The organism is Sphingomonas sp. 320_CC, assembly GCF_059691795.1.
In genome coordinates this window covers 112,860-169,734 of sequence record NZ_JCAWAE010000001.1, presented here as the reverse complement: position 1 = coordinate 169,734, position 56,875 = coordinate 112,860, and the positions used below count along the sequence as shown (strand labels likewise).

Annotated in this window: 56 protein-coding genes (2 of these 56 only partly in view); 24 read left to right on the top strand and 32 right to left on the bottom strand. The window is 66.4% G+C overall.

Annotated elements, in window-relative coordinates; all coding sequences use genetic code 11:
* The 6 genes from AC59GX_RS00800 to AC59GX_RS00775 form a co-directional block, all read right to left on the bottom strand.
* Positions 1-779: the 5' portion of an OmpA family protein gene (locus tag AC59GX_RS00800; RefSeq protein ID WP_426282753.1), read on the bottom strand. It extends 37 nt beyond the left edge of the window; the window shows 779 of its 816 coding nt (coding positions 1-779); it begins with the start codon at positions 777-779; its stop codon lies beyond the left edge, outside the window.
* Between the two features lie 84 nt (positions 780-863).
* Positions 864-2,084, bottom strand: a complete 1,221-nt coding sequence (locus AC59GX_RS00795) for a DNA replication/repair protein RecF (RefSeq protein ID WP_426282754.1) — start codon at positions 2,082-2,084, stop codon at positions 864-866.
* Positions 2,085-2,265: 181 nt separating this feature from the next.
* Positions 2,266-3,075: a Coq4 family protein gene (locus AC59GX_RS00790; RefSeq protein ID WP_426282756.1), complete on the bottom strand. Its 810-nt coding sequence runs from the start codon at positions 3,073-3,075 to the stop codon at positions 2,266-2,268.
* A gap of 180 nt (positions 3,076-3,255) precedes the next feature.
* Positions 3,256-3,903 carry a YbjQ family protein gene (locus AC59GX_RS00785; protein ID WP_426282757.1) on the bottom strand — a complete coding sequence of 216 codons (648 nt, stop codon included), beginning with the start codon at positions 3,901-3,903 and terminating at the stop codon, positions 3,256-3,258.
* Positions 3,900-5,018: a DNA polymerase III subunit beta gene (gene dnaN / locus AC59GX_RS00780; RefSeq protein WP_056017955.1), complete on the bottom strand. Its 1,119-nt coding sequence runs from the start codon at positions 5,016-5,018 to the stop codon at positions 3,900-3,902. The genes AC59GX_RS00785 and dnaN overlap by 4 nt, the downstream gene beginning before the upstream one ends.
* 130 nt (positions 5,019-5,148) lie before the next feature.
* Positions 5,149-5,802 carry an outer membrane protein gene (locus AC59GX_RS00775; RefSeq protein WP_107951824.1) on the bottom strand — a complete coding sequence of 218 codons (654 nt, stop codon included), beginning with the start codon at positions 5,800-5,802 and terminating at the stop codon, positions 5,149-5,151.
* A 166-nt stretch (positions 5,803-5,968) separates the two neighbouring features.
* On the opposite strand from AC59GX_RS00775, the gene AC59GX_RS00770 reads away from it, so the two are divergent.
* The 4 genes from AC59GX_RS00770 to AC59GX_RS00755 all read left to right on the top strand — a co-directional run bounded on the left by AC59GX_RS00770 (position 5,969) and on the right by AC59GX_RS00755 (position 9,463).
* On the top strand, positions 5,969-6,625 hold the full coding sequence (locus AC59GX_RS00770) for a histidine phosphatase family protein (protein ID WP_497300598.1): 657 nt from the start codon (positions 5,969-5,971) through the stop codon (positions 6,623-6,625).
* A 179-nt stretch (positions 6,626-6,804) separates the two neighbouring features.
* Positions 6,805-7,263, top strand: a complete 459-nt coding sequence (locus tag AC59GX_RS00765) for an invasion associated locus B family protein (RefSeq protein ID WP_426282759.1) — start codon at positions 6,805-6,807, stop codon at positions 7,261-7,263.
* A gap of 243 nt (positions 7,264-7,506) precedes the next feature.
* Positions 7,507-8,712, top strand: a complete 1,206-nt coding sequence (gene rlmN / locus AC59GX_RS00760; RefSeq protein ID WP_056061442.1) for a dual-specificity RNA methyltransferase RlmN — start codon at positions 7,507-7,509, stop codon at positions 8,710-8,712.
* Positions 8,705-9,463 carry a sulfite exporter TauE/SafE family protein gene (locus AC59GX_RS00755; protein ID WP_082441379.1) on the top strand — a complete coding sequence of 253 codons (759 nt, stop codon included), beginning with the start codon at positions 8,705-8,707 and terminating at the stop codon, positions 9,461-9,463. Before rlmN ends, AC59GX_RS00755 begins: the two co-directional genes overlap by 8 nt.
* Here the strand turns inward: AC59GX_RS00755 and AC59GX_RS00750 are convergent.
* The gene (locus AC59GX_RS00750) at positions 9,454-10,998 is read right to left on the bottom strand and encodes an ABC transporter permease/substrate-binding protein (RefSeq protein WP_426282760.1); all 1,545 of its coding nucleotides are present in this window, start codon (positions 10,996-10,998) and stop codon (positions 9,454-9,456) included. The genes AC59GX_RS00755 and AC59GX_RS00750 overlap by 10 nt on opposite strands.
* Positions 10,995-11,768: an ATP-binding cassette domain-containing protein gene (locus tag AC59GX_RS00745; RefSeq protein ID WP_426282762.1), complete on the bottom strand. Its 774-nt coding sequence runs from the start codon at positions 11,766-11,768 to the stop codon at positions 10,995-10,997. Before AC59GX_RS00745 ends, AC59GX_RS00750 begins: the two co-directional genes overlap by 4 nt.
* A gap of 48 nt (positions 11,769-11,816) precedes the next feature.
* On the opposite strand from AC59GX_RS00745, the gene AC59GX_RS00740 reads away from it, so the two are divergent.
* On the top strand, positions 11,817-12,605 hold the full coding sequence (locus AC59GX_RS00740) for an SDR family oxidoreductase (protein ID WP_426282763.1): 789 nt from the start codon (positions 11,817-11,819) through the stop codon (positions 12,603-12,605).
* A gap of 66 nt (positions 12,606-12,671) precedes the next feature.
* Here the strand turns inward: AC59GX_RS00740 and AC59GX_RS00735 are convergent, their stop codons facing one another.
* The gene (locus tag AC59GX_RS00735; RefSeq protein WP_055881974.1) at positions 12,672-12,968 is read right to left on the bottom strand and encodes a 4a-hydroxytetrahydrobiopterin dehydratase; all 297 of its coding nucleotides are present in this window, start codon (positions 12,966-12,968) and stop codon (positions 12,672-12,674) included.
* Between the two features lie 48 nt (positions 12,969-13,016).
* On the opposite strand from AC59GX_RS00735, the gene AC59GX_RS00730 reads away from it, so the two are divergent.
* The 7 genes from AC59GX_RS00730 to AC59GX_RS00700 all read left to right on the top strand — a co-directional run bounded on the left by AC59GX_RS00730 (position 13,017) and on the right by AC59GX_RS00700 (position 17,716).
* Complete coding sequence (locus AC59GX_RS00730; RefSeq protein WP_426282764.1) at positions 13,017-13,439, top strand: metallopeptidase family protein; 423 nt, start codon at positions 13,017-13,019, stop codon at positions 13,437-13,439.
* A 41-nt stretch (positions 13,440-13,480) separates the two neighbouring features.
* A complete protein-coding gene (gene ccmA / locus AC59GX_RS00725) occupies positions 13,481-14,008 on the top strand; it encodes a heme ABC exporter ATP-binding protein CcmA (protein ID WP_426282924.1) in 528 nt (175 codons plus the stop codon).
* The gene (locus tag AC59GX_RS00720) at positions 14,005-14,646 is read left to right on the top strand and encodes a heme exporter protein CcmB (RefSeq protein WP_426282765.1); all 642 of its coding nucleotides are present in this window, start codon (positions 14,005-14,007) and stop codon (positions 14,644-14,646) included. The genes ccmA and AC59GX_RS00720 overlap by 4 nt, the downstream gene beginning before the upstream one ends.
* Before the next feature lie 10 nt (positions 14,647-14,656).
* A complete protein-coding gene (locus tag AC59GX_RS00715; protein WP_426282766.1) occupies positions 14,657-15,757 on the top strand; it encodes an oxidoreductase in 1,101 nt (366 codons plus the stop codon).
* A gap of 96 nt (positions 15,758-15,853) precedes the next feature.
* Complete coding sequence (locus AC59GX_RS00710; protein WP_426282767.1) at positions 15,854-16,279, top strand: hypothetical protein; 426 nt, start codon at positions 15,854-15,856, stop codon at positions 16,277-16,279.
* Positions 16,269-16,565 carry a hypothetical protein gene (locus tag AC59GX_RS00705; RefSeq protein ID WP_056061473.1) on the top strand — a complete coding sequence of 99 codons (297 nt, stop codon included), beginning with the start codon at positions 16,269-16,271 and terminating at the stop codon, positions 16,563-16,565. Before AC59GX_RS00710 ends, AC59GX_RS00705 begins: the two co-directional genes overlap by 11 nt.
* An 11-nt stretch (positions 16,566-16,576) precedes the next feature.
* A complete protein-coding gene (locus tag AC59GX_RS00700) occupies positions 16,577-17,716 on the top strand; it encodes an acyltransferase family protein (protein WP_426282768.1) in 1,140 nt (379 codons plus the stop codon).
* 2 nt (positions 17,717-17,718) lie between these two features.
* Here AC59GX_RS00700 and AC59GX_RS00695 read toward each other — a convergent pair whose 3' ends face one another.
* Positions 17,719-18,822, bottom strand: a complete 1,104-nt coding sequence (locus tag AC59GX_RS00695; protein ID WP_426282769.1) for a cell wall hydrolase — start codon at positions 18,820-18,822, stop codon at positions 17,719-17,721.
* Positions 18,823-18,888: 66 nt separating this feature from the next.
* Between AC59GX_RS00695 and AC59GX_RS00690 the strand changes: the two genes are divergently transcribed.
* On the top strand, positions 18,889-19,338 hold the full coding sequence (locus AC59GX_RS00690) for a Rap1a/Tai family immunity protein (protein ID WP_497300592.1): 450 nt from the start codon (positions 18,889-18,891) through the stop codon (positions 19,336-19,338).
* Positions 19,339-19,381: 43 nt separating this feature from the next.
* Here AC59GX_RS00690 and AC59GX_RS00685 read toward each other — a convergent pair whose 3' ends face one another.
* The 5 genes from AC59GX_RS00685 to AC59GX_RS00665 all read right to left on the bottom strand — a co-directional run bounded on the left by AC59GX_RS00685 (position 19,382) and on the right by AC59GX_RS00665 (position 26,703).
* Complete coding sequence (locus AC59GX_RS00685; protein WP_497300590.1) at positions 19,382-21,613, bottom strand: GumC family protein; 2,232 nt, start codon at positions 21,611-21,613, stop codon at positions 19,382-19,384.
* A 23-nt stretch (positions 21,614-21,636) separates the two neighbouring features.
* Entirely contained in the window at positions 21,637-22,338 is a 702-nt protein-coding gene (locus tag AC59GX_RS00680; protein ID WP_107951814.1) for a polysaccharide biosynthesis/export family protein, read from the bottom strand.
* A 93-nt stretch (positions 22,339-22,431) separates the two neighbouring features.
* Positions 22,432-24,987, bottom strand: a complete 2,556-nt coding sequence (locus AC59GX_RS00675; RefSeq protein ID WP_426282772.1) for an O-antigen ligase family protein — start codon at positions 24,985-24,987, stop codon at positions 22,432-22,434.
* 539 nt (positions 24,988-25,526) lie between these two features.
* Positions 25,527-25,799: a hypothetical protein gene (locus AC59GX_RS00670; RefSeq protein ID WP_136189106.1), complete on the bottom strand. Its 273-nt coding sequence runs from the start codon at positions 25,797-25,799 to the stop codon at positions 25,527-25,529.
* Between the two features lie 178 nt (positions 25,800-25,977).
* Positions 25,978-26,703, bottom strand: coding sequence for a metallophosphoesterase family protein (locus AC59GX_RS00665; protein WP_426282773.1), 726 nt, complete (start codon positions 26,701-26,703; stop codon positions 25,978-25,980).
* A 412-nt stretch (positions 26,704-27,115) separates the two neighbouring features.
* Here AC59GX_RS00665 and AC59GX_RS00660 point away from each other — a divergent pair, with 412 nt between their 5' ends.
* From AC59GX_RS00660 to AC59GX_RS00620, 9 genes are all read left to right on the top strand, one after another.
* Positions 27,116-27,562: a glycosyltransferase family protein gene (locus tag AC59GX_RS00660; RefSeq protein ID WP_056061499.1), complete on the top strand. Its 447-nt coding sequence runs from the start codon at positions 27,116-27,118 to the stop codon at positions 27,560-27,562.
* Positions 27,505-28,119 carry a glycosyltransferase gene (locus tag AC59GX_RS00655; protein ID WP_497300587.1) on the top strand — a complete coding sequence of 205 codons (615 nt, stop codon included), beginning with the start codon at positions 27,505-27,507 and terminating at the stop codon, positions 28,117-28,119. The genes AC59GX_RS00660 and AC59GX_RS00655 overlap by 58 nt, the downstream gene beginning before the upstream one ends.
* Before the next feature lie 104 nt (positions 28,120-28,223).
* Positions 28,224-28,775, top strand: coding sequence for a polysaccharide biosynthesis/export family protein (locus AC59GX_RS00650; protein WP_235524626.1), 552 nt, complete (start codon positions 28,224-28,226; stop codon positions 28,773-28,775).
* 77 nt (positions 28,776-28,852) lie between these two features.
* Entirely contained in the window at positions 28,853-30,208 is a 1,356-nt protein-coding gene (locus AC59GX_RS00645; protein WP_497300585.1) for an outer membrane beta-barrel protein, read from the top strand.
* Between the two features lie 64 nt (positions 30,209-30,272).
* Positions 30,273-32,393 carry a GumC family protein gene (locus AC59GX_RS00640; RefSeq protein ID WP_426282777.1) on the top strand — a complete coding sequence of 707 codons (2,121 nt, stop codon included), beginning with the start codon at positions 30,273-30,275 and terminating at the stop codon, positions 32,391-32,393.
* A 474-nt stretch (positions 32,394-32,867) separates the two neighbouring features.
* Positions 32,868-33,167, top strand: a complete 300-nt coding sequence (locus tag AC59GX_RS00635; protein WP_056061514.1) for a hypothetical protein — start codon at positions 32,868-32,870, stop codon at positions 33,165-33,167.
* A 111-nt stretch (positions 33,168-33,278) separates the two neighbouring features.
* On the top strand, positions 33,279-33,767 hold the full coding sequence (locus AC59GX_RS00630; RefSeq protein ID WP_497300583.1) for a hypothetical protein: 489 nt from the start codon (positions 33,279-33,281) through the stop codon (positions 33,765-33,767).
* A complete protein-coding gene (locus AC59GX_RS00625) occupies positions 33,749-34,003 on the top strand; it encodes a hypothetical protein (RefSeq protein WP_497300582.1) in 255 nt (84 codons plus the stop codon). Before AC59GX_RS00630 ends, AC59GX_RS00625 begins: the two co-directional genes overlap by 19 nt.
* An 88-nt stretch (positions 34,004-34,091) precedes the next feature.
* On the top strand, positions 34,092-34,415 hold the full coding sequence (locus AC59GX_RS00620; RefSeq protein ID WP_333961211.1) for a Rap1a/Tai family immunity protein: 324 nt from the start codon (positions 34,092-34,094) through the stop codon (positions 34,413-34,415).
* A gap of 83 nt (positions 34,416-34,498) precedes the next feature.
* On the opposite strand, the gene AC59GX_RS00615 is transcribed toward AC59GX_RS00620, so the two are convergent.
* The 9 genes from AC59GX_RS00615 to AC59GX_RS00575 all read right to left on the bottom strand — a co-directional run bounded on the left by AC59GX_RS00615 (position 34,499) and on the right by AC59GX_RS00575 (position 46,675).
* Complete coding sequence (locus AC59GX_RS00615; RefSeq protein WP_426282779.1) at positions 34,499-36,916, bottom strand: WD40/YVTN/BNR-like repeat-containing protein; 2,418 nt, start codon at positions 36,914-36,916, stop codon at positions 34,499-34,501.
* A gap of 37 nt (positions 36,917-36,953) precedes the next feature.
* On the bottom strand, positions 36,954-37,709 hold the full coding sequence (locus AC59GX_RS00610; RefSeq protein WP_426282780.1) for a WecB/TagA/CpsF family glycosyltransferase: 756 nt from the start codon (positions 37,707-37,709) through the stop codon (positions 36,954-36,956).
* A gap of 181 nt (positions 37,710-37,890) precedes the next feature.
* A complete protein-coding gene (locus AC59GX_RS00605) occupies positions 37,891-39,492 on the bottom strand; it encodes a hypothetical protein (protein ID WP_426282781.1) in 1,602 nt (533 codons plus the stop codon).
* Positions 39,492-40,862 carry an O-antigen ligase family protein gene (locus AC59GX_RS00600; protein ID WP_426282782.1) on the bottom strand — a complete coding sequence of 457 codons (1,371 nt, stop codon included), beginning with the start codon at positions 40,860-40,862 and terminating at the stop codon, positions 39,492-39,494. Before AC59GX_RS00600 ends, AC59GX_RS00605 begins: the two co-directional genes overlap by 1 nt.
* A gap of 9 nt (positions 40,863-40,871) precedes the next feature.
* Entirely contained in the window at positions 40,872-41,966 is a 1,095-nt protein-coding gene (locus tag AC59GX_RS00595) for a glycosyltransferase (RefSeq protein WP_426282783.1), read from the bottom strand.
* 29 nt (positions 41,967-41,995) lie between these two features.
* Complete coding sequence (locus AC59GX_RS00590; protein ID WP_426282784.1) at positions 41,996-43,165, bottom strand: glycosyltransferase; 1,170 nt, start codon at positions 43,163-43,165, stop codon at positions 41,996-41,998.
* A complete protein-coding gene (locus tag AC59GX_RS00585) occupies positions 43,162-44,499 on the bottom strand; it encodes an oligosaccharide flippase family protein (RefSeq protein ID WP_426282785.1) in 1,338 nt (445 codons plus the stop codon). Before AC59GX_RS00585 ends, AC59GX_RS00590 begins: the two co-directional genes overlap by 4 nt.
* Entirely contained in the window at positions 44,496-45,506 is a 1,011-nt protein-coding gene (locus AC59GX_RS00580) for a glycosyltransferase family 2 protein (RefSeq protein ID WP_497300579.1), read from the bottom strand. Before AC59GX_RS00580 ends, AC59GX_RS00585 begins: the two co-directional genes overlap by 4 nt.
* Positions 45,503-46,675 (bottom strand): glycosyltransferase family 4 protein, encoded by a 1,173-nt coding sequence (locus AC59GX_RS00575; RefSeq protein ID WP_426282787.1) that lies wholly within the window; start codon positions 46,673-46,675, stop codon positions 45,503-45,505. The genes AC59GX_RS00580 and AC59GX_RS00575 overlap by 4 nt, the downstream gene beginning before the upstream one ends.
* A 123-nt stretch (positions 46,676-46,798) precedes the next feature.
* Here AC59GX_RS00575 and AC59GX_RS00570 point away from each other — a divergent pair, with 123 nt between their 5' ends.
* Complete coding sequence (locus AC59GX_RS00570; protein ID WP_426282788.1) at positions 46,799-48,739, top strand: acyltransferase family protein; 1,941 nt, start codon at positions 46,799-46,801, stop codon at positions 48,737-48,739.
* Here AC59GX_RS00570 and AC59GX_RS00565 read toward each other — a convergent pair.
* Positions 48,723-50,204, bottom strand: a complete 1,482-nt coding sequence (locus AC59GX_RS00565) for an O-antigen ligase family protein (RefSeq protein WP_497300577.1) — start codon at positions 50,202-50,204, stop codon at positions 48,723-48,725. The two genes, AC59GX_RS00570 and AC59GX_RS00565, sit on opposite strands and share 17 nt — an antisense overlap.
* A 336-nt stretch (positions 50,205-50,540) precedes the next feature.
* Between AC59GX_RS00565 and AC59GX_RS00560 the strand changes: the two genes are divergently transcribed.
* Positions 50,541-51,044 (top strand): Ros/MucR family transcriptional regulator, encoded by a 504-nt coding sequence (locus AC59GX_RS00560; protein ID WP_497300576.1) that lies wholly within the window; start codon positions 50,541-50,543, stop codon positions 51,042-51,044.
* Positions 51,045-51,129: 85 nt separating this feature from the next.
* On the opposite strand, the gene AC59GX_RS00555 is transcribed toward AC59GX_RS00560, so the two are convergent.
* The 7 genes from AC59GX_RS00555 to AC59GX_RS00525 form a co-directional block, all read right to left on the bottom strand.
* Positions 51,130-52,035, bottom strand: coding sequence for a flagellar motor protein MotB (locus AC59GX_RS00555; RefSeq protein WP_056061553.1), 906 nt, complete (start codon positions 52,033-52,035; stop codon positions 51,130-51,132).
* A 4-nt stretch (positions 52,036-52,039) separates the two neighbouring features.
* Positions 52,040-52,903: a flagellar motor stator protein MotA gene (gene motA, locus AC59GX_RS00550; protein WP_056061555.1), complete on the bottom strand. Its 864-nt coding sequence runs from the start codon at positions 52,901-52,903 to the stop codon at positions 52,040-52,042.
* A gap of 111 nt (positions 52,904-53,014) precedes the next feature.
* Positions 53,015-53,935, bottom strand: coding sequence for a flagellin N-terminal helical domain-containing protein (locus AC59GX_RS00545; RefSeq protein WP_426282791.1), 921 nt, complete (start codon positions 53,933-53,935; stop codon positions 53,015-53,017).
* 5 nt (positions 53,936-53,940) lie between these two features.
* Positions 53,941-55,287: a flagellar hook-associated protein FlgK gene (flgK, locus tag AC59GX_RS00540; protein WP_426282792.1), complete on the bottom strand. Its 1,347-nt coding sequence runs from the start codon at positions 55,285-55,287 to the stop codon at positions 53,941-53,943.
* A complete protein-coding gene (locus tag AC59GX_RS00535; protein WP_426282793.1) occupies positions 55,284-55,613 on the bottom strand; it encodes a rod-binding protein in 330 nt (109 codons plus the stop codon). The genes flgK and AC59GX_RS00535 overlap by 4 nt, the downstream gene beginning before the upstream one ends.
* Positions 55,610-56,704, bottom strand: a complete 1,095-nt coding sequence (locus AC59GX_RS00530) for a flagellar basal body P-ring protein FlgI (RefSeq protein ID WP_426282794.1) — start codon at positions 56,702-56,704, stop codon at positions 55,610-55,612. Before AC59GX_RS00530 ends, AC59GX_RS00535 begins: the two co-directional genes overlap by 4 nt.
* 131 nt (positions 56,705-56,835) lie before the next feature.
* Positions 56,836-56,875: the 3' portion of a flagellar basal body L-ring protein FlgH gene (locus tag AC59GX_RS00525; protein WP_426282795.1), read on the bottom strand. 650 nt of this gene lie beyond the right edge of the window; the window shows 40 of its 690 coding nt (coding positions 651-690); the start codon falls outside the window, past its right edge — the gene reads right to left on this strand; it ends in the stop codon at positions 56,836-56,838.

The window sequence follows — 56,875 nt, the reverse complement described above, 5'->3', positions numbered from 1 at the left end:
TCGACGCGGCGGTTGAGGCGCATGCCAGCCGGCGTTGCGTTGGTCGCGACGGGCTGGTTCTCGCCGTGGCCGACGACGCTGAAGCGGGCGCGGACGACGTCCATGTCGTCGAACGCCTGGCGGACGCTGGCCGCGCGACGCTCGGACAGGTCCTGATTATGCGCGTCCGTACCGCGCGAGTCAGTGAAGCCGTCGATCGCGACGCGGACACCGGGGTTGCCGCGCAGATAGCGGGCGAGCGGACGCAGCTTCTCGATCGCGCCGGGACGCAGCACGTCGCTATCGGTGCGGAACAGCACGTCCTCCTGCAGGGTCAGCGTCGCGCCGCGCGGGGTCTGGCGGAAGCCGTAGTTGCGCATCGCGCCACGATCCCAGGTGGTCGTGGTCTCGACCACCGTGGTGGTGCCGCGGTCGCCGCGATAGCCACCCGGGTCACGGCCATACGCATCCCAGTCGAACCGGTCGCGGCGGGGGCCTGCAATGCGCGCGAATTCACGGTTGGCATCATCGGCCTCCCGCGGGCTGATCCTACCATCGCCGTTCGCGTCGAAGTTCGGCATCACGAACGCGATGCCGCGCCGCGTATTGCGCAGTTCGGGGAAGAGCACCGGCACGCCTGCGCCTTCCAGACGATAGCCGGGACGCGACCAAGGCGCGCGGCTCATGTCGTAACGCCCCTCTGGCCGTCCGCCGTCACGGACCTGCGCGAAAACGGGGGCGGTGGTGGCTGCGACCATCAGGACGCCAAGGGCTGCGCGCGTGAAATTCCGGGTCATCATGATCTCTCCGTATCGTCGATGGACGGAGCTTTGCCCGCGCCCGCTTGAACGCGCGGTGAGCCTGCTCGACAGCGCGCGTTCAGCCTAACGCCCGACCGCGATGCGCGTTGCCTGTGCGCCGATCGCATCGAACAGCGCGTCTTCGGTGCCGGTCATCCACACCTGCCCGCGGCCTGCGAGCCGCGCGAACAGCGCCGCGCGGCGGGATGGGTCGAGATGTGCGGCGACCTCGTCGAGAAGCAGGACGGGGGGCTGGCCGGTGCGTTCGGCGACGAGGTCGGCGTGGGCGAGCACTATGCCGAGGAGGAGCGCCTTCTGCTCGCCGGTCGAAGCTAGCGAGGCGGCTCGCGCCTTGTCGAGGTGCGTGACGATGAGGTCGACTCGGTGGGGGCCGCTGAGCGTGCGCCCGGCAGCGGCATCGCGCGCGCGGCCCTGGGCGAGGTCGGCTTGCAGGCGCGTGGTGTCGCCGGCCCAGCCTTCAAGCGTCAGGCCGGCGCGCGGAAACGGGCCGTCTTCTTGTTCCGTTAGTCGTGTTCCGAGCAGCGTCACCGTCTCACGCCGGGCAGCATCGACGGCGGCGCCGTGCTCGGCCATCTGTGCTTCAAGCGCTGAGAGCCAGTCGCCGTCGGGGCGGCCTTCGTCGGCAAGCAGGCGGTTTCGCGCGCGCATCGCCGCGTCGTAGCGCGCGGCGTGGTGGGCGTGGCTCGGGGCGAGCGCCAGCGTGAGGCGGTCGAGAAAGCCGCGGCGCTCGCCGGCGGGGGCGACGAAGAGGCGGTCCATCGCGGGGGTGAGCCAGAGGATCGTGAGCCACTCGGCGAGTGCGTTGGCGGTGGTGGTCGCGCCCTGGATGCGGACGATGCGGCGTTCCGGGGCGGAGGCGAGTGTACCGGTTGCGACGTCGACTTCGGCTGGAGCCTGTATCTGCCCCTGTGCTTCTGACTCCCCTTCCGCTTGCGGGAGGGGTTGGGGGAGGGGCGCGTTTTCCTCGACGCCGGACGCCAGTACGTACGTCGTGCCCTCCCCTGACCCCTCCCGCAAGCGGGAGGGGAATTCTGTTGCGCTCTTCTGCGAGCGCTCTGGAAACAGCGTGGCTGCTACGCCGAAGCCACCTGCCCCGCCTTGCCGCGCCATCTCGCCCAGCGCCGCGCGTCGCAACCCGCGGCCGGGCGCGAGTAGCGATACCGCCTCCAGAATATTTGTCTTGCCCGCGCCGTTCTCGCCGGTCAGCACGACGAACCCTGGTCCCGGCGTCAGCGTCAGGTCGGCGTGATTGCGGAAATCGGTGAGGACGAGACGCGACAGCATTGCCTCGGCCTTAGAGCAGTTTCGAAACCGATTGCATCGCCGTTTTCCGTTCGCCGCGGGCGAAGTCGAAGGGCACGGCACGAGCACCGGTGCTTCGACTTCGCTCAGCACGAACGGGGTAAGGCACCAATCCGATCACAACCGCGCTAGCGACACGTCCGGTACGCTACCGAGCAGCGCGTCAGGCGGCGATCCGCTCCGGCGCGATCGCGGGTGCGGCTGCCGCGGTCGCCGCCTTCTGCGTGCTAAGATACGACGCGAGTGCGGGTCCAAGTTCGCGCTGCGCGTGCAGATACGCGACCGGCGTGACGATGCCGAGCCGTTCGCGCGCGGCCTCCAGCGGTTCGTGGAGCAGTTCGAGATAATCCTCGCCCGACACCCACTTCGCCTTGCGCCCGTTGCGATAGCCTTCCCAGACCGCCTTCGCGAACAGCTTGCTGCCGGTCACCCGCATGCTCTTCAACGCCGCAGCCGAGCCGATCAGCGCCCAGCCGAGCCCGCCGACCTGCGCGTAGCTGAACGCGACGAGCGCCGCTTCGCCCATGCTTTCGTCCGCCTTGTAGCCGGTCAGCACGTGCCAGATGTCGTGCGTGTCGCGCACCCGCCGGCCGAACCACGCATAGGGATGCGCCATGTCGTCCTCGCTCGGCGTAAGCCGCGAGACCTCGACGAGGCCATCCGCGGAATAGCCCGTCGTCTCGAGAAAATTGCGATACGCCGCCCCTACCGTGCTGGGCGCGAAGCTCGCGACGAACGCGGGGTCGGAGAAACGCTGCGCCAGTTCGACCCGGTCATAGGCGATCCGCCCGCCCTGCTCGGTGGCGATCAGCCGCGCGTAATTCATCGGCGCATTGCCGACGTTCAGCGCGCGCATGATCCGGAACACCTGCGTCGTATCGTCGCCGTTCGCGAGCAGTTTCTTGATCGCATCGAACGCCGTACGCCAATCGCGACGACCGGTCGTACCGGGAAACGGAGGAAGCTTCGCCATCGAGTCGACTCCTTACTGACATTACTGTTAGTATTGAGCGCTGGGCGTGGAGTCAATCAGGACGGATGATCTCGGCTGAACGAACTAACCTCTCCGCCAGCAGGTCACCTCGTTCGATCCGCTCTTTGTCAGATCCGATATGACGAATCCGCTGAAGCGAGCTTTCCTTGAAAACGTGGATCAAACCCTAGCGCTTTGCAGCGCATCCTGAATGTCTCTCGCCCGGTTAGCGAGTGAGGCGCCGTCTCGCGTCGCATCGAAAAACGAAGGATCGTCTGGGACGATTTGTGTCAGGGACACCGCAGTGCCTGTCATGCACACCATCAACATGGCACGCTGGCCGCCTACTTCAGCGTAATCGACATCTACGCCAAGAACCGCATTGCCGCCTTGCTCGATAGCTTGGGCCCGCAGTGACGCTTTGCATAGGTTTTCGCCGTCACGCAATTTTGCGTTATATGCGCCAGATTGAGTGCCAAACAGATCGGTAAAGGCAGACGCAACGTCCGAGAAAATGCCCGTCCCGGTCACTGTTTGCGCGGTAATTATTCCAAGCGGCTCATAGGTCCAACCCATCGGCTGTTGCAATGAGACGATAGGAACATGCGACAGAATCGCTGTTAGCTTGGCGCGGAGTTCGCGTGACTCCAATTCCAGCGCTTCCGTCGCATCTCGATACGATGGATCACCGCACTTGTTGCACGCAGCATCGAGATGCTCGGAACTTGCCAAGTTAATCACGCGGAGCCGCCCGGGAGACAAAGGTTGATTTGACGAAATCATTCCAACCTTGAGCACGGCTCCGCAATTTGAGCAGGTATCGCTCACACCCGCATCGGCATCAGTACGTACAACGCGGGCGACTTATCGTTCTCGCGGATCAGCGTCGGGGCGGCGGCGTCGGCGAGGTGCACCTCGACCATGTCGCCGTCGATCTGTGCGAGGATGTCCATCAGATAGCGGCTGTTGAAGCCGATCTCGAACGGGAGCGCGACGTAATCGCCGGGGACTTCCTCCGCGGCGGTGCCGTTTTCGGGCGAGGTCACCGACAGCGTGATCTTGTCGCGGTCGAGCGCCATCTTCACGGCGCGCGTCTTCTCCGTCGCGATCGTGGAGACGCGGTCGACGCCTTCCATGAAGCTTTTCGGGTCGATCTTGAGGATTTTGTCGTTGCCGGTCGGGATTACGCGGCTGTAATCGGGGAAGGTGCCGTCGATCAGCTTCGAGGTCAGGATCGCCTGGCCGAGGTCGAAGCGGATCTTGGTCGGCGACAGCGAGACGCCGACCGAACCGTCGACCTCGTCGAGCAGTTTCCGAAGCTCGCCGATGCATTTGCGCGGCACGATCACGTCGGGCATCGATTCGGCGCCCTCGGGACGCGGCAGCGTGACGCGCGCGAGGCGGTGGCCGTCGGTCGCGGCGGCCTTCAGCACCGGGTTCGAGCTGTCGCCGTCCGCGACGTGCAGGAAGATGCCGTTGAGATAATAGCGAGTCTCTTCGGTCGAGATCGCGAAGCGCGTCTTGTCGATGATCTGCTTGAGCGTCTCGGCGGGCAGTTCGAACTGAGTCGGCAGTTCGCCTTCCGCGATCACCGGGAAATCGTCGCGCGGCAGCGTGCCGAGCGAGAAGCGCGCACGGCCGGCGACGATGCTCATCCGGCCTTCCGACGCGGCGAGCTGGACTTGGCTACCCTCGGGGAGCTTGCGGGCGATGTCGAACAGCGTGTGCGCGGACACGGTAGTCGCGCCGGGCTGGTCGACCGCGGCTGCAATCGATTCGTTGATCTGGAGATCAAGATCGGTCGCCATCAGCTTGAGCGTGCCCTCGGCGGTCGCCTCGATCAGCACGTTCGACAGGATGGGGATGGTGTTGCGCCGCTCCACCACGGACTGGACATGGCTCAGCCCCTTGAGGAGCGTTGCGCGTTCGATCGTCGCCTTCATCGTAATTCCCCCCGCCACCGCAGCCGGACTCGGGGCTGGGGGCAATCCGCAGATGGCTTACCCAACAACAAAGGGTCGGAGCAAGCGCCCCGACCCTTCTTTGATCACGGTAAACGTCGCGTTAAAGCGATCAGAAGCGGAAGCCGTAGCTCGCCACGACCTGATGGCGGTCGGTATCGACGTCGAAGCGGCTGCTGGTGCCGCCGGTCGCATAGTCGATGTTGCCGCGCTCATAGTTCGAATAGCGGTATTCGAGCTTGGCGTAGCTGTTCGGGCCCATCGCGTGCTCGGCGCCCGCACCGACGCGCCAGCCGTCGAGCTTGAAATTATTGTCGGTGGTCTGGCTGGTGCTGCCGGCGAGCACTTCGAGCTTCGAGTTGGTGTAGCCGCCCTTGACGTACAGCATCGTCGTCGGCGCGACGACGTAGCCCGCGCGTGCGCCGACATAGATGTCGCGGCCCTGCTTGACACGGCCATAGCCGAAGTCGCTGGTGTAATCGTTGCGATCGCTCTTCGCGGTCGAGCCGGTCAGTTCGGCTTCGGCACCGAGCACGATGTTGTCCGAGGTTGCGATATCGTAGCCGATGCCGCCGCCGTACAGCAGGCCGTCGATCTTCTGGTCATCGCGCCCGTTGTTGTTGGACACGCTGCTGCCGGCGCCGGTGTGATCGTAGCCGAGCGTGGCCTCGACGCGAGGGCCGGTGAAGGTCGGGTTGGTCTGCGCGAGGGCGGGGGCGGCTACTGCGGTGGTAGCGAGCAGCGAGACGGCGATGAGCGTACGCATTGGGTTACTCCTTACTGATCTGGCGCCCCATTACGCGGGGCGGACCGCTCCAATGGACCAACCGCGCGGGCGTTGCATGAACCCCAGATAAACACGGAAATCCGTTGCTTTTGCGCCACAGGGGGTTGAAATACGGGCCATGATTCCAAGCCAACGGCAGGGTGACGTGGACGCCCGATCAACCGATATTTCAGCCATTCGCAAGGGTCGCGATTTCGTCGCGCGGCACGGCGAAACCGTGTTCAATGCGGCGCATCGGTTGCAGGGGAATGCCGCGCATACGCCGTTGACGCGCGCTGGGTTCGCGCAGGCGGACGAGCTTGGGCGGGCGTTAAGGGAACTGCTGGGGGTGACGCCGGCGCTGACGCTGTGGTCCTCCCCAACTGGGCGAGCCTTGCAGACGTTGGCGGTGATCTGCGAGCATCTGGAGCTGGACTGGCATGACGCGCAGACCGATGCGCGGCTAGTCGAGATCGACATGGGATCGTGGGGCGGCCGTTATTATGCGGACGTTATCGACGAGGTCGGGCCGGTGATGCTGCCGGGTGGGACGCTGAAACCTTCACCGGATGGCGAGACCTATGCGGAGATCGCGGCACGAGTCGGTGGGTGGCTGGCGGATACGGCGGAGGATCCGGGCGACCGGCTGGTGATCATGCACGGGATCTCGAGTCGGGTGATGCTCGGCGTGATGACCGGTGCGGCGGTCGATCCTGTGCTCGACGCGCCGGTTGCGAAGGGGTTGCCGCAAGGATCGGTTACGCTGGTGGAGAACGGACGCGCGACGGTGCCGCATCTGGGTACAGGGTTCGCTCCGGCGTGAGTTGGAGCCGGGGCGAAGGTCTCAAACCCGAGTTGTCTACTTCCGCCCCCCTCCCTGGAAGGGAGGGGTTGGGGGTGGGTCGGTTTCCCCGTGTTCGAACCGCTGGGGCTCGATCGGGCCTACCCACCCCCTGCCCCTCCCTTCCAGGGAGGGGGGTTCTGTGGCGTTTGGTTTTGGCGGTGGCGGTGTTTGCGATTGCTGCTCCGGTAGCGGCGCGTGACACGATCGGCGTCTACCAAGGATGGGGTGCGTTCCGGGACGCTACGCCCCCGCGGTGTTACGCGATTGCTCGGCCGGTGATGGCGGGGGGGCGTGCTTCGGGGTTTGCCAGCGTTGCGACGTGGCCGAAGCGGGGTTTGCGCGCGTCCTTGTATGTGCGGCTCAGTCGCGAGCGGGATCGGTCGGCGGGGGTGACGCTGACGATCGGCGAGCGGCGATTCGCTTTGGTGGCGAACGGGCTGGATGCGTGGGCTGGTGATGCGCCGAGCGATCGCGCGATCGTGGCGGCCATGCGGTCGGGGCGGAGCATGAGCGTGGAGGCGGTCGGCGTCGGGGGGCGACCGTTTGTCGATGTGTATGCGCTGTCGGGGGCGGCGACAGCGATCGATGCGGCTGTGTTGGCGTGTAGCGGGGGGTGACGGTTTGCTGCCCCGCGTTTCCAATAGACGTTCCGAACGAACCTTCACGATCCTCCCCCGCAAGGGGGAGGTGTCGCCGCAGGTGACGGAGGGGGAGGACACGGAACGAACGTGGGCGCAGGCCTCCCCCTCCGTCAGGCTACGCCTGCCACCTGCCCCTTGCGGGGGAGGATCGGAAGGGTGTCTACTTCCCTCTCTCGCAGCCAGTAGAAAAATCACGAAAATTCCGCTAAGGGCCGCCCCATGCAGACCGCCGCGAACCTCATGCCCATTCCGGGGCACATCGATCCCGTGCCCGTTCCCCGCAGCTTCGTGCCGCGCAGCGATGGGCGGATCGACCTGCTCGGGCTGTCGCTCGCCGATCTGCGGATGGCGCTGGAGACGTCGCAGCTCGAGGAGAAGCAGGCCAAGCTTCGCGCGAAACAGCTCTGGCACTGGATCTATAATCGCGGCGCGACCGAGTTCTCGGCGATGACCGATATCTCAAAGACGATGCACCCGTGGCTCGAGCAGCGTTTCGTGATCAGCCGGCCCAACGTGGTCGAGGCTCAAGTGTCGACCGATGGCACGCGAAAGTGGCTGCTGCGGTCGGACGACGCGCAGGATTACGAGATGGTGTTCATCCCCGACGCGGATCGCGGCACGCTGTGCGTGTCGAGCCAGGTCGGCTGCACGCTGAACTGCACCTTCTGCCACACCGGCACGATGCGGCTGGTGCGCAACCTGACGCCCGCCGAGATCGTCGGCCAGGTAATGCTCGCGCGCGACTCGCTGGGCGAATGGCCGAGCCAGCCGGAAGGCCGCATGCTTACCAACATCGTGATGATGGGGATGGGCGAGCCGCTCTATAATTTCGAGAATGTCCGCGATGCGCTGAAGCTGGTGATGGACGGTGCGGGCCTCGCGCTCAGCCGGCGGCGGATCACGTTGTCGACGTCGGGCGTGGTGCCGATGATGGCGCGCGCGGGGGCCGAGATCGGCGTGAACCTCGCCGTGTCGCTGCACGCGGTGACCAAGGAGGTGCGCGACGAGATCGTGCCGCTCAATCGGAAGTACGGCATCGAGGAATTGCTGCAGGCGTGCGCGGACTATCCGGGCACGAACAACGCGCGGCGCATCACGTTCGAATATGTGATGCTGAAGGACAAGAACGACTCCGACGACGATGCGCGCGAGCTGGTGCGGTTGCTGCGGAAGTACGAGCTGCCGGCGAAGGTGAACCTCATTCCGTTCAACCCGTGGCCGGGTGCGCAGTACGAGTGCTCGACGCCCGAGCGGATCAAATCCTTCTCCAGCATCGTGTTCGGCGCGGGGATCTCGGCGCCGGTACGGACGCCGCGTGGGCGCGACATCGATGCGGCGTGCGGGCAGTTGAAGACCGCGTCGGAGAAGAAGAGCCGCGCGCAGATCGATCGCGAGGCCGCCGCCGAGTCCGACGCTTTTGCTTGAGTGGACTGCGGTCGCGCTGGCGGCAGGGGCTGGGGTTCTTGGCGGTGCGATGAACGCGCTGGCGGGCGGTGGCAGCTTCGCGACGATGCCGACGCTGATCGGACTCGGCGTGCCCTCGACCTTCGCCAACGCCACCAGCAACGTCTCGCTCCAGCCGGGTGCGATGGCGAGCGCGTGGGCGTACCGGCATGGGCTCCAGCCGATCTCGGGCGTCAGCATGAAGACGATGGCCGGGATCACCTTCGTCGGCGGGCTGGTCGGCAGCCTGTTGCTGGTGGCGACGTCGGCGCGCGCGTTCGACCTGATCGTGCCGTGGCTGCTGCTGTTCGCGACGCTGGCGATCGCGTTTGGCACGCGCGCGTCGCTGTGGTTGCGGTCGCGGGTCGAGATCGGGCCGAAGTCGCTGGTCGCGGTGCAAGCGTTGCTGGGTGTGTATGGCGGGTATTTCGGCGGCGGCGTCGGGTTGATGCTGACCGCCGCCTGGGGGCTGCTGTCGGGCGCGACGCCCGCGACGCTCGCGCCGCCGCGGACCTTGATGCTGGCAGTCGCCAACCTCGCGGCGACGATCATCTTCATCGCGACCGGGATGGTGGTGTGGGCGCTATGCGTGCCGATGCTGATCGGTGGGATCGTCGGCGGGCATTTCGGTGCGAAGCTTGGCCTGCTGCTGTCGCCGCAGGTGATCCGCGTGTGGACGCTGTTGGTGACGATCGCGACGACGATCGTGTTCTTCTACCGCGCCTATTCCTGAAGCCCGGTCTTCGCAGCGAGCCATTTCGCCGCGGCCTCGGGCGTTTCCTTGTCGGCATCGCGGTCGACCCGGTAGTTCGCGGCGCGCATCGCCTCGACCGGGATACGGCCGACCATCGGTTTCAGCGCGGCGAGGAACTTGGCGTCCCCTGCCCGCTTCGGCGCGACCATCAGGATCGCGTCGTAGCCCGGGATCGCACGGCGGGGGTCGGTCAGCACGGTAAGCCCGTCCGCGGCGATCCGGCCATCCGACGAGAAGGCCGAGATGACGTCGACATTGCCGCTCTCCAGCGCGCGGTACATGAAGGTCGGGCTGTACGGCGTCGTCTTTGCAAATCTCAGCGGATAGGCGCGCTTCACCGCGGCCCATTCGGGACGTTCGAGGAATTCGAGATCGCTGCCGAGCGTCATGCCGGGCGCGGCCTTCACCAGATCGTCGAGGCTGGCGATGCGCTTGGACTTTGCCGCGTCGCCCTTCATCGCGAAGGCATAGGCGTTCTCGAACCCGAGCGACCCGACCAGGCCGACATGATGCTCGCGCCTCGCCCAGTCGGCGATCGCGGCGACCATCGCCGGGCGTTCGGGGACGTCGTTGCGCTTCATCTCGTTCGCCCAGATCGTCCCGGCATAATCGACATAGACGTCGATATCGCCGCCGGAGAGCGCGCCAAAGACCACAGCCGAGCCGAGGCCGTCACGATACTCGACGGTGTAGCCCGCATGTTCGAGCCGGTCGCCGATCAGCCGCGCGAGGATATATTGCTCGGAAAAGTTCTTCGCGCCGACGACCACGGTTCGGTCTGCGCCGCCCTTGGGCCATAGCGGGGCGGTCGCCGCCGCGGTTCCCATGACCAGCACCACCGCGCTCACGATCCATAGCCAGCGGCGGCGCGCGCGGATGCCGTATTCGATCGCGCCGATCAGTGCGTCCACCGCCAACGCGAGTGCGGCCGCCGACACGCAACCGGCGAGCACCAGCGCCCAGTTCTGCGTCTGGAGTCCGGCGAAGATCATATCGCCGAGGCTCGGCTGGCCGACCGTCGTCGACAGCGTCGCCGCGCCGATCGTCCAGACCGCCGCGGTGCGGATGCCGGCGATCAGCACGGGCGCGACCAAAGGGGCCTCGACCAGCCGCAGTTTCTGCGCGGGCGTCATGCCGACCGCGTCCGCCGCCTGGATCACGGCGGGATCTATGCCATGCAGGCCGGCGACTGCATTCCGCAGGATCGGAAGGAGGGCGTACAGCGTCAGCGCGATCAAAGACGGGAGGAAGCCGAGCGCAGGGATGCCGCCGCCGACCAGCGCGGAGAGGCTGAGCAACAACGGGTAGAACAAGGCGAGCAGCGCGAGGCTCGGGACGGTCTGGACGAGGCTCGCGAAACCGAGCGACATGCGCGCCACCGTCGCGTTGCGCGCGGACCAGATGCCGAGCGGCAGGCTGATCGCGATGCCGAGCAGAAGCGCCGCCGCGGAAAGCAGGACGTGGTTGGCGAGCAGCGGCGGCACGCGGCCGAGCGCGTCGAGGAACGCGCTCATGCGACTAGCGCCTGCAAGCGTTCGGCCTGCGCGCGCGGCACCTGGACCAGTGCCTGCGCGTCGTCGCCGCCCTTGCCGGCGACGAGGTCGGCTGGCGTGGCATCGGCGACGATCCGCCCGGCCTTCATCACCAGCACGCGGTCGGCGAGCAGCAGTGCCTCCGCCATGTCATGCGTGACGAGGATGGTGGTCAGCCCGAGCCGGTCGTGGAGTTCGCGGATCCGCGTGCCGAGCGCATCGCGCGTGACCGGGTCGAGCGCGCCGAACGCCTCGTCGAGCAGCAGCAGTTTCGCGCCGGGTGCGAGCGCGCGGGCGATGCCGACGCGCTGGCGCTGGCCACCCGAGAGCGCGTCGGGCATGCGGCTCGCAATATCGCGGGGCAGGTCGACAAGATCGAGCAGTTCGCCGACCTTGGCCTCATCCGTGCGGCCGGCGATGCGCAGGCCGATCGCGATGTTCTCGGCGATCGTCATGTGCGGGAACAGGCCGATGTTCTGGAAGACGTAGCCGATCCGGCGGCGGAGTTCAGGCGCGGGCTCGGCGGCGACGTCGGCACCGTCGATCGTCACGCGGCCTTCGCTCGGCTCGACCAGGCGGTTGAGCGTCTTCAGCAGCGTGGACTTGCCCGAACCGGACGTGCCGACGAGCGCGACGAAACTGCCGCGTGCGATCTCCAGCGAAACGCCGTCGACGGCAATCGTCGTGCCCCCAGCGCCTGGGTATCTTTTGGTGACGCGTTCGAAAGCGAGCGCTGGGGAATTGTCTGGCATCTGCGCGCAGGATGCGGGAAACATACCGGAAAATCAAATGGAGAGGGTATGAGCCAGCAGGGCATTTTCATCACCGGCGGCGGATCGGGGATCGGCCGCGCCACCGCGATATTGTTCGCGCGGAAAGGCTGGCGGGTCGGGCTCGCCGACGTCAACGTCGCAGGGCTTGCCGAGACCGCCGCGCTGCTGCCCGCGGGGATGGTCAGCACCTACCAGATGGACGTGCGCGACCGCGATGCGTGGGTGGCGTCGCTCGATGCGTTCGTCGCGACCACGGGCGGGCGGCTCGACGTGCTGTTCAACAACGCCGGGATCGGATCGGGCGGACCGCTCGCGGAGACCGACTTCGCCGAGATCGACCGGGTGATCGCGATCAACCTGGTCGGGGCACTGAACGGGGCGCGGATCGGCCATGCGTATCTGAAGCGGACGCCGGGATCGTGCCTGCTCAATACCGCGTCGGCGTCGGCGATCTACGGATCGGCGGGGCTTGCGCCCTATTCCGCGACCAAGTTCGGGGTGCGCGCGATCACCGAGGCGCTCGACGGCGAATGGGCGGCGGACGGCATCAAGGTGCGCTCGATCGTACCGAGCTTCATCGACACGCCGCTGCTCGATTCCGCGGCGGGGAACACGAACCACTCGATCCGCGAGACGGTGACGGGGGCGGGGCTGGAGCTGACCGGGGTGGACAAGGTTGCGGAGGCGGCCTGGGAAGCAGTGCACGGCGACAAGGTGCACACTTTTGTGGGGAAGACCGCGCACCGCATGGCGTTCGCCGCGCGGTGGATGCCGGGCGCGCTGCGCAAGCGGATGCGGCGGGATATGCGGAAGTAGAAGTTGCGGAATTTATTTGAGCACCACCCCGGCGAAGGCCGGGGTGGTGCTCAAAATGCCTTCAGCTCAGGCGTCGCCGACGATCGCGTCGATCGCTTCGGCCATCTCGATATCGCGCGGTGAGAGGCCGCCTGCGTCATGTGTCGTCAGCAGGATTTCCACGCGGTTCCAGACGTTCTTCCACTCCGGATGGTGGTTCGCGCGCTCGGCGATCAGCGCGACCTGCGTCATGAAGCCGAACGCCTCGACGAAATCGGCGAACACGATCGTCCGCGTGATCGCGTCGCGCGCATCGTCGTAATCCCACTCGTCGAGCCCATCGAGCGCCTCGGCCCGCTCGGTATCGTTCAGCGCTTCGATCATCGGGCTCTCCCTTGCCGCAACAGTTCGCCGACGCGTATGGCTGGCGGCATGAGCGGGCAAGCGACAATATCCGGGGAAGCCCCCGACGCCGACGCGATCGAGGCCATCGCGCGGGCGACGATCGCCAAGCTGCCGCAGCAGTTCGCGGAGCATCTCGGCGACATCGTGTTCGCGGTCGAGGAGTATGCCGACGACGAGACGCTGGCGGCGCTGGGGATCGAACACCCGCTCGACCTGTCGGGCCTGTATCACGGCCGTCCGCTCGGCGAGAAATCGTCGATGGACGTCGCGCCGATGCCCGACCGCATCGTCCTGTACCGCCGCGCGATCCTGGAGGAATGGATCGAGACCGGGTTGCGCCTCGACGACCTCGTCGCGCACGTGACGATCCACGAGATCGGCCATCATTTCGGGCTGAGCGACGACGACATGCACGCGCTGGAAGACTCCGTCGAAGATCGGGCCACGTGAGCCTCGCGTTTCGCGACGTCGCGTGCGTGCGGGGCGGGCGGATGCTGTTCTCGGGCGTGTCGTTCGACCTGGGGCCTGGCGACGCGGCAATCGTCGCCGGCCCCAATGGCGTCGGCAAATCGAGCTTGATCCGTATCGCCGCCGGCCTGCTCGCACCATTCGAAGGCGCCGTGACGTGTGACGCAGACAAGGCGCTGCTGACCGAAGCGAGCGCGCTCGACCCGGATCGCACGCTGATTACGGCACTCCGTTTCTGGGCTGCGTTGGACAATGCCCCCGCCCACGATACCCGGATCGCGCAAGCGCTGTCCGCCCTCGATCTCGACGCGCTCGCGGACATTCCGGTCCGCTTGCTGTCGACCGGGCAACGCCGCCGCGCGTCGATCGCGCGCGTTGCCGCCAGCGGGGCGCCGGTCTGGCTGCTCGACGAACCCGCCAACGGGCTCGACACGGTGTCGATCGCTCGACTGGAAACGCTGATCGCCGAGCACCGCGCCACCGGCGGCATTGCGCTGGTCGCCACGCATCTGGCGCTGGCGATTCCCCACGCGCAGGAGATCGCGTTGTGATCGCGCTGATCCGCCGCGATCTGCGCCGCAGCGTGTCGAGTGGCGGCGCGACGCTGGTGATCGCGTTCTTCCTGCTGGTGGCGACGCTGTTCCCGTTCGCGATCGGCCCCGACGCGGCGCTGCTCGCGCGGATCGGTGGCGGGGTGATCTGGACGGCAGCGCTGCTCGCCGCCCTGTTGCCGGTCGAGCGCCTCGTCGGTCCCGATCTGGAGGCGGGCGTGTTCGACCAGTTCGTCGTCCGCGGGATGTCGCTCGCGCTGGTCGCCTTCGCGAAGACGATCGCGCACTGGTTGAGTTTCGGCCCCCCGCTGATGCTCGCCGCGGTGATCGCCGCCGGCCTGCTCAACCTGTCGGCCGACACGCTGCTCCGCGTCGAGATCGGTCTGCTGATCGGTACGCCCGGCCTCGCCGCGCTCGCGGTCGCGACCAGTGCGCTGGTTGCCGGCGTTCGCGGCGGCGGCGCGGTGACGGGCCTCGTGATGCTGCCGCTCGCGGTGCCCTTGCTGATCTTCGGCGCGGGATCACTCGACCCGGCTGGCGGCGCAGGCGCGGTCAAGCTGCTCGCCGCGGTCAGCCTCGTGCTCGTCGCGGGCGCACCGTTTCTGGCGGCGGCAGCGATCCGCGCGGGCATGGACTGAGGCGATGAGCATGACGGACGAGCAAGCCGGCCCCATACGCGTCGGGCTGATCGGCTACGGATTTTCGGGCAAGACCTTCCATGCCCCGTTGATAGCATCGGTCGCGGCGCTCGAGCTTTGCGCGGTGTCGTCCAGCGATGCCCGCAAGGTGCAGGCGGACTTTCCGGGGATGACGGTCCACGCCGATCCGCACGCGCTGATCGCGGCTGAGGACATAGACTTGGTCGTGATCGCGACGCCGAACGAGACGCACGCACCGCTCGCGAGGGCAGCGATCACGGCGGGGAAGCATGTCGTGATCGACAAGCCGTTCACGCTAGACCTCGACGAAGCGCGCGGGCTTGTCGCGCTGGCGGACGATCGGGGGGTACTGCTGTCCGTCTTCCACAACCGGCGCTGGGACAGTGATTTCCTCACCGTGCGTGCCGCGATCGACGCCGGTATCGTCGGCAACGTCACGCATTTCGAATCGCATTTCGACCGGTTCCGGCCGGACGTCCGCGACCGCTGGCGCGAGCGATCGGGGCCGGGCAGCGGGGTCTGGTACGATCTCGGTCCGCATCTCGTCGATCAGGCATTGCTCCTGTTCGGCCTGCCGGACACGGTCCAGGCGTCGATCGCGACACAGCGGCCGGGTGCGATGACCGACGATTGGGCACACGTCGTCCTGTCCTATGGCGAGCGCCGCGTGATCCTCCAGGCGAGTATGCTGGTGGCAGGCGGCGTCGACCGGTTCACCGTGCACGGCACCGCCGGCAGCATGACGAAGCACTGCGCCGACCGCCAGGAGGCGCAACTTCTAAGCGGAATGCGGCCGGGCGACGCGAACTGGGGCGAGGATCCCGATCCGCTCGTGATCCACGCCGCCAACGGGCAACGCGAACAGCGCGCGATACCCGGCGATCAGCGTCTCTATTACCGTGGAATCGCGGCGGCGGTTCGGCGAGCAGCGAAAAATCCGGTCGCGCCGATCGAAGCGTTGGCGGTGATGGCGGTCGTCGAGGCGGCGTTCCTGTCCGCAAATACCGGCGCGACGACGGCATTGGCGCTGACCGATCGCGAGCGGGACGCCGCAACCGGCGCGCTATCGTCCGCGACTGTACAAATCTGAACGATCCGTCCCGCCGTCGCGCGGGTATCGAATGCGTCGCTTGCGAAGCACCTCCGGTCGGTTGCCGATCCGGATCTTCTCTGACAGGATCGCGACGTGCCCGACCCCCTTCACCATGGCCTCAACCAATCGCGGTGGCCCAAGCGGATCGGTCGACTGATCGATGCGATCTGCCTGGTGGCGCTGATCGTGGTGATCGTCACGGTCATCTACGGCTTCTGGCTGCGCGCGATCTGGGCACATGGTTATTATCTGGCGGTCGCGGTCGCGGTGCTGGGCGCGTTCGTCATCCTGATCGGGCTTGCGCAACAGGCGATCGCCGCGCGCGACGTGGCGACCTGGCGCGACATGGCCGAATGGCAGATCCGCGCGGCGCGGGCGGCGGCTGGACAGGCCGGCGCGACGCAGGCGGATCCCGACGACGAGATCGAGGCGAATGCCGCCGCCTATTACGAGATCCTGATCGGGACGCTGGTGGCGCATGCCGAACAGGACGAACGGAGCATCGTCGATGAGCGGTGATCCGCATCTCGAACTGGGCGAAAGCCTGCCGCGGTTCCTGTCGCACTGGCTGGCGGCGTGCTTCGGGCATTTCCTGATGGTGCTGCTGCCGCTGATCACCGACTGGGCGCATGTGAAGAACGCGACCTGGCCGAGCTGGTGGTCGCTGCTGCTGTTCGCGGCGTCGACCTCGCTGGTGGCGGCGATCATCAACGCCAATTTGCCGGTGACGCCGCGCGAGATGATCAAGAGCGTCGCGCTGGGGTTCGCGCTGAACGCGACCATCGTCATGCTGCGGCTGGCGTGATTGGCGCGCGCGTGCCGCTGGTTTCGCGGCTGATCTCGCGCGATGCGGCGCTGGACCGCGACCAGATAGCGCCGCTCCAGCTGCTGCGCGGACTGGCGGCGTCGGGTGTCGTCGTCGAGCATTTGCTGGAGCGCTATGTCCGGCGCGGTGCGATCATCCACGACCTTCCCGATTTCACGACTCGGCTCGGCCAGACCGGCGTCGCCACCTTCTTCGCGATCAGCGGCTTCATCATGGTCTATATCGCGCTTCGGGAGGACCGGCCGCCGCCATCGGGCTGGTCGTTCCTGCGCAACCGGTTCCTGCGGGTCGCGCCACTCTATTATCTGACGATGCTGATGATCGTGGCGTTCGGCTGGCTGGCGCAGGCGATGGGCGCACGGACCATTGTCGCGGCGCGCCTGCCGAACGTGGCCGAATTCCTGTTGTCGTTCGCGTTCATCCCCCACCGCGGCGCCAACGGTTTGATCCAGCCGATCTACGAGCTGGGGTGGACGCTGCATTACGAGATGTTCTTCTACCTGCTGTTCGCGGCGGGCCTCGCAGTGCTGGCGCGGCGCGGCGCGTTCCTCGTGCTGACGGTGCTGGGGCTGCTCGTCGCGGTGGGGACCGGCATCGATGCGCCACGCGACCAGGTTGGAGTATCGATCGCCGCCTATGTCTTCACGCGGCCGATCATGGCCTATTTCGCGATCGGGATCGTGATCGCGCTCGTCCGCCACCGGATCGGCGACCGCCTGCCGGTGCTGCCGATGTCGGTCATCGCGGTCGTCGCCGTGGCCGCGCTGGGAGTCGCCACTATCGACCCGAGCCAGATCGTCGCAATGGCGGCGATCGCAGGAGCGGTGGCCGTAACCGTGCTCACGACGCCCGCGACGACGCGGCGGTCGGACGGGTTCGCGGCCTTCTCGCGTGCGTTCGGCAACGCGTCCTACAGCATCTATCTCACGCACAGCTTCGTGCTGGGCGCGTTCGCGTCGGCAACCGTATCGATCGTTGCATACGGCCTACCGGCGCTGCTCGCGATGGCGGTCGTCGCCTGTGCAGTGTGCTTCGGCGTGGGGTGGCTGTCATGGCGGTTGATCGAGCTGCCGATCGCGGAAGCGTTGCGTGGACGGCGCCCGTCCAGGGCCGAACTCGTCGCCCCCTGAGGTCAGTTGGCGGTAGGCGATACCGGCAGGACGCGGCGCTCTGGAGTCGGCGGCGAAGCGCTGGTGTCGCCGACTTCGGGACCACGCGGCAGCACCCGCCGTTCGCCAAGGCTGACGGTCGGCACCGGGGAATCGTCGGGCAGGCTGGCGCGATAGCCGCTGAGGACGGGCCGCTCGCTCGGGGCGACCGCGCCGGATGCGGTGGCCACCGTCGCCGCTGCATCCGTCGCCGTCGGGGCAGCGACGGTTGCGGGCAGCGTCATTGCCGGTTCGTTACCCGCATAGACGCCGCGGAATGCGCCACCGCGTCCGGCCGGGCCGTTCCAGCGGTAGAAGATGTGCGCGCCGATCGCCGCGACCTTTTCCAGGCTCGATGCCCAATACGGCACGACATAATTGGCGTGATAATGCGTCGCCCAGCCCACCGGCGCGAACACCGCGCCGCCCAGTGCCGACGTCGCGATCCGCGAGGCGCGCAGCCAGCCCTTCTGCGACGGTAACCGGCCCAGCGCGCCGTCGCAGACGAAGGTGAACTGGCAGCCGGTCCTGCGTTGCGATCCGTCGAGGACGACACCGCACACCGTCTTGGGATAGGCGGGATGGCGGACGCGGTTGAGGATGACCTGCGCCACCGCGCGCTCGCCATCGTCCGATTCGCTGCCCGCCTCGTAATAGACCGCCATCGTCAGGCATTGCAGCGAACGGCTATAGTCCTCCGCCTTGCCGGTCCGCAGCGCAAAGGTGGACGCGGATTCGACGCGCTTCGCCACGGTCGGCGCGGCGGCGTTCCAGGCAACCGCCTGCTCGGGCGTCAGCGGCCGCATCGTCTTGGGTGCAAACGGTGCCTCGATTCGCGCCGTGCTCGCCCAGCGCGTGCCGCCGGTCGCGTCGAACGTCTTGTCCGGCGGCGTCCCGAGGCTGACGACTGCGACAATGATCGATCCGCCGATCAGGATCAGCGCCAGCAGGGCGGGCACGATCACGCCCAGGTGAAACCGACGCACCGGCGGCAACGACGAAACGGTGTTCGGATCAAGGATCAGCGTCGAGGGCGCCGGCTCGTGCGACGCGGGCGCCTGTCGCCGGATAAGGTCGAGAAGAGCCATTGCTTCGTCGGGTGTTAGTGAATTGAAGCGCACCGCGCCAGCGCGTAACGACGGGCGATCATGGTCATGCCCCTCGTCCTGCTGCTCGCCGCGCCGCTGTTGGTCCAGTCCCAGAAACCCAATGGGGCGGTGCCGCAGGCTGCCGCCCCGCAAGCATCGACCTCGCAAGTATCCGCGGGGCCGCTCGCCGGGGGATTGTTCAGCGCTGGGCAGTTGCGGCAGCGCTGTTTGTCCAACGTGCCGGCCGACGCGTCCTATTGCTTCGCCTATATCACCGGCGTGCATGACACGGTCCGCGCGTACGAGGCGTGGCTGAACCAGCGCGAATTCTGCGTGCCCCGGCATGTCCCACAAGGCGATTTGCGCCAGGCGTTCATCGACTATCTGCGCGACAAGCCCTCCGACCTGTCGGGCGAAGCGGCCTCGGTCGTCGTCGTCGCACTGAAGATTCGCTATGCCTGCGGTAGCGGCGCGCGCGGGACGCCGCCTGCCCCGTCTCGGAGCGGCAAACCCTGACGTGCGCTAGCTGCTCCGGCCCAAGCCGGAGCAGCGGTTCGGCTTATTTCGACGCGTCGTCGTAGCGATAGCGGTAGTAATCGTAGGACTGGCCGAAGCCCGCCTTCTTGGCGTTGTACTTGGTCATGACGCAGCCGATCACGGTGCCGCCGGCGCGGAGAAGGCGGGACACGGCGTTGCGGGCCTGGCCGAAATGCGCGCTCGAGGCTTCGGCGACGAACACGGTGGCCTGTGCGGCGGCCGTCAACTGTGCCGCATCGGCGAGTGCAAGGACCGGCGGACCGTCGACGATCACGACGTCGTAATCCGCTTCCAGCGCGGCGAGCAGATCCTGCATCGCGGTCCCCGCGAACAGGGTCGCGGGATCCGGTGGCAGTCGTCCGCTCGGCAGGAAGCTGAGCCCGGGGAACGCGGTCGGCAGGATCGACGCGCCGCGTTCTGTCATCCGCGCGAGGACCGACGAAAGACCGATCTCGGGCAAGGTGATTCCCAGCGTCCGGTGCAGCGACGGGCGCCGCAGGTCGGCATCGACCAGCAGGACGCGGCGGCCGAGCCCGGCGAAGTCGCGCGCGAGCGCGAACGAGGTGGTCGACTTGCCTTCCGACTTGCTGCTGCCGGTGACCAAGATCGACCGCGGCGGACCCTGGTTCGACGATAGCTCGATCGACGTCCGGATCGCGTGATACGCCTCGGCGATCTCCGACTTCGGATTGTTGAGCGCGTCGAGCGGCGAATCGCCCCGCGTGTCGGGCACGACGCCGAGCAGCGGGATGTGCAGCTTCTGCTCGACATCCTGCGGATCGCGGATCGAATCGTCGAGATAGTCGCGACCGAACGCATACAGCATCGCCAGCGCGAGCCCGGCGATCAGCGCGAGCGCGACGTTCAACAGCGGCCGCGGCGACGTCGGACGACGGGGCTGCTCGGCAGTATCGACGCTGGAGACGTTGTTGGTCGTGATCCCCGCCTCGGCGCTGACTTCCTTGTAGCGCTGGAGCAGGCCCTCGTAGAGCTGGCGGTTGGTATCCACCTCGCGGCGCAGGATATTGTAGCGAACGCTGCGGCCCTGTTCGGCGAGCGTGGCGCCCTGGAGCGCGGTAACCTGCTGGATGAGCGCGCGGTTCTGGCGTTCGGCGGTCAGATACTGGTTCTCGATCGACTTGCGCGTCACCTCCGCAAGCTGGCGGATCTGCTGGTCGAGCGTGGCGATTTCGGCAAGCGCCTGGATCACGACCGGATGATCCGGCTTCAGGCGGCGGCGGACTTCGCTGAGACTGGCGATATCTTCCGCGCGCTTCTGCGACAGGCGCTGGACCGCCTCGTTCGCCTGCACTTCGGGCAACGACATCAGCGGCGCACGACGCGCCTGTTCCCACCGCGCACGCGTCCGCAGGCGGTTGGCCTCCGACGTCGCCGAATCGGCGTTGAGCTGGATGAGGTTGGCGGTGACGAGCGAGCGCGGCGCGTTGTCCGCTTCCTGCTGGCGCGCGCCCGCGCTGGCATCGATCAACCGCGCGGACCGGGCATAGGCGATCAGGTCGCGCTCCGATCCTTCGAGGCGGGTCTTGGCGAGGCCGAGCTGGTTCTGGAGGAACCGGCGGGAATAGGACGACGCGGAGAATTTCCGCTGGATGTTCCCCTCGATGAAGTTGGTCGCGTAGCTGTTGGCGATTTCGGCGGCGAGCGCGGGGTCGCGGCTGGTGAAGATGATGTGGACGACGCGCGAGTTGCGGCGAAGGTCGATCGTCAGGTTCTTTTGCAGGACGTCGACGACCTGGTCGGCAAGGCTGGCATCGCCCGGCTTGATCACGATCTGGCGCGCGCCGGTCATCCGCTTGAGGAAGTCGTCGTTCGCACTCAGCGCGAGGCTGTCCGAAACGCGGCGCGCGATCGCCCGGCTGTTGAGCACGTCCGCCTGCGTCTGGAGGAAGCGATCGGCGTCACTGCCGGCGACCTGCGGCTCCGAATCCTCGGTGCCGAGAACCTTGGCGACCTGCTGGTCGATCTGGATGCTCGACTGCGCCGTATACTTGCGCGGCATCAGCAACGCGGAGGCGATGCCGAGCATCAGCGCGACGCCGACAATCGCGATCATCATGTAGCGATTGCGGAAGATCGTCGCCCAGACTGCGCGAAGATCGATCGCCGGTTCGTCCCCCTCGCCCTCAGGCACGGAAAAGTCCTCGCGCTCGGCGAAATTCGACCCAGGGGCCGAACCGAAGTTCCGCCGGTCGTTCGGCGTGAGAGCGCCCTGAGAGACGTCGACACTCCCCATGAGTCAGTTCTCTTCCTGTGATCTTAGAATTGCGCGAAGACGCCGAAGCCCGCGAGCAACGGTGCCGCGCGCAGGATATCATGCCAGGCCGATTTGCCCGTCGAATGGCCGACGATGATCGTGTCGCGAGCCGCGATCGCGGGATCGGCATCGTCACCGCGGCGGATCCGCTTCAGATCGAACACCGCGCCCATCCGCTTGCCGTCGATGTAACGGATCACGATCACCTCGCGCAACGACGCGTCCTCGCTCTCACCCTTGGCGAGCGCGATCGTGTCGAGCAGCGTGGTCGGCCCGGAGATCGGATAGATGCCCGGCTCCTTGACGTCGCCCTGCACGGTGACACGCTGCGCGACCGAACTGGCGACGGTGACCGTGACTTGCGGATTGACGTAGAACCGCTCGGCCAGCTTCGCGGCGAGCAGGTCGGCGAGCTGCGTGCTGGTGTTGCCGGCGGCCTGGATCCGTCCGATCAACGGCATCGATATGACGCCGGCGGCATCGACGACGACGCCGCGGGTCGAGATGTCGGCTTCTTGGAACACGACGATGTCCAGCGTATCGAGCGCGCCGATACGATAATCCTGCACCCGTGGCTCACCCACCGGCGCCGGGATCGTCTCATACGCGGCTTCGCCGGTTCGGAGGTTAGGGCCGACATTATCGTCGGCGCACGCGCCGAGCATGGCGCTCAGCGCGACCACCCCTATCAAGGTCGCTCGCATCCGTTGATCTTGCCCCTTTGGAATGACGAACCCTCGCACTACCCGGTGCACTCGGTCAAGCGTCTAACCTGTGTTACCGGCACCTGCACGACGTCACTGCCCTGCCGCGGCGGCGATGCGGACCGAATCGATCCAGAACACGCCGGGCTGACCACCACGCTCGCGGAGGTTGAGACCCAGGATCTGCACCGGACAGCCGGTTCCGACCGTGACGGCACCAGCCATCTGTCGCCAGCCCGCCCCTGGCCCGTCGAGCGCGATGGCGTCGGTCGAGATCGTGGCCGGTCGACCGGCGCATGTCAGCGAAAGCGTGGCCGGAACGTCGGCACCGCGAACCATCGCGCTCACCCGCCAGCGGCCCGGCGGCAATGTGATCGCCTGCGCCAGCGCGGTGCCGCTCGACAGGCCGTCCGAGACGATCTGCAGTGCGTGGCCGCTGCCGTCCGCGCCGCGATCCGCCGGGATCACGCGTACGCCCGGCAAGCTCGGCGCGCCCCAGGCATAGGGGATGACCCCACCCGGCAGTGGTGACGGCAACGCCTCGAACCCGCCATCCGCGACCAGCCCGCGGCCACCGCTCGCGAGCCAGACCCGACGCGCGCCGGCCACGTCGCCCCTGTCACCGAGCTGCCAGCGGATCAGCGTGGTTTCCAGCGGAGTCGCGGCGACGCCCGTCTTCTGCAGCTTGCCGAGAAACTCGAGCGTGCGCGGCACCGATTCGGCAGCGTCCTTGGCGATCAGGTTGAAGAACCCCTGCCGCCATTTGGGCGCATCGCCGAGGCGCGCGACGACGGCGTCGACGCCGCCGGGCGACAGATAGGTCCGGCGCATCTGGGGCATCAGCGCGTCGGGCAGCTGCGCGCGGCGCAACAGTGCGTCGATGCGCTCCGCGGCGACACCCGTGCTGCCGACTTCCAGCGCGCGCTCCGCCAGCCACAATTGCATCAACGTATCGCGCCAGCCCAGCGCCGCGCCCGCCTGTAGCAACGCGCTGCCGCGAACCGGCTGGTCGAGCGCGAGATCGGCATAGCCGTGCGCGCGGACTGCCCCCGCGTCGATCGGGTCGATCGCCAGCGCACGGGCCGCAGCAGCGCGTGCCGCGGCTGGCTGGCTGGCGAGTTGCTCGACATTGGCAAGCGCGGACCAGGCGCTGGCCGACCATGGCGAGACCGCCGTCGCGGCCGCGGGCTGGCCTCGCAACGTCAGGAAGCGACCCGCCGCATCGCCACTCGCCGCCAACCCGACAATGGCCGCGACGATCGTGATCGCTATGGTCGAGGACGTCCAGGCGAAGGACGCGGTCGTGCGGGACTGCGGACGACCGACCGCGGCGATCAGGCCGAGCGCGGCGCCGAACAGGCCTGCGATTCCCGCCATGCGCAGCGGGTAGTCGACCAGCGAGAACAGCAGGATCAGCGCGATCGCCGCCCCGCCCGCGACCAGTGTCGCGCGCTCCTGACGCGTGCCGGCGTGGCGATCGCCGCTCTGCCGGTCGCTCGCGCCGCGATCACCTGCGTGGCGCCAACTCGATACGAGCGCGACGATCAGCACGATCAGCCCTGCCGCGATCAGGATCGCTGCGGGCAGCCCCCCTTCGAGGACGAGTTCGAGGAAATCATTGTGCGCGTGATTGACGCTCAGCGGCGAGACCTGCCCGAGCGGTTCGACGCTGCGATAGACTCGTTCGAAGCTGCCGAATCCGGTGCCGAACGGGAACGTCTCGCGGACGATGTAGAGTGAGTTCTCCCAATATTGATAGCGCAGCTCTTCGGCGACCGTGGTGAAGCGGGCGAACAGGCGCTGCACCAGATCGGTGCGCGACAACAGGAGACCGCCGACGACATAGAGCGCGGCGGCCGCGGCGACCGACTTGCCGGTGCGCCGGACGTCGCCGACCAGGGCGAATGCGACGATCAGGGAGATCGGTAGCAACAGCAACGCGGTGCGCGAACTGGTCGCGAGAATGCCGAGCGACAGGAAGCCGATGATACCGAGCATCCCGAGCCGACGCGCCGCGCCCGTGCCCATCACGCCCGGCACCGCCGCGAAGACGATCGACACCAGCAGGAACGTCGCCTGATGATTGCGGTTGACGAAGAACCCGACGCCGAATCCGCGATGCGCGGTTTCGTAGAGGACCGGCGCGCTGCCGCCGGCCGCGACCTGCAACGCGGCGAGCACCGTCGAGATCACTGCGGCGATGACGATCAGCCTCAGCATCGTCACGCGCGACTGGAGTGGAAGTCCCGCCACCGTCAGCATCGCGGCCAGCGGCACGAGCAACGTGAGCAACGCGGTAAACGTCGTATCGGGCGTCATGCTGAAGGCGTGCCACCGCGTCGTCCAGCCGAGCAGCGTGTAGACCTGCACCGCCGTCTCGCGCGCCGGCAGGCCATGCCACCAGCTCGCTGGCAGCGGCACCAGTTGCGCCACCAGCAGGAGCGCCGCAGCGGCGAACACCAGCAGGAAGCGGCTCAGTGCGGCCGATCTCGTAGCGGTGGTCGCGGACGCAAGCGTATTGATTTCGGAGGGTGTCGGACGCGCGGCGCGGACGATCAGAACAAGTGCCAGAATTTGCGCGGCGAGTTCGATCAGCGGATAGCCAGTGCCCGCGCCCCCGCCGAACAGCAGGACGATCAGGAACGCCATCAACGGCGCATGGCGCCGCCATGGCGCCGACAAACCGAACCTATGAGTGCGAGACCGTCCGCTCGACCGCCCGCCGGACCGGCCACTCTCTCTTCGAGAGCCGCGACGCTCGTTCATGCCGCTCATGCGGAACGCCCCCACGCACCGTAGCGATGATGCTCGCTGCGGCACGGCTTGACGATGGCGTCCACCGGGTCATGCGATCCCGCGCCTGCCGTCAGCGATCGTACGTTACGTAAAGCCATCGGTGGACCGCTTCGATAAGGACTGGGACAGGCTGGTGAGCCAGCCAGGCGATCGATCGTCGCGCTCGGCCAGGACGATCATGCCGATTCGTCGATCAACGGCAGTTGGCGAAGATCACGCCACCAGTCGGTAAGTCGTCGACGTCGCCACCCGGACGCTTTTGACGTTACCGAACGCGACCGTGGATCGAAAACCACTGAAAGGCACAAAAAAGATAAAGGCGAAGCACTCGTTCGAATGCTTCGCCTCAATAACTCTCGCGATCGCGTGCCTAGCGAGGCAGCATCAGCCGATCAGTTCGGGCTGGAGTCGTCGTCACCACCGCTGGCAACGACCGCAACCACTGCAACCAGGGCAACGACACCGAGCAGCGGCAGCAGGAATGGCGCGCCAGCAAGATCATTCTTGCGCTTAGCCGACGTTCCGATGCGCATCGGCGAACCGGCGGCATCGACCATCTTTACGCTGTCGAAGCTAACTGCTTGCGGACGCGCCGGTGCTGCATACGCGGTACCGATGAAAGCCTGGCTAGCGAGCGCCGCTCCAAGAATGATCTTTTTGAACATGATTTCCGACCCCTGAATACGGCGGTTCCGCGCCTATACTTCAGTTACTCAGGTGCTGGCAGAAGAGTCAAGTACAGGGATCGCACCACTAACCTGGATCAATTGCCTAAATTGCATGTTCCTTACAATAGGCCCGTTTGTTTTTTACAATTTGCTGCAGTTGCTCACTCTCACGAGTTCACATTGGCAACGAGACAGCAAGTATGTCCCTTTTTTCACCTTCCAAGTAGATCGCACTGAGAACGCCTGTTCGATACGCACCGGTATCGATACCAATCCGGTTCTCGCGGACATCGACATCGGGGGTAATGCTATGTCCGTGGACGACGACCGCGCCGAAGTCGCGTTCGGACCGAAGGAACTCGCCACGGATCCACAGCATGTCGTCGCGTACCTGCCGCGCAAGCGCGACACCGGGACGAACACCCGCATGGACGAAGTAATAGTCTCCGGACTGGACGCTGAGCGGCAATTGACGAAGCCAGGCTAGCCATTGCCGCGGGATCGCGCGGCGCGCGCCGTTCATATAGTCGCGTGGGTCGTCGTCGATGCGCAGCGGCGCGATGCCGAAGCTGGCGAGCGTCGCATCGCCGCCCACCGCGAGCCATCGCCGCAATGCGTCCGGATCGCCGTCGAGCGCCTGAAGCATCGCCTCTTCATGATTACCGAGCAGGACGATGACGCGGCTGTTCTGGCGCTGGAGACCATAAAGCATCGCCAGCACCTCGGCGCTTTGCGGTCCCCGATCGACGACGTCTCCGATCAAAACCACGTAGAGCGAGCGGGCCGGCGGCAAGCTTGCAGAATGCTCGCCGATCCGCGCGATCAACATCTGGAGAAGGTCGTATCGGCCGTGGATGTCACCGATGGCATATATTCGGTCACCAGAATCGGTGCTTGGCAACGCAACATCTCCGGTATAGCGTTTCCCGCAAGGTCGTGGGGGAAGCGCGGCGATCTAACTTGAATATGCCATTGCGATCAATTGGTTCGATTGCTGGAATATCAAAGTCTGCGATAGTGGAGCACTGCACATCCCATGGGCTGGCCGATAATTGAAGAGCGCCAGTCACGGACGGTATGCACCAAGTCGAGCATGATCCCGATGGACTGGTGGCGCAAGATGGGGACGCGACAAAGTGGCTGAGGTCGGATCAACGTCAGCCCGTTCCCTGCCCGAGCGGTTCTTCGTGAACCCGGGCAATGACAGCGATACTGCCACATCCTCAGCGGAATCTACGCCGCGGCGAACGAATACACCCGTTGCATCGATCGATCATTTGCGCTTCCCGGTAAATGCGGATAGCGGCACCCCAATGCGCGTCCTGCTTGTCGCCTCGGCCGGTGGGCATTGGATCGAACTTCACCGTCTTCGCGCGGCGTTCGTCGGCGCCGACTGCCAATTCGTCAGCACGTCCAAAGGCATGACGCCCCCGCTCGGCGACCGCGAGGTTCTTGAAATCGCCGACACCGCGCGGGATTCGGCGTGGGCGATGGCACCTACCCTGCTTGGCTTGCTGCGAGTCTTCCGCGCGTTCGATCCAGACCTGGTCGTGTCGACCGGTGCCGCACCGGGCGCGCTGGCGCTGATGATCGCCAAGATGTTTGGCGCACGAACGATCTGGATCGACAGCATCGCCAACAGCGAAACATTGTCGCTGTCGGGGCGCCTCGTGAAGCCGTTCGCCGATCTGCGAATCGCGCAGTGGCAACATCTCGCCGACGAGAACCCGTCGCTGCGTTACCTAGGGCAAATCCTGTGATCCTAGTGTCCGTCGGTACGCAATTGCCTTTCGATCGCCTGATCCGCGCGGTCGACGGATGGGCGGTCGACCATGGTCGCTCCGATGTGATCGCGCAGGTAGGGCCGACCCGCTATCGCCCGGTCGCCCTGAAGAGCTTCGCGCACGTCGCCTACGACGTCTTCCGCGATCTGCAGAAGGAGTGTCGCGTGATGGTTTGCCATGCCGGCATGGGATCGATCATCACCGCGATGGAATTCGGCAAGCCGATCATCGTGATGCCGCGAAACCACAAGCTGGGCGAACATCGCAACGGCCACCAGTTCGCGACCCTGCGGCAATTTGGCGATCGCCCCGGCATCTACCCCGCGGACACGGAAGTCGAACTGCGCGCGCTGCTCGAGCGGGTCGATGACCTGACTGCGTATCCGACGCTCAATACCATCGCCTCGGATGCGTTTGTCGAGCAATTGGCGGAGATCGTTCATCAGCCCGCCAAGACCTCCAAGATCCGACAACTACGGCATTTTCTCTCCGGCAAACGGGCCGGTGAGCCCGACAGACCCGGTCTCCGATAGATACCGCGATGCAACAAATTACCTTGATGCTTTATTGTCGGCATGTTAGCCAAGAACTGACAGTGTAAATGGGGGTTTGCGTGAAAAATAGAGCGGCTTTTGTCTTGCTAGCCGCCTTTGCGCTTGCCGGATGTTCGAAATCCGGCCCGCCCCCTATTTCGAGCGGTGAACGCTATGCCGAGGGCGCAGCGAGCGACGACATCTACAAACTAGGCGCTGGCGACAAGATTCGCGTCATTGTTTACAATGAACCGCAATTGAGCGGCGACTTCTCGGTCAGCAGCGACGGCGAGATCTCGCTGCCGCTGATCGGCAACGTGCAGGTCGCGGGCAAGCCGATCGAGCGTGTCACGCAGGAGGTGCAGGCGCGCCTGTCCGATGGCTATCTGCGCGATCCGCGCGTGAACATGGAAGTGGCGACCTACCGCCCGTTCTTCATCCTCGGCGAAGTCCGCTCGCCCGGCCAATATCCCTATCTGAGCGGGCTGACCGCTTTGAATGCGATCGCCACGGCACAGGGCTATACGCCCCGCGCGCGCAAGGCGACCGTCCGCATCCGCCGGTTCGGTGATCAATATGAACAGGAATATGTCCTGACGCCCAACCTGCGAATCTATCCGGGCGACACGATCCGCCTGACGGAGCGGTTTTTCTGATACCGAGCACGATCCGGTCAGGCCGGTCGATACGCTATCGCTTGTTTTCGACGAGCCGGACCTGGGACGCGGACGATATGACGGGGGTACGCAGCATCACGCAGACGCGCGCCGCGTCGAGGCACCGGACAGCCGCGCTGTGGCTTCGCGGTACACTGATCGCAGCGTCCGCGCTTACCCCGGCCGTTGCCGCCGCGCAGACCAGCAGCCTGTTGCTCCCGCCAGCGACAACCAGCGGTGACGACTATGATCGCGGTCACAATGTAGGTGTCGTCGAACGTGGGCGGCCCGAATACGACGCGCTGGGCGTCCGGCTGGGCAGTTTTATCGTAAACCCGCAGCTGAACACGTCGATCGGTTACAGCGACAACATCTTCAACGACAATACGAACAAGAAGTCCGACGTCTACACGTCGTTCGAACCGTATGTGAACGTGGCGTCCGACTGGTCGGTGCATCAGTTGCGGCTTACCGGCGCTGCGGACATCCGGCGTTTCGCCAAGCAGACCATCCGCAATCAGGATGCGTGGAACGTCCAGGGCAGCGGTCGCATCGACGTGACGCGCGACCTGACGGTGCGGCTCGACGCACAGGCAGACCGAACGTACGAGTCGCCGTTCTCCGCCGACGTCGTCGCGAATCTGATCGAGCCGTCGCGGTATCTGCGCACGTTCCTGGGGACCCGGACGTCGTACGATTCCGGCCGGTCGCGCGTGATCGGGACGATCGATCGCACCTCGTACGAATTCAGTTCGGTGCGCTTTGCGGACGGGTTGATCCGCGACCAGCGGTATCGCGATCGCGTCACCTATGCCGGCACCGGCACGTATGAACTCGGTTTCAGCCCCAGCTTGTCGCTCTACGCGCGGCTCGAGGCCGACCGGAACAACTACGGTCTGGCGCAGGCGTTCGGCGCACCCAACCGCGATTCGAACGGTTATCGCGGCGTGTTCGGATCGAATTTCGATATCGCCGGCGTCGCGCGCGGCACCGTCGGTATCGGCTATAGTTATCGCAAGTTCGACGCGAGCCAGACGTATCGCACGACGAGCGGCCTGTCGGTCGAGGCACGCGCGGACTGGTTTCCGAGCGAACTGACGACGGTCGGCATTCTCCTGCAACGCCGGTTGATCGACGTCGACTTGTCCAACGCGGGTAGTTCCTGGGACAACCGGATCCGAGTCACGGTCGATCACGAACTTCTGTACAATCTGATCGTCACGGTCGGCGGCGAAGTTAGCAAGCGCGAGTATCCGGAGCGGTCGAGTTCCACGCAAGTCTATCGCGCGGAAGTCGGCAGCCGCTACCAGATCACGCGATGGCTCGGTCTCGATGCGAACATCGGCTACGGATCCAACAAACCGAGCGGCGTCGGCCTCGGCAATCCTTTTGACGAGTTGCGTGCACGTTTCTCGATCCGTATCAGACGATAGGACGCAACCATGTCTCAACTGAAGAACAACGGCCTGTCCGCCAGATACTTAGGAAAATCCTGACATGAAGGTCGTGAACGCGGCAGAGCCCGAGACCCGGTTGAGCGACGTGATCCGCACGGTGCGCGACGTCATCCGCCGGCGCATCCTGATCCTCCTTGGCATCACCGCGGTGGTCGCTGCGATCGGCATCATCCTGACGCTGCGGATCACGCCGGTCTATCAGGGCGTGACCCGCATCCAGATCGATCCGAGCCGCAACCCGCTGGCGCGCACCGCCAACGATGCGCAGGCGCAGCTCGCCAGTGAGGCGATCGAGACCGAGGTGTCGGTGATCCGCTCGCTCGACCTGGCGCGCGTCGTCGTCAAGCGGCTCAACCTGCTCAACGATCCGGAATTCAGTGGTGGCCCGCCCCCCGAAGGCAAGCCTGCATTGTCGCCGGCGGCCAAGCTCGATGTCGTCGCGCGGTCGGTCAACAGCCACCTCGACGTCGCGCGCGATCGCCTGACCTATATCATGGCGATCCGCTTCAATTCTGAATCCGCCGACAAGGCCGCACGCATCGCCAATGCGTTCGCGACCGGCTATCTCGATACCAAGGTCGGCAACAAGATCGGTAGCGCCGAGCGCCAGACGGCGTGGTACCAGAAGCGCATGGACGAACTCGCGGCCGACATCCGCGTCGCCGACGAGCGTGTCGCGCAGTACCAGGCGCAGGCCGGTATCGTCCGCGGTGCCTCGAACCAGACCGGAACGATCGTCGACCAGCAGGTCGCACCGCTCTCCGTCCAGTTGGCTAGCGCGGAGTCCTTCGCCGCCGAAGCACGCTCCAAGGAACAGTCGGCTCGCCAGCAGGTCAGCCGCGGTACGCTCGACGCGATTTCCGACGTTCGGCAGTCGGCGACGATCCAGGATCTCCGCCGTCAGCGCGCAGTCTTGTCGCAGACGATGGAAGACGTACGTGGCCGGTACGGCGAACGGCATCCGGACTTCATCAAGGTCCGCGATCAGGTCGCGGGCATCGATGCCGAGCTGAACAAGGAAATGGGTCGTGTCGTGCGGTCGCTCGGCGCTGATGCCGGGGCCGCTGACGCCCGCGCCGCGAGCCTTCGCGGATCGATGACGCAGCTTGAGCAGAAGCAGTCCAACAACGCCCGCGCCTCGGTCATCGCGGCCAGTCTCCAGCGCGACGCCGACGGCAAGCACGACGCGTACGAAAAGATTTCGCAGATGGCGCTCGAATCGCGTCAGGCTGCGCAGAACTCGATCGCGCAGGCGCAGATCATCGACAATGCCGAGCCGCCACAGTCGCCCAGCTGGCCGAACCGCCCGCTGCTGTTCCTGTTGTCGCTCATCGCCGGGTTCGGCGTCGGCATCGCGGTCATCGTGACACAGGAAATGCTGGTCACCGGCATGCGCAGCATCGACGAAGTCGAAAGCGAGCTGGGCGTGCCGTTGATCGCGGCGATCCCGAATATCCGGCAGGATCACCCTGCCGATATCGTGGTCGACAAGCCGACGTCGCAATATTCCGAAGCGTTGCGCAATGCCCGCGCCTCGCTGCTCGGCGTCCGTGGCCAGCCTCGGCCGAAGATCATCGCGCTTACCTCGGCCCTGCCGGGCGAAGGCAAGACCACCACCGCGCTGGCACTGGCGCGCGTGATGGCGATGAACGGCGACAGGACGATCATCGTCGATGCGGACGTTCGGCGCGCGCAGTTGCGGATGATCACGCAGACCAAGGCGGATGGCGTCGGCCTGGTCGAACTGCTGCACGGCGACGTGACGCTCGACGAGGCGATCGAGCCGAGCGGGTTGCAGAATCTCGACCAGATTATCATCCACAAGCCATTCTTCTCGTCCGAGAATCTGTTCGGCAACGACCTGATGCCGAAGATCCTCGAACAGCTGTCCGAGCGCTACGACACGATCATCCTCGATCTTCCGCCGCTCGTCGGTCTGGCGGATGGTCGCTTCCTCGCGGCCCTGGCCGATGCGGTCGCTCTCGTGATCCGCTGGAACAACACGCCGAAGCACGCCGTCACCTCGGCCGCCGCATGGCTGAAGTCGGATGGCGCCAACCTGGTCGGCTCGATGTTCACGATGGTCGACACCAGCTCGCAGGCAGTCGGTTCGTATTATTACTATTCGAAGCAATATTCGGAATATTACCAGGAAGCGTAATGGCGCCGGGCCGTTGGTGAAGGCGATTGGCGGGCTTCACCAACGGCGTTCGAGCGCGGAGCTACCACCGCTAAAGGTGGACCATCGGTCCGCGACCGATTTGGCGGAGACAGACGCTGACGCAGCGTTCACGACCGCGACATGCAGGTCCGATCGCATTCCAGCGAACAGTCTAAACTCGCCTCTCACGAACACTCTCGCAGTCCCGCGCTGCAAAGTGAGGAAGACCGTGGGCCGCGCGGCTTACCGAGCTCAGTCGTGATACGCCGCTAGTCTACCATCGCCTTGCAAACGCTCAACTTATCGCGAACCGGCCAACCTCTGAACGCCGCAAAACTGGCAAAACGACGCGCATATCGGCGAAGCCCGGCGCGTGGTTCCCGACGTATAAGCCGCACGTCTCGACTAAAATCGATTGTCGTGCGCCGCTGGCGTGGGATGGATGATGCGATCCACGTTCGGAGAGGTGAGTATATGCGTTCCAATCTTCCTAAATTTACCACGGTCGCGCTGATCCTGGTCGGCGCCACGGGCCTTGGCGGTTGCGCCACGAAGGGCTTCGTCCGGGAGCAGATCGCTACCGTGAACACCCGCATCGACGGCATGGACGGGCGCCTGCGTACCGTCGAGGGCACGTCCGGCCAGGCATTGGCACAGGCTCAGGCTGCTGCCGGTCAGGCGCAGCAGAACGGTCAGCGGATCGACCAGATCAACGGTCGCGTCGATGGCATGGAGCAGCAGATGCAACAGCGGCAGCGCAAGCCACGCGGCTAAGCGCAGCATCGCGCACTCCGGTTGCCTGAAGGGACAAATCTGCTGAACAGGACCGCCGCCGTAGACGGGCCGTGCCGTATCGCCTCGCGTACTGGCATAGCCGCGGTGCTCATGATCGCAGTGCTTGCAGCGCAACCGGGTTTCGCCACGGCCCCCCCGTCGCACGCGACCGACCGCAAGGCCGTATCGCACACGCGCGACCGCAAAGCCGTGGCGAAACCACGTCCGAAAGCCGTTCCGGCCGAGGACGTGACCCAAGACCCGGAACCCATGCGATCGGAAACGGCCAACCGCATGATCGCATGGGTGACGGCCGCCCACGACAATGGGACCCTGCCCTACGTCGTCATCGACAAGCCGACGGCGACGTTGTTCCTGTTCAGCGCCAAGGGCGACTATCAGGGACAGACGCCTGTCCTGCTCGGCGTCGGCATAGGCGATGATTCGACGCCCGGCGTCGGCGCGAAGAACCTTGCGGAGATCGGTCCGGCCGAACGGACGACGCCCGCGGGCAGGTTCGTCGCGAAATTCGGCAAGGCGCTGGGCCGCCAGCGAGTCCTCTGGGTGGATATACGAATTCGGTGGCACTGCATGCGGTGATCACCACGCACAAGTCGGAGCATCGCGTCGAACGGCTGCTGTCTCCGACGCCGGACGACAATCGGATCAGCTTCGGCTGCATCAATGTCGGCACCAGTTTCTATACGAAAAAGCTTCGCCCGCTGCTGCAGCGAAAAGGCGGCGTGGTCTATATCCTGCCCGATACCAAGTCGCTCGACGAGGTGTTCCCCCGCGTGCGCCTGCTGCCGTATCTGAATAGCGTGGCGAGCAAGTAGGTGTATCCAGGCTGGCCATCGTGGCTTTGCCGATACGCAGGAACAGTGGCGGACCCCGGTCGGGGCGACGTCGAAAGGGACGAAGACGATGATATTGGCGCTTGCCCTGCTTGCTGCCGCGGCAGACCGACCGGTCGTCGTGAGCGCGCTCACCACCGATCAGCTCGTCGAACAGTGTCGCGGCAAGGACAACGACCCTGCGCCGACATTCTGCACCGGCTACATCCTGGCGGCGTTCGACACGCTCTCACTGGCCCGCCAGATTTGCCCGTCGCCGACGCGCTCTTCCAACATCGAGGTCATGGCGACCGCGCGTAAATATCTGCGGACGCGGGGCAAGAAGGCGACCGGCGCACCGTCGTTCGTGGTGCGCGACGCACTGCAGCGCGCGTTCCCGTGCAAACGAAAGTAGCGCCGGCTACGATCTCGGACTGACGCTAGCGGGCGGGGAGCGTCAGTCCGCCTGAACCGCTCCCGCGCCCACGGAACTATCCTTTAGCGAACCGACGAGCATTGCCGGTCCGCGAGCGGACGATAGGCGGCAGGTTTGCACGGAGCAGGCTCGCCCCATATCCAGCTCGAGCCGACATAACCGAGATACACCCGGCCGAAGACGTCGGGATCGGCGCCGACCACGCTGACCTGATCGAGCGTACCGACCGGGAAGTCGGTGAGTTGCTGCCAACTCGCGGCGTCGTCGACCGAGCGCCAGATGCCGTATTCGCCGGCCACGCGCCCCGACAGGAACAGCGTCGGATAGGTCTTGCCCTTGGCCGCCTTGCCGAACGCGATGTCGTCGACGCGGGTAACGCCGGTGACGGTTTGCCAGGTCTTGCCGCCGTCGACGCTGCGACGCAGGCCGGTATCGCTGGTGTGCTCGAAGGCGGAGGTGAAGAACAGGTTGCCGGGATGGCCAGGCACCGACCGGAGCTTTGCCGCGAGTTCGCTCGACGGCGCGAGTTCGCCGTCGAACACCTTGTCCCAGCCGACGCCGCCATCGGTCGTCCGCCACAGGCCCTGGAGACCGGCGTTCGCGCCACCGCCGCTATGATAGAGGTAGAAGGTGCCGGGGACGGCCTTGTCCGCGGTCAGCGTCTTGCGCTGCATCCACTGCGCCTGGAACGATCCGGGGGTGTCACCGCTCGCGCCGGGCAGGCGGACCGGTGTCCAGCTGCGGCCGCCATCCTTGGTGTAATAGGGCTGGCGGTTGAACGCGGGTGCCCAGATGATGTTCTGCGGATCGCCGGACGAGACCGCGATCGTCCCGAACGACATTCGCCAGGGATCGTCGTCCTTGGTGCCAGGCGGTGTCGGTAGCGTCGGGAACTTGGCCCATTTGCGGCCGCCGTCTGTGCTGGTGCCCGCCATCACCGCGTTGCCGTCCTCCGAACAGCAGCCCATCCGCGCATCGGACGCGTTGCTGACGACGAAGCCGGGCTTCGCCGGCGTCCAGTCGAGCTGCGGGACGGTCATCAAGGCACGCTCGCCGGGGCCGAACGTCGTCGAATAGGCGTTGAGATCGTCCTTCACGTGGATACCGAAATCCCAGCCGGCAAAGATCGGCGAGCCGCCGGATGGCTGGATCACGTCGTTGGCGACGAGTTCCTCGATCCCGCGAGTCTGGCTGACCCAGTCGAGCGCGCCCGTGCCGGGCGGTACGTCGGCGTAGAACACGCCCATGCCCGCCGCGACCCAGACCCGGTTCGGGACGACGGGATCGAACATCATGTCCGCGGTCGTGAAGAACGGTGCGTTGGCGACGCGGAGCCAGGGGGGATCGCCCGCCCCGGCCTTCGCGCTGTGCGATACGCTGTTCCAAGTCGCGCCGCCGTCGGCGCTGGCATAGCCCTGCCCGCCGCGATCGACGACGATCACCTGGTCGGCATGGGGATTGGCGACGACCGCGGCATATTCGCGCACGGTCAGGCCGAGGTCCGCGGTCAGATCGCGCCAGCGTCCGTCGCGGTACGACCAGATCGACTTGGTCAGATCATCGACGCCGAAGAACGTGCCGCGACGATCGAACGTACCGCGCTGGAGCGTCATTGGCTGCGACCCGACCGCCGGAAGGGGGCGGAACGTCGCACCCGCATCGCTCGACACGAACATGCCGGCACCCGACGCGAGCGCGAACAGCCGCCCGGTCGGCTTGCCGCCGGCGGGTCGTTCGAACCACAGCATCGTGCCGGGTGTCTGCGCGCCCGCATCGGGCTTGCGATCCTTGCTGACCGGGACCGAGCCAACATGGGCCCACTGTGCGCCGCCATCGGTCGAGCGCCACAGCCCGGTCGCGGGGGTGCCGAGCAGGACGATGTCCGGATTGGTCGGATCGACCGCCATGAACGGACCGTGCAGGCGGAACTCGCTGTTCGCGTCCCACACTATCGGGAAGGGATTGCCGGCATTGGGCTGGACCCAGTGCCTGCCGGTATCGTCCGAGCGATAGACCCGGCCCTGCAACGCCATGTAGATGCGTTGCGCGCGCGAAGGGGCGACGACGATCTCGTACGCGCCCGCGGCGGCGCCGTTCTGCGTGCGAATGCTGTCGGGCATCGATGCCGCGGTGACGAGCTGGCTCCAGCGGTTCGCCGACGCGTCCCAGATATACGCGCCATAGACGTCGGTGCGCGCGACGAAGGTCTCGCCCGACGCATCGCTCGACAGGCCGGAGATCATGCCGCCGCCGCCGATCGCGACGTGCTTCCACTGATAGGCTTCGGATGCGACCGGGCCACCCGCCTGCGACAAAGCGGGCGGCGCGGCGTGCGCCTGGTGATCGCTCCCGAACCAGAAGGCGGCGATCCCGGCGGCGAGCGCGAGCAGCATCACGACGCCCAGGATCCACGGCCAGCGACGGCGGCGGGGCTGGACGAAATCCTCGTAGCGGACGGTGCGGCGTACATGTGGTTCCATCGAACTCCCTGCCGATCCCGGCCCCGCGCGAGGGCTGTCAATCATGCGTTCTGGTTGCCAGATAGTAGATCGCGACCGGACTTGTCACGAGATAGCGCCAACCGAGCCGCACCGGTTCGCGCGCGGCACGGTAGAGCCACTCCAGCCCGGTCGCCTGCATCCATGCCGGCGCGCGCGATACGCCGCCTCCATAATGGTCGAACAGCCCGCCACAGGTCCGGATCCACGCGACCCCGCCGAGCAGATGGCGGTTGTCGACCGCGAACCGCTCCTGCGCGGGGCTGCCCATGCCGATCCACAACACGTCGGCGCCGGATGCGCGAACCTTCGCGCAGATGTCCGGGATCGCGCCCGCCGAGAAGAACCCGTGGCGTGTGCCGACGACCTTGAGGCCGGGGAAGCGGCTGCGGAGATGTTGCGCGGCGCGGGCCGCGACGCCCGGGCGCGAGCCGAGGAAGAAGAAGCGGATGTCATCGCGCGCGGCGATGGTCGCCGCGTCGAGCAGGAAATCGGTGGTGGCGATGCGCTCCTCGAGCGGTTCGCGGCACAAGAGCCGGCTGGCGAATACCAGCGGCATGCCGTCCGCATCGACGATATCCGCGCCGTCGATCAGCCGTCGATACTCCTCGTCGCGATTATAGGCGGCGATGACGCTGCCATTGGCCGAGGTGACGATGCGCGGTTCCGCCAGCGTCCCGGCCCGCGCGCGCGCTGTGTCGGCCAGCATCAACGCCGCGAGTTCGTCGCGCCGCAGCCGGGCGATCTTCATGCCGCCGATCATCGCGGTCCGCACGCGGCTTTCATCGACAACGGACGCATCGACGGCGTTCGGCGCAGTACTGTGATGATCGCGTTCGAACAGCGGCTCGTCTCCCCGTCCAGATCTTACAAGACCGCAAACGTCTGACCTGTATTGAGGATGCTATGCGCGAGCCCACCAAGGCATGGCAAGCCCGCGACGGTAATTGCGGATGTTACGGTGCAAGTCGATACACGTCATATACTTCATCGCCCGACGCAGTCCGCAGTGTCGCGAGCTTGGTCGTTGCCGCGCGGAACTTGGCGATGTCGTCCGGATCGAGGATCAGCGGCCCGAACGTGCCGCGATCGATGACCGTGCGCTGCCCGATATCGTCGAGCGACGCGGAGAGCAGGATAACGACCGGCCTGCGCGTAGCCGCGGTGAGGCGCTTTGCAGTCGCGAGCAGCCGACCCGGGCTCATCGGCGCGGTCTCGGCCAGCGTCATCGGCACGAGCGACGTGAACCGATCGCGCCGCACGGACCAGGTCGGATTCGCGCCGTAATAGGCGATGCTCTCGATCAGGAAGTCCGGATCTGCGATCACGGCCGACCGGGACAGGCCCTTGGTCGCGAGCAGGTCGACGAGCGCTTTCGCCTCGCCCTGCGGCTGCGCCTTCGCCGCCTGGACGACGGCGCGCGCGGTCGCGGGAAGCTGCGCGGCGAGCAGAGCGAGAAAGGCTATCCGGCCGATCCGCTCTGCGCGGCGGGTGAATACCGTGTCGTGCCAGCCGCCGAACCCCTTCGCCGTCAGCCAGTGCAACACGACGAAGAACACAATCAGCAACGCGTCGTGGCGATAGTGGCCCGGGTAGACGAACACGAACAGCAGTTGCAGCCCAGCCAGCGCCGCGATCGCCGCGACGAGGGCGGCGGGGCGGCGCGCAAAGGCGGCGACGCTGCCGGTAACGAGCACCGCCGCCAGGATCGTGACCGGCAGGCTCGCGTTGAAATTGCCGAAAATCCGCTGGAACTCGACGCCGGGTATGAGGTGGAGCAACGTCTGACCGAAACTCCGATGCACGGCGGCGGGTGCGTCCTCGACCGACGGATAGACCGACACGAACGCGAGCAACGCCCCAGCGGCGGCGACGATCATCGCGGTGAGCCATTGCCGCTTCGCCCGGCTCCAGCCCCATCCCTCCTGCACGATCAGGTCGCCTAGCCAGAAGATACCGAACGCGCCGGCCAGCACGACTGAATGGACGTTGGCATTGCACAGCAGGAACAGCAGGCCGCCCAGGATGAGCGTCGGATAACGGCCGCGCTCCCGAACCCGTGGATAAGTGCAGGCGACGAGCAACAGCAGCAGCATCGCGAGCCCGTAGTTCCGCGCCATCACCACATAGTCGAACGTCGCGAACCCGCCGAACAGCGTCAGGATCATCACCGGCAAGGACAGGCGGGCGACGAACACCAGGATCGCCGCGGCAACGATGCCGATCGCCAGCGCGAGGCCGGGCAGGACGAGTTTCGTCCCCAGCAGGTCGGTGCCGAACCGGAGCAGCACATGCCAGAGCAATGGATGCCCGTAACCGCGCGCCGCCGCCGGCATGTCGAGGATCGACGCCCCTTGCGTCGCGAGGCTGAGAGCGCGGACCTCGTCGCGCCACATCACATGATGCGCGACCAGGAACGCGACGAGCGCGAGCCAAATGATGAAGATCAGGAGGCGTAGCGGCCAATGGCGTGCCGGCGGTCGCGCGGCGCTATCCTCTGCGGGAAACAGCCCGTCCGCCAGTCCCCACAATCGCGCCGAACCGATCGCGCGGGCCATCAGCGGCGCGACAGCCGGGCCGGCCTCCGCAGCAACCGCGTCATCCGCCCACGCAGCGCATGATGCGCGCCAGGGCTAGCATCCGACTCGCGATAGGTGATCGCGATCGCGATCAACAGGAAGACTTCGACGAGCGACGCGGTGTTCAGCAACGTGGATTCGGCCAGATTATGCCCGGCGCAGAAGATGATGATCGCCACCAGCAGCGATCGCCGCGGCTTGCCGATCGACTGGCTGAGCAGCAGCCGCAGCAACGGCCAGACGATCATCACGACGATCGCCAACACCAGGCCGGGCAGGCCGATCGTGACGAGCAGGTCGAGAAAGCCGTTATGCCCATGCGCGGCATAGACCGCGACCCAACCACTGGTCAGCGTCCAGATCGGACTGTCCGGGCCGATCTGCCAGAACGAACTGAAACCGGCGCCGGTCCAGAGATGCTCGCGCGCATATTCGAACAACAGCGGCCAGATCGCGCCGCGGCCAGTCAAGGCACCGGGATCGTTGACGAAATCGCTCAACGCCGTGAGGTTTACGAACAGGATCTGCAACGCCAGCCCGACGACCATCGCCAGGCAAATCCCGACGGCGAAGCGGTGGCTGGCATCATAGGGCCGGATCGCAAAACCCATCGCCAGCGCAAGGACGAGCGACAATTCCGACGTGCTCGAATGCGTATAATACAGGAAGATCGTCGCCGCCGCGATCACCAGCGCGGAAACGATCCGCGGGAACTGCCGGTTGTCGAACGTAAAGAACAGCACGGTGAACGCGCACGCTGCCCCAGCGACGTTCTTGTGCGGGATGATTCCGCGCCAGTCACCGACCACCGACGATTCCTCGCCGAACACTTCCGAATGGATGCCGTACGGCGTCAAGAACACCATCAGGTAATTGATGATCAGCACCGCGATCAACACGTAGCGAATGAGCTTCAATGCGCGTTCGGTACCGAGATCGTTGATCTGCCGGAACGTCACCCAGACCACGAGCGCGGTCAGCGTAATCCGCCGGAACGAGATGAACGGCGCGATCGCCCAGGTCACCGAGAAGAAGCAATAGGCGAGCAACAGCGCAAGTCCGAGGGGAATGCAGAACAGTTGACGCTTGCTCGGCATGCCGCTGCCCGCGAGCAGCATCACGAAGATGACGACGTGCAGCACCTGGTTGGCCGCGTCGCCTTGGCCGATCGCCCCGGAAAACGCCCATTCCTGGAACGCCGACGTGCCGACCAGCACCAGCGCGAGGAACACCACGAAACACGCATTGGCGATGGCATAGCGCCGCCGCGTACGCAGGCGCGTCGCGCGTTGCTGGGGCGTGATCGGCCCCGCTGCGGGTCGTCGCGCTACGTTGATCGCCGTCGCCATGACCTGTTCCTATCGCGCCGGTGCCGCGGGAGCCAGTACCGCCTCGTACCGATCCAGCATTCGCGCGTTCGACGCCTCGGCGCCCAGCCGCGCGGCGAGATTCGCCCAGTGCGCCCGGCGTGCGGGATCGTCCTGCAATCCCCGAAGCGCAGCCGCCAGCGCGGCCGGGTCGTCGAGCGGCACGACGATCCCGCACCGCGTTCCGTCGCGGGCGGTGATGCCCTCGACCTGCACCGGCACGTCCGACACGACCAGCGGCAGGCCTAGCCGCGCCGCCTCGATCAACGCGAGGCTGTGTCCTTCGTAGCGGCTAACCTGGACGAAGACGTCGGCGGACGCAGCCTTGGCGAGCGCGGCGTCGCGCGGGATCAGGCCGGCGAACGTCACGCGGTCGCCGAGGTTCAGGTCCGCGACGAGCGTGCGCAACACCGCCTCGTCCTCGCCGCCGCCGACGATCTCCAGATCCGCGCCCGGCACTTCAGCCATCGCGCGGATCAGCATCGGATAGTTCTTCTGGTGTGACAGCCGCCCCAGCGCGACGACGCGCAACCGGTCGCCCGCCGCCTTTGCCCGAGGCAAGGCGTCGAGGACGCGTTCGACCCGCTCCGACAACGCGTTGTGGATCGTGAGCGTCCGCGCGCGATAGGTCGCGGGCTTGTGCGCCAGCGTCGCGCCGACCGCGTCCGACACGCTGATGATCCCGGCGACGCACGGTAGGCTGCCGGTCCAGCCGTCGATCCGGTCGAGCAGGCGGTTATGCGTATCGGTCGGCGAGTGATGCGACAGGAACACCCGGGTGCGCACGCGCGCGATCGTCACCGCGAGCGGGAGCAGCACGTTCGCGGCAGGCATCGCCGACACGACCGCGGCAGGTCGCTCGCGGCGCAGATAGCGGACCAGCGCCGCGAACGTGCGGATCGCGGCGAGGACCGATCGCGGGCGGGCGTCGACGACATGGTGCCAGACCGCCATGTCGACGCCTTCGCCCTCCGCATCGGCCGGCGGATAGAGGACGAAGCGCTTCACCGGATGGCCGCGTGCGATCAGTCCCTCGGCGATGTCGTCCCAGAGTTCGCGCAAGCCGCCGGCCGTCGAATGCGTCATCGTAAAATGGATAGCGCCGGTTCGAGCCGTCATGCCGGCCCGTTCAGTGCCGCGACGGTGTGCGCCGACAGCCAGGCGCGATCCTCGGCATCGTCACGCACCCAGCGATCGATCATCTCGCCCCATTTGACCGGGTTCTGCATCCGGTGCCACGCCGCCGCCGACCCTTGCGACACCCGCGCATACAGCGCCGGATTGGTCATCAGCCGCGCGATCGCATCCGCCAGCGCGCGTGGCTTGCCGGCGGCGAACACCAGCGCGCTCTCGCCGTCCTCCAGATGACCGCGGAACATCGGATGGTCCGACGCGATCACCGGCGTGCGCGAGGCGAGCCCTTCGAACAGCGTCAGCGGCAGGCCTTCGGGGAAATTGTGGCGGCTGGGGACGACTACGGCGTCGGCGTCTTGCATCATCGCCGGGATCGCACCGTTTGGGACGAGCCCGAGGAACCGGACACGGTCCGCAACGCCGAGGCGTGTCGCGAGCGCCGCGAATTTCTCCGTTGCGCCGAGGCCCGCTACGTCGAGCCGGACGTCGAGCCGGTCCTTCAGCAACGCCACCGCGCGGACCAGGTCGCCGACGCCCTTCTTGGCGCTGATCGAGCCGACGAACAGCAGCGTGAAGGGCGGTCCCGACGCATGTACTTTGCTGGCCTGAGTCTCGGGCGTGCGATCGTGCGGGAAGTCCCACGCCAGCACCTTGTCCGCACGCAAACCGATCCCGACCAGCGCCCTCGCGGCGTTGGCACCGTGATTGGCGACCAGCGTCACGCGGGGATCGTTGAGCAGCTTCGGCAGCCGCCGGAACCTGACCCAGCGATAATAGAGATTGGCGAACGAATCCGCCATGATCACGCCCAGCCGGACGTCGTGCTCGATCCCCCAGCGGATCAAATGCAGCATCGGCCCGAACACGATCAGGTGGCTTGGCGCGAACCGTTCGATCAACGCCAGCACCGGTGCGGGATCCTGGTCCGGGTTGGTATCCGCGCCGATCACCGTCACGCCGCTGTCGAGCGTCTCCCAATAGGAGGGCGCGAGCGAGCACAGGAACCCGACCGCCTCGTACTGCGCCTGCCACGCGGCGAGCTGGTCGAGGACATAGCCGTGGCCGTAATAGGTCTCGCCACCGGTGGCGCGGCGCAGGCGATCGGCCTCCCGGTAGTCGCCGGCATAATGGACGATCAGCAGCCGGGTCATCCGATCCTCCCAAGGCCCGCCAGCGGCGTGCCGAGCCCGAGTTGCCAACGTGCCGCCAGCATCACCGCGAATACCGCGCAGGCCACCCCGATCGCGAGCGCGTCCTGCCGCCAGAAGCTCATCCGCACGCGGTGCAGGCCGACCGCGATATAGCCATATTGCAGCAGCTCGGTGACCGCGACCGCGACGACCGCGCCGGGAAAGCCCGCCAACCGGTGGCCGGTCGGCAGCAATATGGCGAGCGTCGCCAGCCGCATCATGTTCGCGACGCTCGCATAAAAGGGCCGCCCCGCGCTGAGCAGCAACGCCTCGTTGAGGTTGGACAATACCGCGAATACCGCACCGCCGAGCAGCACCGACAGCATCCAGCTTGCCGCCTGGTAGCGCGGGTCGTAGATTACCAGGATCAGGCCGTCCGCTACCGATGCCGCCAGTGCCAGTGCCGCGCAGACGCCGAGCGTGAACACCGCGCGCGAGCCGGCGATCGCCGCCATCTGCCCCGCCCGGTCGCCTTCGGAGACGCTGGCGAGTGCGGGGAAGATGATCTGATAGCTCATCCGCCGCGCGAGCGTGGTCGGCAGCTCGGCGATCGCGCGCGCGATGCCGTAGATGCCGAGCAGCGCGAGCGGCGCGACCCGGCCGAGATACAGCCGGTCGAGATTGGTCGCGGCGTACATCACCAGCGAGGTGATCGCGATCCACTTGCCGAAATGGACGATCCGCCGGACGATTTCGCGGTCGAACCGGAGGCGCTGGCCGGGATCGGGCAGCAGGTAGCTCAGCGCCGAGCGGATCGCGACCGCGAGGACGAGGCCGATGACCGGCGCCCAGACCGAGCGTAGCCATGCCGCCAGCGCGACCTGCACCGCGAACGCCAGCGCCTCGCACGACAGTTCGAACAGGTTGCGGCGGCGGACCTCCATCTGCTTGACCAGAACGAAGATCGCGGTCGAGTGCGCGCCACCGATCATCGGCGACAGCGCCGCGACCAGGAAGATGCGGACGTCGATGCCGTAAGCGTGCGCGAGGAACGGCGCGGCGATCAGGAAGACCAGGCTCAACAGCACGCCGCGCAGCAGTTGCAGCGTCCAGGCGGTGTCGCGGAACTGGCGGCCGAGCCCGTCGCGGTGGTGGATGATGTTCTGCTCGATCCCGACATCGGTCAGCAATTCGACGCCGAGCCGGATCGCGTTGACGACCACCATCACGCCCAGGATTTCCGGCGCGAGCAGATAGGCAAGGACGATGTTGAGCCCGAACTTCAGCCCGGCGGACACGACGAAGGTGCCCGCGGTCCAGACGAACTTGCCGAGATAGCCGGACGCGGTGCTCATCGCTCCGGCGCGGACAGGTCGCGCGCGGCAACGGGCGCACCGGCGGGGCGGCGGGCTCGTACGAGGCCCTGAAGCATGCCGATCGCGATCACGTTCCACGTCACCAGCGAGTAGATCCCGACTCGCAGGCTCCGGCGGCGCATCGTCAGGAACGCCAAGGGCAGCAGCACGACCGCAAGCAGGGCGATCCCCTGCCCCATCGCCAGCGCGACGAGCATCGCCAGCCACCAGCCATAGACGATCACGCTGTAGCGCAATTGGGCGAACCCGCGCAGGACCTGCGCCCAGTGTGGGCGCCCCCAGGCGGCGCGGATCACTTCGCCCGGCCCGCCGGCATAGCCGGTGCGCAACCGTCGCCACATCAGCTGGTAGCCGCCGGTCGCGTGCCCGTGATGCTCGACCGCGGGCACGTCGATCCGCGCCAGTCGCCAGCCGTCAGCGCGCAACCGGGCGCCGAGCTCGTATTCCTCGAACGCGTGGAGGTTGCGGTCCGCGAAATGCCCGACGCGCTGCACGGCGGCGACGCGGTACAGACCGCCGCAATCGAGCCGGTCGACATCGCCCGCCACCGCGCTTCCCTTCACGCGATCGTTGCGCGCGCGCAGTTCGAACTCGATGCTGTCGGTGTTGACCTCGCGCACCCGGCCACCGACCGCGGCGTGGCGGGGTTTTGCATCGAGGAAGGCGATGCCCGCTTCGAGGAAGCCGGGGTCGAGGACCATGTCGCCGTCGAGCAGGTAGAAATAGTCGACGCCGGGGGTCTCGGACGCAGCCTGGAACGCGAGTTGTGCCCCCGTGCCGCAGGACCGCTCGGCAGGATCGGCGAGCTGCGCGATCCGCGTGCCGGGATGTGCCTGCGCCAGTTCTATCGTCGCGTCGGACGATCCGCAGTCCGCGAGCACAACCAGACCGCCGCCGACACGGTCGAGTGCGGCGCGCGCGCTGCCGATCGCGGCGTCGATATGCGCCGCCTCGTTCAGCGCCTTGATCCCGATTGCGACCGTCACTCTGCCCCCGTATCCCCACGCGAGCGATAGCGTGCCAGATACGCGGACGCCATCGCCTCTGGACTGAAGCTGCGGGCGAGGTCTGCGCCGTAACGTGCCGCGGTCTCGCGTGCGGCCGCGGGATCGTCGATCACCGCCGCCAGTTGCGCGCCGATCCCCGCGACGTCGTCGACTGGGGCCTTGAACGGATAGTCGGCCGGGATCGCCTCATCGAGGCCTGGAGCGTCGGTCGTCACCAGCGCGATGCCTGCCATCAATACCTCGAGTGGGAGCAGCGCGAACCCTTCGAACCGCGACGGCAACAGGACCGCGTCATACTCTTGCAGGCGTTCGGACAGGCGCTCGATCGGCACAGTCATCCGAACGTCCCAGCCCTCCAGGCCCTCCGCTAATCCTTGCGCCACCGCGTCTCGCATTGCGCCGGAGCCGGCGATCGTCACCACGACGTCGCGGCGCATCGTTCGCGCGTGGGCCTCGCGGAGGATGGCAGGCAGCAGGTCGGCGCCCTTCTGGTGGACGAGCCGTCCCGCGAACAACAGGCGTACCGAGCCCTCTTCCCGCACGATCGGAAAAGCCGCCGGTGGCGACACGCCGTTGTAGATGACGTCGGCGAGCGGTCGGCGCCCGCGCGTGACGATCGCCGCGTCAGCGTTGGCGGCGTTACGCGACACCGCCACCGCATCGCCCTTGGCGAGACGCTGCGTCACCCATCGGCCGATGCCGCCCCAGGCGATCCACAACTCGCTATTGTGGACGGTGCGCAGCAACGGCGTGCGGCGGACACGCCGCGAGATCAGCCCCGCCACCGCCAGCGTCAGCTCCGGTATCTCGGTATGGACATGGATCAGGTCGGGCCGCTGTTCGGCGACCGCACGCGCGAGCGAGCGCGCCGCAAAGACCACGCCACCCGACTTGAAGCCGCGCGCCGTGCCGAACCGGAACGGCACGCCCCAGCGCGCCAGCCGCTCGACCATGTCCTGCCCGACCTTGCTCAACGGCGACTGGCGCAGCACCGCGAACAGCGAGAACTCGACCCGGTCGCGCAGGGCATCGATCAACCCCAGCGCGACGTTCTCGGCACCGCCCATGTCGAGATGCGTGATGACGTGCATCACCCGAAGGCGCGGCGCACCCGCCGCTTGCGAAGGCTCGTCGTTCGTACCCGTCACCAGATGATCCGCCCCCCGCCGCCGTCTGCGCGTAGCAACGCCCGGCAGGCACGTCCATGCCGGCCCTAGCAGCATGCCGCCACCCGCTATAGACCGACGGCGCAAGTGGGGGCGTCGGTACAGGTGAGCGAGAGCATAGCGACAGGATCGGCTGCGACCGCAGGCACGCGAACGCCCGCGCCGCAGGACGGACGCGCGCTCCGCTATCGGCCGGATATCGACGGACTGCGCGCGCTCGCGATCCTGCCCATCCTGCTCCTGCACTGCGGCGTGACGAAGTTGCGGGGCGGGTTCGTCGGGGTCGACATCTTCTTCGTGATTTCCGGGTTCCTGATCACCGCGATCATGGTGCGCGACATCGCCGAGGAGCGCTTCTCGATCGCGCGCTTCTATCGCCACCGGATCGTCCGCATCCTGCCTGCGCTGCTCGTGATGATGACCGTCACGCTGGCGCTCGGCTGCGTGCTCCTGCTGCCCAACCAGTTGCGCGATCTCGGACGCAGCGCGGCGGCGACCAGCGTGTTCGGGTCGAATTTCTATTTCTACCTGACGTCGGACTATTTCGCGGCGGCGTCCGACGCCAAGCCGCTCGTCCATACCTGGTCGCTCGCGGTGGAGGAGCAATTCTACCTGCTCTACCCGCTGCTTCTGTGGTCGCTCCGGGGGCTCTCCCGGCAGCGTCTCGCGCAGGTCATCGCCAGCCTCGCACTCGCCTCGTTCGCGATCGGAGGATGGCTGGCGACGACCTACCCTTCCGCTGCGTTCTTCCTGCTGCCCGCGCGAATCTGGGAATTGTCGCTTGGCGCGCTGGTCGCGCTTGGCGCCGTACCGACGATCGCGAACCGATCGATCCGAGCGACCCTGTGCATCCTCGCCATCGCAGTGATCGCCGCGAGTTGCATCGCGATCAGCAGCGGCTGGCCGTTTCCCGTGCCCTTCGCGCTGCCCCCCGCGGTCGCGGCCGCGGTGCTGCTGGCGTATGGCGGCGAGGGTCCGACGGCACGACTGCTCGGGGCATGGCCGCTGCGGGCGATCGGATTGATCTCCTATTCGGCGTATCTCTGGCATCGCCCGATCATCGCCTTCTACTCGATCCGGCATGGCTCGACGCTCGCGCCGGTCGAGACTTTCGGACTGCTCTGCGCATCGCTTGGCGCAGCTTGGCTGAGCTTTGCGCTGATAGAGCGCCCGGCGAGCAGGCGTTGGCGTAGTGGATCGGGGCTCGTCCCGCATGTCGTCGCGGTCGTGCTGCTTGCGGCGCTGGCGATCGCCGGGCTGACGATCGCCGCCAGGGCCGACGACATTCGGCCACTCTCGCCGCGTCAGGCGCTGGCCGCCAGCTATCTCGGCTGGGACTCGACGGAGGCGGGCAAACGGCAATTCAGCACCGATCGCTGCTTCGTCCTGCCGACCGGCCGCGGCTTCTCGCCCGATTGCCTGCGATTATCGGCGACCAAGCCCAACATCGCGCTGTTCGGCGACAGCCACGGTGCGCATTTCTCGCAGGCGCTGCACACGCTGCTGCCGAGCGCGAACATGGTGCAGGTGACCGCGGCGGGCTGTCGGCCGCTACTGCACGGGAAGGGCCTGCCGACCTGTCGCACGACCATGGATGCCGCGTTCGGCACACTGAATTTCAAGCGGATCGACACGGTCGTGCTGTCCGCACGGTGGCTAGACTTCGAACAGCCAGCGTTGCTCGATACGATCCGCTGGCTGCGGACGCGAGGAACGCGGGTCCTGGTGATCGGGCCCTCGGTCGAATACGACGCGGACCTGCCTGCGTTGATCGTGCGATCGGACGCGGACGGCGACCCGACGCTCGCGGACGGGTTTCGACTGATGGACCGTATCGCGCTCGATCGCGCGATGGCCGGGCCGGTCCGCGCAGCGGGCGCCGATTACGCCTCTGCCATCGACACGGAGTGCACCGGCACGACCTGCCGCCTGACCACCGCTGACGGCACGCCGCTACACTTCGATCATTCGCACTTCACGCCGGCCGGCGCACAGGCTGCGCTGGCGACGATCCTCGCACGTCACCCGGTCATTCGCCCGCGGTAAGCACCGGGCGATGCTTGCGCTTGCGGCGACGCAGTTCGCGCATGACGTCGTCGCCAGCCTGCTTCACCGGCGCCGTCCGCTTGTCGTCCATCGTGCAATAATGCGCGAGCGCGACCGCGAAGAAGAAGATCGTGCTGACGATGCCGTCGCGCTCGAACAGGCCGCTCTCGGTGATGTTGTGGCCGATGCAGAACATCAGCATCGCCGAGATCAGCGCGCCCCGCCCCTTCGCGACGTCCGCGCTCGCGAGCAGCCTCCCCAACGGCCACACCGCCATCGCGAAGACCATCAGCAGTACGCCTGGAATACCGACCGTCACGAGCTGGTCGATATACCCCGAATGGCCGACGGTGATCTTGGTGACATAGCCATGGCCGTATTCGAACACCGGGCTGCTGCCCTCGATGTTCCAGAACGACCCGAAGCCTGCGCCGAGCAGGGGATGATCGCCGGCATAGTTCAGCAGCGCCCCCCAGATCTGGCCGCGGCCGGTAAATGCCTTTGGCTGGAGGAAGTTGGACTGGACCATGTCGGCATAGGCGCTGGTCAGGAACCAGAAAACCGACCCGACGATCATCAGGATCGGGATGATGTAGCGACGCAGGCGGATGCTGACCGTCTCGAAGACGATGCCGCCGACCGAGGCGAGCACCACCATGCCGCCCGACGTCTTCGACTGCGACCGGAACAGGAAATATCCCGCCACCAGGATCGCGAAGATGCGGATCGTCGGTCGGATCCGCTTCGCATCGAACAGGAACATGATGATGCACAACGCACACACCGCGCCGGCGAAGTTCTTGTGGCCGAGAAAGCCGCGCCAGTTGCCGATCAGCGCCATCGCCTGCTCTTCGCCCGCAAGATGAATGCCTACCATCGGATCCAGCACGACCACGAGATACGAGATCAGGATCGCGGCGAGCAGCGAATAGCGAAGCAGGTCGACGTTCAGTTGATAGCCGCCGTGCCGGACGAGACTGAACACCATCCACGCGACCAGCGTCGTCAGGAATACACGGCGGAATGCGGTGCCCGGGTCGAGCGCCCAGGATACGCTGATCCAGCACCATGCGAGTGCCAGCAGCATCGGCCAGGTGAACGCGACCAGCGACTTCGGACTCGCCGAGGGGCGGATCGCGAAGATCGTGCCGGCCAGGATCGCGAGATAGCCGATCTGTCGTATGGCGCTCCCGTCGCCGCCATTGCCGCCCTCGACATTGGTCATGATCGGACCGAGCATCACCAGGGAAATCAGCGCGATGATCGCGATCCGCAGCGGCATCAGGCGATCGCCGACGCTTCTCAGCATCGGCGCGTCGTCGTCCGCATTGCCCTTGCCGAGCTTGGCGAGCCAGTCGCTGCCCGAATAGGCGTCCGCCTTCGACAGCGCCTTCGCGGTCCCGCCCATGCCGGAGGATCGGTTCGCGCGTTCGGATCGGTTCGCGCCGTCGGGACCTGAAAGCATGCGGAAACTCTCTCGATAGGATGCATCGCAGCTACGACACGTGCCGAACAGGTTGCGCGATAGCTATCGACGCGGCCGACGATACGCACGCGACCGTCACCCGAGTTCTATCCGCCGCGACGACAGGCGTCCAGCCGTCAGCGCCCGATGATATCTTCACTGTGCTTGCTTTGTTCATGCTCGGAAACTTGAATTGCGAGCAGCCAAAGTGAACCGATCTTCAACCGTTCGCGCTTCCAATGTCGATTTTTACAATTTAATGTGCTGAAAACGTATCTGGATGGTTGAACCCAATGTCGCACGCCGTTACGGCGTCCGCAGACAATGGAGTATACTATGGCCGAAGATACCACCGACCTGAATGCCGTCGAGCTGGCAACAGAATTGACGATCGCATGGCTCGGCAACCCGAATACCCGGAGTTCGGCTGATGACGTTCCCGCGTTTCTCGGCAAGATGCATGAGACCGTCGCGACGTTGCTCGGCACCACGATCGAAGCTGCTCCGGTCGAAGCTGCCGCGGAACACACGCCTGCCGTAACGGCACGCAAATCGCTCGCGTCGAAGGATCACATCATCTCGATGATCGACGGCAAGTCGTACAAGACCTTGCGCCGTCACCTCGCGACGCACGGCATGACGCCGGCCGAGTACCGCGAACGCTACGGCCTGAAGCCCGATTACCCGATGGTCGCCGAGAACTACTCGGAGAGCCGTCGTGCGATGGCGAAGAAGATCGGCCTCGGACGCAAGCCCGGCCCGCGCAAGACCGAATCGGCGCCTGCCCAGCAGACGACGACACGCAAGCGCAAGACGGACACTGCCGCCGCCGCCGAATAAGCGACGCAGCCAGTGACGACAAAAAGGACCGGCGCCTCGCGGCACCGGTCCTTTTTTGTTGCGCCTACCGTGGGAACGCGGCGCGTTACTTGGCGAAGATCCCTCGCCTGTAGAGCAACGTGATCGCAACGCGGCGATTGCGCGGGTCGGCAGGGTCTTTCACGATCAGCGGTTCGCGGTCGGCGACGCCTTCGATCCGCTCGAACCGTTGCTCGGGCGTACCACCCGACAACAGCCGCCGCCGCGTTGCCTCGGCGCGGCCTGACGAGAGCATCCAGTTGTTCATCGCGCGCGGGTCGCCATACGGCACGCTGTCGGTATGGCCGCGGATCATGATCGGGTTCTGCATGCCCTGCACCGAGCCTGCGATCATGCCGATCAACGCCGACGCTTCCGGATCGAGCGCGGTCGTGCCGAGCGCGAACATCGAATAGTCCGCGTCGTCGACCAGATCGATCCGCATGCCGTCTTGGGTCGGCACGAAGCGGACATGGTTTTGCAGGCGCGACAGTTTCGCATTGCCCGACATCTCGCCGAGCACGCGCCGACGCAGCGCCTGGAAGTTTTTCTGGTCTTCCTTGGTCAGCGCATCGCGGCTTTTCAGCGAACCCTTGGGCCCCGTCCCCGCCGATGGCCCACCGAGCCCCGCATCGGGGATCGCAAGCTGCGCCATGCTGGTCTGTCCTGGCTTCGGCCCGATGCGATTCTTGTCGAGGATCGATTCGCCACCGAAGAGCCCTCCGCCGCCGATCCCTAGCGACCGCGTGTTGAGAATGGTCGGCGCGAAGTAATCGGCGATGCCCTTGCGCTGTTTCTCGGTGGTCGCACCGACGATCCACAGCAACAGGAAGAACGCCATCATCGCGGTCACGAAATCGGCATAGGCGACTTTCCACGCGCCGCCGTGATGGCCGCCATGCCCCTCGATATAGATCTTCTTGACGATGACCTTGGGCGGCTGGTTCGTCCCATGAGGCGCACGCGCGGCCACCGGATTACTTGCCCCTCAGCCCGTCGAAGACTTCGGCGAAGCCCGGCTGGTTCTTGTGCGCGATGCCCGAGCGTGCGGCCTCGATGACCAGCGGCTGCGGATGGCCGTGCAGCGAGGCGATGATGATCTGCTTCACGACGTCGTAGATCGACGCGTCGGCATCGAGCACCTGCTTCAACCGATTCGCGAGCGGCGCGACGATACCGTAGGCGAGCAGCACGCCCATGAACGTGCCGACCAGCGCCGAGCCGATCATCGCGCCGAGGATCGACGGTGGCTTGTCGATCGAGCCCATCGTCTTCACCACGCCGAGCACCGCCGCGACGATGCCGAGCGCCGGCAGCGCATCGGCGAGGCTGGCGAGCGTGCCGTGCGCGGCCTCCTCCTCGTGATGATGCGTCTTGATCGAGTGGTCCATCACCTCCTCGACCGCGTGCACGTCGAGCGTCCCCGACGACACCACCACCAGGCGCAGCGTATCGGCGATCAGGTTGACGAGCGCCTTGTCCTTCAGAAGCTTCGGGTATTCCGCGAACACGGCGGAGGACTGCGGATCCTCGACATGCGGCTCGAGCGCGATCGGCCCATCCATCCGCAGCATCTTCATCAGCTTGCTGACGAGGAAGATGACATCGAGATAATCCTGCTTCTTGTACTTCGGACCCTTGAAGACCTTCCCCAGGCCAGCGCCGAGGCCCTTCAGCTCCTTGCCCGAATTGCCGATGATCAGCGCGCCGGCCGCGGCACCGCCGATGATCAGCATCTCGTGCGGGATCGCCTCCATGACGGGGCCGAGCGCGCCGCCGGTGAACGCGAATCCGCCAAACACCATGACGAGCAGGACGACGATGCCGATGACCGGAAACATGGTGTTCGAAATTCCCCCAGGGCCGACAGCGGCACTTGCGTCGCCACAGAATTAACCGCCTTTGGTAGCCAACCGGTTACCAAGACGACGTCGCGCGCGATTAAATTCGGATCAGCGCAGATAATCGAACAGCGACAGCGCCGAGAGCTTCGAGAAGCTCGCCTGCGTCGCCGACAGGATCGTCATCGTCTTCTGCAACTCGACCACCGTCGTGGTGATGTCGGTATCTTCCAGCCCCGACCGGGTCGCCTCGCGGTCCGCCGCGACATCGGTCAGCCGCGATGCCTCCATATCGACGCGCGCGGCACGCGCGCCGAGCGAGGCCTGCACCGTCGACACCTGGTCCGACGCGGCGCCGATGTCGGCGAGCGACGTATCGAGCGAACTCGCCTTGAAATCGTCTGATTGCAGCGCGGTCGCGATCGCCGAGAGCATGGCGAGCGTATTGGTGCCGCCCTCGATGCTGCCATCGGGCTTGGCCTTGCCGCCAACGGTGAAGATGCGCGCGGCGGTTTCGTTTGCCTGGACGGTCTGGCCGTCGCCGATCGGGATGCCCGATACCGGCTTCGAGGCGAGCGCGTAGCTGCCGCCCGCAGCGACTGCAGGCGCACCGTCGGCGCCGCCAAAAAGCGCCTGCCCGCGGGCGTCTTTGGCGTTGGCGAGGTTGGTCAACGTCGCGACGAGGCCGGCGATCTGCTCGCCGATCGCCTTGCGGTTCGCCGCGTTCAGCGTGCCGGTCTTCGCCTGCGTCACCAGCTCGGTCGCGCTCTGGAGCTGGTCGGTGATCGCGGAGAGGCTGGTGTCGCCCTGCTTCAACACCGATTCGGCGGTGCCGAGATTGGCGGCATAGGCCTTGTCGTCGACGGCATCGCGCTTGATCCCGGCAAGCCGCTGATACGCGGCGCTGTCCGACGACGGCGCCGACAGCTTGGTCCCGGTCGAGATCTGGTTCTGCAACGACTCCGCCTTAGCGCCGAGCGAAGTCATCGACGCCGAAGCGCGGTCGTAGAAGAGGCGGGTCGCGATCTGCATGGGCGTTACCGTAGATCGAAGATGGTCTGGAGCGTGTCGCGCGCGGTCTGGATCACGCGGCTCGACGCCTGATAGGCCTGCTGGAAGCGGAGCAGGTCGACCGCTTCGCTATCGAGATCGACGCCCGACGCGGATGCGAGCGCGCTGACCGCACCGTCGCGGATCGCGGTCTGCGCATCGGCGACCACCTTGCGCTGTTCGAGCGCGGCGGCGTTGCCGGCGATCAGCGTCGTGGTGCGCGTTTCGAAGCCACCGCTGGAGCGGGCTACCTGCAACACGGAGAGATTGGACGCATCGCGCTTGCCGCCGGTGGCGCTCGCCGCAGCGATCCCGCGTCCGTCGGCGAGTGAAACCGAGAGGTCGGTCGGCGTGCCACCGGTGGCGAACATCGGAGCCCCCGCATTGCCGTCGAGGTCGCGACCCTGCGCCTGCACCGCGTTGATCTTGCTCGTGAAGTCGGTGGCGATCGCATTGAGCGACCCACGCGCCGCGGCGATCCGCTGTGCGCCTTCCGCGAACCCGGCAAGCGCGCCGCCGGTTGGCGACAGCGCAGACGTGACGTTGCCGCGCGTCACCGCGAACTGGACCGCGCCCTCGTCGTTGCGCGCATAGGACGCTTGCGCGCTCTCGCCGCCCGCGACGAAGACCGAGCCCGCCGCGCCACCGAGCCGGACTGTCGTACGCCCGAGATCGTCGAACGACGTGGTGATGTCGGTGATCGTGCTCATCTGCTCGAGCATCTGGTCGCGCTGGTCGGCGAGTTGCGCCGCTGTCGACGAGCCCGGCGCGGTGCGCGCGATGCCGTCGTTGATCTTGGCAAGCGCAGTGCCGAGCGCATTGAGCGACTGCACCGCCTGCGATGCGGTCGAATCGAGATCGGCCGCCGCTGTATCGAGCGCCGCGCCGGTCGCGCTGAACGCCGCCGCCGCCGTGCCGGCCGATTCGAGCATCACCGCACGCGCCGGCTCCGAGGTCGGATCGGCGGCGAGCTTCTGCGCGGACGTGAAGAAGCTGGTGAGCCGGTCGCCGAGCTGGTTGTTGCCCAGCGCCGTCTCGATCCGGTTCATCCAGGTGACGCCGGCCTCGGTCTTGGCGAGATCGGTGCCGGCCGAGCGGACCGCCTGCGACCGGTATGCATCGGCGCTGCGGCCGATCCCCGTGACCGTGACGCCGTTGCTGCTGACCGACTTTTGCGCGTTCAGCCCGCCATTGACCGACGACACTTCGGAAAGCGTGGTCGTCCGCCGGGTATAGCCCGCATTGCCGGTGTTCGCGATGTTCTCCGACACCGTGGACAGCGCGGTCTGGTACGCGCGCACGCCCGAGGCGCCGATCGAGAGGAGATCGCTCATGGCGGCGAGTCTGCCGCGCCCTGGTTAAGATCGGATTGAGACTTGGCGAGAAAATCGGTCATCGCCTTGCCGATGCCGAGCGGCGTGTGCTCGGCCATCGACTTCGCGATCAGCCCGTCCTGCATGTCGGTGAAGGTGTCGATCGCCTTCGAATCGAACAGCGGATCGGCGAGTTTCGCCTGGCGCATGCTCTTCAGCATCATGCCGGTAAAGACCGCCTCGAACTTCTCCCCCGCCTTGTCGAGATTGTCCTTCGACTTGAGGCGGCTCGTGTCGGTCGAGATCCCGGTCGTGGGCGCGGCTGCGGGTGCGTTGAGCGGGCTCACAGGACGATCAACTCGGCCTTGAGCGCGCCGGCTTCCTTCAGCGCCTCGAGGATCGCGACCAGATCGGCCGGCGAAGCGCCGATCGCGTTGACCGCCTTGACGATGTCGGCGAGCTTGGGGCCGGGGTTCAGCAGGAACATCGGGCGACGCTCCTCCTCGACCGCGACGCGGCTGTTCGGCGTGATCGCGGTCTGGCCCTGGCTGAACGGCGCGGGCTGGCTGACCTGCGGCTTCTCGTCGATCCGCACCGTCATCTTGCCGTGCGTGATCGCCGCAGGCCCCACGCGGACCGCCGAATTGATGACGACGGTGCCGGTGCGCGCGTTGACGATCACCTTGGCGGATGGTTCGGCAGAGACGACGTCGAGATTCTCGATCGTCGACATCAGCGTCGCGCGGATGTCGGCACCGATCGGTGCACGCACCGCGACGGAGACCGCGTCGATCGCCTGCGCGCTGCCGAAGCCAAGCTTCGAGTTGATCGCACCGGCGACGTTCTGCGCGGTGGTGAAATCGGCGCGCGCGAGATTAAAGGTGAGAGTCGGCGCGCTGTCGAACCCAGTGGCGACCGCGCGTTCGACGGTCGCACCCTCGGGAATGCGCCCGGTCGAGGGCACGTTGACGACGATCTTCGACCCATCCGCGCCCTCTGCACCCAGCCCGCCGACCGCCAGGTTGCCCTGTGCCATCGCGTAGATCTGGTTATCCGCACCGAGCAGCGGCGTCATGATCAGGCTGCCGCCGCGGAGCGACTTGGCCTTGCCCATCGAGGCGACGGTGATGTCGAGGCGCTGGCCGGGCTTGGCGAACGGCGGCAGTTCGGCGGTGATCATCACCACCGCCGCGTTTTTCATGCCGGGGTTCGCGGACGGCGGCAGTTGCAGGCCGAAGCGCGATGCGACGGCCTTCAACGACTGCACGGTGTATTCGAGATTGTCGTCGCCGGTGCCGGGCAGGCCGACGACGATGCCGTAGCCGGTCAGCTGGTTCGAACGGATACCCTGGAACCCGCCGAGGTCCTTGATCCGGTCGGCCGAGGCCGGCGCGGCGATCAGGCAACCGGCGAGGATAGCTAAGAGAAAGCGGATCATGGGAAACCTCAAGCCGGAACGCGTGCCCTCACCCTTCGCCGCCTTCGGCGTCTCTCCCTCTCCCCTGAGGGGAGAGGGAAGGGGCCCGGCCGGCGCTTGCCGGGTGGGAAGGGTTAGGGCACGCCGGACCATCAGAACGGGCTGACGACGGAGAAGAAGCGGCTGAGCCAC

Excerpts from the sequence above, each read along its gene's own strand:
- AC59GX_RS00585 (WP_426282785.1), bottom strand. The coding sequence starts at position 44,499 with ATGAGCACCGCGTCCGGCTATCTCGGCAAGTTCGTCTGGACCGCGGGC.
- rlmN (WP_056061442.1), top strand. The coding sequence starts at position 7,507 with ATGCAGACCGCCGCGAACCTCATGCCCATTCCGGGGCACATCGATCCC.
- AC59GX_RS00565 (WP_497300577.1), bottom strand. The coding sequence starts at position 50,204 with ATGCTTTCAGGTCCCGACGGCGCGAACCGATCCGAACGCGCGAACCGA.
- AC59GX_RS00600 (WP_426282782.1), bottom strand. The coding sequence starts at position 40,862 with ATGGCGACGGCGATCAACGTAGCGCGACGACCCGCAGCGGGGCCGATC.
- AC59GX_RS00545 (WP_426282791.1), bottom strand. The coding sequence starts at position 53,935 with ATGCAGATCGCGACCCGCCTCTTCTACGACCGCGCTTCGGCGTCGATG.
- AC59GX_RS00645 (WP_497300585.1), top strand. The coding sequence starts at position 28,853 with ATGACGGGGGTACGCAGCATCACGCAGACGCGCGCCGCGTCGAGGCAC.
- AC59GX_RS00690 (WP_497300592.1), top strand. The coding sequence starts at position 18,889 with ATGCCCCTCGTCCTGCTGCTCGCCGCGCCGCTGTTGGTCCAGTCCCAG.
- AC59GX_RS00715 (WP_426282766.1), top strand. The coding sequence starts at position 14,657 with ATGACGGACGAGCAAGCCGGCCCCATACGCGTCGGGCTGATCGGCTAC.
- AC59GX_RS00795 (WP_426282754.1), bottom strand. The coding sequence starts at position 2,084 with ATGCTGTCGCGTCTCGTCCTCACCGATTTCCGCAATCACGCCGACCTG.
- dnaN (WP_056017955.1), bottom strand. The coding sequence starts at position 5,018 with ATGAAGGCGACGATCGAACGCGCAACGCTCCTCAAGGGGCTGAGCCAT.
- AC59GX_RS00640 (WP_426282777.1), top strand. The coding sequence starts at position 30,273 with ATGAAGGTCGTGAACGCGGCAGAGCCCGAGACCCGGTTGAGCGACGTG.
- AC59GX_RS00790 (WP_426282756.1), bottom strand. The coding sequence starts at position 3,075 with ATGGCGAAGCTTCCTCCGTTTCCCGGTACGACCGGTCGTCGCGATTGG.
- AC59GX_RS00680 (WP_107951814.1), bottom strand. The coding sequence starts at position 22,338 with ATGCGAGCGACCTTGATAGGGGTGGTCGCGCTGAGCGCCATGCTCGGC.
- AC59GX_RS00530 (WP_426282794.1), bottom strand. The coding sequence starts at position 56,704 with ATGATCCGCTTTCTCTTAGCTATCCTCGCCGGTTGCCTGATCGCCGCG.
- AC59GX_RS00560 (WP_497300576.1), top strand. The coding sequence starts at position 50,541 with ATGGCCGAAGATACCACCGACCTGAATGCCGTCGAGCTGGCAACAGAA.
- AC59GX_RS00660 (WP_056061499.1), top strand. The coding sequence starts at position 27,116 with ATGCGCGTCCTGCTTGTCGCCTCGGCCGGTGGGCATTGGATCGAACTT.
- AC59GX_RS00745 (WP_426282762.1), bottom strand. The coding sequence starts at position 11,768 with ATGCCAGACAATTCCCCAGCGCTCGCTTTCGAACGCGTCACCAAAAGA.
- AC59GX_RS00590 (WP_426282784.1), bottom strand. The coding sequence starts at position 43,165 with ATGACCCGGCTGCTGATCGTCCATTATGCCGGCGACTACCGGGAGGCC.
- AC59GX_RS00730 (WP_426282764.1), top strand. The coding sequence starts at position 13,017 with ATGAGCGGGCAAGCGACAATATCCGGGGAAGCCCCCGACGCCGACGCG.
- AC59GX_RS00740 (WP_426282763.1), top strand. The coding sequence starts at position 11,817 with ATGAGCCAGCAGGGCATTTTCATCACCGGCGGCGGATCGGGGATCGGC.
- AC59GX_RS00735 (WP_055881974.1), bottom strand. The coding sequence starts at position 12,968 with ATGATCGAAGCGCTGAACGATACCGAGCGGGCCGAGGCGCTCGATGGG.
- AC59GX_RS00685 (WP_497300590.1), bottom strand. The coding sequence starts at position 21,613 with ATGGGGAGTGTCGACGTCTCTCAGGGCGCTCTCACGCCGAACGACCGG.
- AC59GX_RS00675 (WP_426282772.1), bottom strand. The coding sequence starts at position 24,987 with ATGGCGTTCCTGATCGTCCTGCTGTTCGGCGGGGGCGCGGGCACTGGC.
- AC59GX_RS00605 (WP_426282781.1), bottom strand. The coding sequence starts at position 39,492 with ATGGCCCGCGCGATCGGTTCGGCGCGATTGTGGGGACTGGCGGACGGG.
- AC59GX_RS00670 (WP_136189106.1), bottom strand. The coding sequence starts at position 25,799 with ATGTTCAAAAAGATCATTCTTGGAGCGGCGCTCGCTAGCCAGGCTTTC.
- AC59GX_RS00615 (WP_426282779.1), bottom strand. The coding sequence starts at position 36,916 with ATGGAACCACATGTACGCCGCACCGTCCGCTACGAGGATTTCGTCCAG.
- flgK (WP_426282792.1), bottom strand. The coding sequence starts at position 55,287 with ATGAGCGATCTCCTCTCGATCGGCGCCTCGGGCGTGCGCGCGTACCAG.
- AC59GX_RS00750 (WP_426282760.1), bottom strand. The coding sequence starts at position 10,998 with ATGAGCGCGTTCCTCGACGCGCTCGGCCGCGTGCCGCCGCTGCTCGCC.
- AC59GX_RS00630 (WP_497300583.1), top strand. The coding sequence starts at position 33,279 with ATGATCGCAGTGCTTGCAGCGCAACCGGGTTTCGCCACGGCCCCCCCG.
- AC59GX_RS00775 (WP_107951824.1), bottom strand. The coding sequence starts at position 5,802 with ATGCGTACGCTCATCGCCGTCTCGCTGCTCGCTACCACCGCAGTAGCC.
- AC59GX_RS00695 (WP_426282769.1), bottom strand. The coding sequence starts at position 18,822 with ATGGCTCTTCTCGACCTTATCCGGCGACAGGCGCCCGCGTCGCACGAG.
- ccmA (WP_426282924.1), top strand. The coding sequence starts at position 13,481 with ATGCTGTTCTCGGGCGTGTCGTTCGACCTGGGGCCTGGCGACGCGGCA.
- AC59GX_RS00635 (WP_056061514.1), top strand. The coding sequence starts at position 32,868 with ATGCGTTCCAATCTTCCTAAATTTACCACGGTCGCGCTGATCCTGGTC.
- AC59GX_RS00705 (WP_056061473.1), top strand. The coding sequence starts at position 16,269 with ATGAGCGGTGATCCGCATCTCGAACTGGGCGAAAGCCTGCCGCGGTTC.
- AC59GX_RS00620 (WP_333961211.1), top strand. The coding sequence starts at position 34,092 with ATGATATTGGCGCTTGCCCTGCTTGCTGCCGCGGCAGACCGACCGGTC.
- motA (WP_056061555.1), bottom strand. The coding sequence starts at position 52,903 with ATGTTTCCGGTCATCGGCATCGTCGTCCTGCTCGTCATGGTGTTTGGC.
- AC59GX_RS00595 (WP_426282783.1), bottom strand. The coding sequence starts at position 41,966 with ATGACGCATTCGACGGCCGGCGGCTTGCGCGAACTCTGGGACGACATC.